The sequence below is a fragment of the Mycolicibacterium sp. Y3 genome, from assembly GCF_051188035.1.
Taxonomy (GTDB): Bacteria; Actinomycetota; Actinomycetes; order Mycobacteriales; family Mycobacteriaceae; genus Mycobacterium; species Mycobacterium fluoranthenivorans.
The window spans coordinates 1-56938 of sequence record NZ_JAVQLT010000003.1 but is presented as its reverse complement, the minus strand read 5'-3'; the positions used below and the strand labels follow the sequence as shown (position 1 = coordinate 56938).

General features: G+C 65.3%; 59 protein-coding genes and 1 pseudogene (1 of these 60 cut by a window edge). 30 read left to right on the top strand and 30 right to left on the bottom strand.

All coding sequences use genetic code 11. The features are described from left to right. From QN239_RS32645 to QN239_RS32610, 8 genes are all read left to right on the top strand, one after another. On the top strand, positions 1 to 522 hold the 3' portion of the coding sequence (locus tag QN239_RS32645) for a DUF6927 domain-containing protein (protein ID WP_499017406.1). It extends 21 nt beyond the left edge of the window; only the last 522 of its 543 coding nucleotides appear in the window; the start codon falls outside the window, past its left edge; the stop codon is at positions 520 to 522. A gap of 41 nt (positions 523 to 563) precedes the next feature. After that, positions 564 to 863 carry a hypothetical protein gene (locus QN239_RS32640; RefSeq protein WP_499017404.1) on the top strand — a complete coding sequence of 100 codons (300 nt, stop codon included), beginning with the start codon at positions 564 to 566 and terminating at the stop codon, positions 861 to 863. Next, positions 856 to 1287 carry a hypothetical protein gene (locus QN239_RS32635; protein WP_499017402.1) on the top strand — a complete coding sequence of 144 codons (432 nt, stop codon included), beginning with the start codon at positions 856 to 858 and terminating at the stop codon, positions 1285 to 1287. Before QN239_RS32640 ends, QN239_RS32635 begins: the two co-directional genes overlap by 8 nt. A 101-nt stretch (positions 1288 to 1388) precedes the next feature. Further along, a complete protein-coding gene (locus tag QN239_RS32630; RefSeq protein ID WP_499017400.1) occupies positions 1389 to 1943 on the top strand; it encodes a hypothetical protein in 555 nt (184 codons plus the stop codon). A 144-nt stretch (positions 1944 to 2087) separates the two neighbouring features. Beyond that, on the top strand, positions 2088 to 2483 hold the full coding sequence (locus QN239_RS32625) for a hypothetical protein (RefSeq protein WP_499017399.1): 396 nt from the start codon (positions 2088 to 2090) through the stop codon (positions 2481 to 2483). Beyond that, positions 2480 to 2971 (top strand): hypothetical protein, encoded by a 492-nt coding sequence (locus QN239_RS32620; protein WP_499017397.1) that lies wholly within the window; start codon positions 2480 to 2482, stop codon positions 2969 to 2971. Before QN239_RS32625 ends, QN239_RS32620 begins: the two co-directional genes overlap by 4 nt. A gap of 215 nt (positions 2972 to 3186) precedes the next feature. Continuing rightward, positions 3187 to 3663 carry a hypothetical protein gene (locus tag QN239_RS32615; RefSeq protein WP_499017394.1) on the top strand — a complete coding sequence of 159 codons (477 nt, stop codon included), beginning with the start codon at positions 3187 to 3189 and terminating at the stop codon, positions 3661 to 3663. 72 nt (positions 3664 to 3735) lie between these two features. Further along, entirely contained in the window at positions 3736 to 4242 is a 507-nt protein-coding gene (locus tag QN239_RS32610) for a hypothetical protein (RefSeq protein WP_499017391.1), read from the top strand. A 60-nt stretch (positions 4243 to 4302) separates the two neighbouring features. On the opposite strand, the gene QN239_RS32605 is transcribed toward QN239_RS32610, so the two are convergent. From QN239_RS32605 to QN239_RS32585, 5 genes are all read right to left on the bottom strand, one after another. Then, entirely contained in the window at positions 4303 to 5079 is a 777-nt protein-coding gene (locus QN239_RS32605) for a hypothetical protein (RefSeq protein WP_499017388.1), read from the bottom strand. Positions 5080 to 5302: 223 nt separating this feature from the next. Continuing rightward, complete coding sequence (locus tag QN239_RS32600) at positions 5303 to 6217, bottom strand: Imm63 family immunity protein (RefSeq protein ID WP_499017386.1); 915 nt, start codon at positions 6215 to 6217, stop codon at positions 5303 to 5305. A 366-nt stretch (positions 6218 to 6583) separates the two neighbouring features. Continuing rightward, positions 6584 to 7117 carry an Imm61 family immunity protein gene (locus tag QN239_RS32595; RefSeq protein ID WP_499017384.1) on the bottom strand — a complete coding sequence of 178 codons (534 nt, stop codon included), beginning with the start codon at positions 7115 to 7117 and terminating at the stop codon, positions 6584 to 6586. Between the two features lie 25 nt (positions 7118 to 7142). Beyond that, positions 7143 to 7685 (bottom strand): metallophosphoesterase family protein, encoded by a 543-nt coding sequence (locus QN239_RS32590; protein ID WP_499017382.1) that lies wholly within the window; start codon positions 7683 to 7685, stop codon positions 7143 to 7145. A gap of 28 nt (positions 7686 to 7713) precedes the next feature. Continuing rightward, positions 7714 to 8808: a C40 family peptidase gene (locus QN239_RS32585; RefSeq protein ID WP_499017379.1), complete on the bottom strand. Its 1095-nt coding sequence runs from the start codon at positions 8806 to 8808 to the stop codon at positions 7714 to 7716. A 395-nt stretch (positions 8809 to 9203) separates the two neighbouring features. On the opposite strand from QN239_RS32585, the gene whiA reads away from it, so the two are divergent. Continuing rightward, on the top strand, positions 9204 to 10187 hold the full coding sequence (gene whiA / locus QN239_RS32580) for a DNA-binding protein WhiA (RefSeq protein ID WP_499017377.1): 984 nt from the start codon (positions 9204 to 9206) through the stop codon (positions 10185 to 10187). Positions 10188 to 10250: 63 nt separating this feature from the next. On the opposite strand, the gene QN239_RS32575 is transcribed toward whiA, so the two are convergent. From QN239_RS32575 to QN239_RS32555, 5 genes are all read right to left on the bottom strand, one after another. Further along, entirely contained in the window at positions 10251 to 11726 is a 1476-nt protein-coding gene (locus QN239_RS32575; protein ID WP_499017374.1) for a neutral zinc metallopeptidase, read from the bottom strand. Between the two features lie 83 nt (positions 11727 to 11809). Next, positions 11810 to 12184 (bottom strand): DUF4189 domain-containing protein, encoded by a 375-nt coding sequence (locus QN239_RS32570; RefSeq protein ID WP_499017371.1) that lies wholly within the window; start codon positions 12182 to 12184, stop codon positions 11810 to 11812. A 37-nt stretch (positions 12185 to 12221) separates the two neighbouring features. After that, a complete protein-coding gene (locus QN239_RS32565; protein WP_499017369.1) occupies positions 12222 to 12935 on the bottom strand; it encodes an LppX_LprAFG lipoprotein in 714 nt (237 codons plus the stop codon). 113 nt (positions 12936 to 13048) lie between these two features. Beyond that, positions 13049 to 13174, bottom strand: a complete 126-nt coding sequence (locus QN239_RS32560) for a hypothetical protein (protein WP_499017366.1) — start codon at positions 13172 to 13174, stop codon at positions 13049 to 13051. A 188-nt stretch (positions 13175 to 13362) separates the two neighbouring features. Beyond that, entirely contained in the window at positions 13363 to 16656 is a 3294-nt protein-coding gene (locus QN239_RS32555) for an ATP-binding cassette domain-containing protein (protein WP_499017364.1), read from the bottom strand. 176 nt (positions 16657 to 16832) lie between these two features. Here QN239_RS32555 and QN239_RS32550 point away from each other — a divergent pair, with 176 nt between their 5' ends. From QN239_RS32550 to QN239_RS32535, 4 genes are all read left to right on the top strand, one after another. Next, positions 16833 to 18002: an FHA domain-containing protein gene (locus QN239_RS32550; protein ID WP_499017362.1), complete on the top strand. Its 1170-nt coding sequence runs from the start codon at positions 16833 to 16835 to the stop codon at positions 18000 to 18002. A gap of 221 nt (positions 18003 to 18223) precedes the next feature. Next, a complete protein-coding gene (locus tag QN239_RS32545) occupies positions 18224 to 18790 on the top strand; it encodes a sensor domain-containing protein (RefSeq protein WP_499017669.1) in 567 nt (188 codons plus the stop codon). Between the two features lie 841 nt (positions 18791 to 19631). After that, the gene (locus tag QN239_RS32540) at positions 19632 to 20162 is read left to right on the top strand and encodes a hypothetical protein (protein ID WP_499017360.1); all 531 of its coding nucleotides are present in this window, start codon (positions 19632 to 19634) and stop codon (positions 20160 to 20162) included. Between the two features lie 109 nt (positions 20163 to 20271). Next, a complete protein-coding gene (locus QN239_RS32535) occupies positions 20272 to 21537 on the top strand; it encodes a hypothetical protein (RefSeq protein ID WP_499017358.1) in 1266 nt (421 codons plus the stop codon). Positions 21538 to 21604: 67 nt separating this feature from the next. Here QN239_RS32535 and QN239_RS32530 read toward each other — a convergent pair whose 3' ends face one another. From QN239_RS32530 to QN239_RS32520, 3 genes are read right to left on the bottom strand one after another with little or no spacing between them, the layout of a single operon-like run. Continuing rightward, positions 21605 to 23413, bottom strand: coding sequence for a hypothetical protein (locus tag QN239_RS32530; RefSeq protein ID WP_499017356.1), 1809 nt, complete (start codon positions 23411 to 23413; stop codon positions 21605 to 21607). 43 nt (positions 23414 to 23456) lie between these two features. Beyond that, positions 23457 to 23828 (bottom strand): hypothetical protein, encoded by a 372-nt coding sequence (locus QN239_RS32525; RefSeq protein ID WP_499017354.1) that lies wholly within the window; start codon positions 23826 to 23828, stop codon positions 23457 to 23459. Between the two features lie 15 nt (positions 23829 to 23843). Then, positions 23844 to 24545 (bottom strand): type IV toxin-antitoxin system AbiEi family antitoxin domain-containing protein, encoded by a 702-nt coding sequence (locus QN239_RS32520; RefSeq protein ID WP_499017352.1) that lies wholly within the window; start codon positions 24543 to 24545, stop codon positions 23844 to 23846. A 64-nt stretch (positions 24546 to 24609) separates the two neighbouring features. On the opposite strand from QN239_RS32520, the gene QN239_RS32515 reads away from it, so the two are divergent. Together QN239_RS32515 and QN239_RS32510 are read left to right on the top strand one after the other, a co-directional pair. Next, positions 24610 to 25830 carry a DUF7373 family lipoprotein gene (locus QN239_RS32515; protein ID WP_499017350.1) on the top strand — a complete coding sequence of 407 codons (1221 nt, stop codon included), beginning with the start codon at positions 24610 to 24612 and terminating at the stop codon, positions 25828 to 25830. A gap of 40 nt (positions 25831 to 25870) precedes the next feature. After that, entirely contained in the window at positions 25871 to 27877 is a 2007-nt protein-coding gene (locus QN239_RS32510; protein WP_499017348.1) for a serine/threonine-protein kinase, read from the top strand. Positions 27878 to 27922: 45 nt separating this feature from the next. Here the strand turns inward: QN239_RS32510 and QN239_RS32505 are convergent, their stop codons facing one another. Beyond that, positions 27923 to 28864 (bottom strand): hypothetical protein, encoded by a 942-nt coding sequence (locus QN239_RS32505; protein WP_499017346.1) that lies wholly within the window; start codon positions 28862 to 28864, stop codon positions 27923 to 27925. 134 nt (positions 28865 to 28998) lie between these two features. Then, positions 28999 to 29748 (bottom strand): sensor domain-containing protein, encoded by a 750-nt coding sequence (locus QN239_RS32500; RefSeq protein ID WP_499017344.1) that lies wholly within the window; start codon positions 29746 to 29748, stop codon positions 28999 to 29001. A gap of 587 nt (positions 29749 to 30335) precedes the next feature. Here QN239_RS32500 and QN239_RS32495 point away from each other — a divergent pair. From QN239_RS32495 to QN239_RS32450, 10 genes are all read left to right on the top strand, one after another. Next, the gene (locus QN239_RS32495) at positions 30336 to 30623 is read left to right on the top strand and encodes a YiaA/YiaB family inner membrane protein (protein ID WP_499017342.1); all 288 of its coding nucleotides are present in this window, start codon (positions 30336 to 30338) and stop codon (positions 30621 to 30623) included. A gap of 99 nt (positions 30624 to 30722) precedes the next feature. Next, the gene (locus QN239_RS32490; RefSeq protein WP_499017341.1) at positions 30723 to 31328 is read left to right on the top strand and encodes a hypothetical protein; all 606 of its coding nucleotides are present in this window, start codon (positions 30723 to 30725) and stop codon (positions 31326 to 31328) included. A gap of 25 nt (positions 31329 to 31353) precedes the next feature. Beyond that, the gene (locus tag QN239_RS32485; protein WP_499017339.1) at positions 31354 to 31704 is read left to right on the top strand and encodes a hypothetical protein; all 351 of its coding nucleotides are present in this window, start codon (positions 31354 to 31356) and stop codon (positions 31702 to 31704) included. Between the two features lie 124 nt (positions 31705 to 31828). Beyond that, positions 31829 to 32566 (top strand): hypothetical protein, encoded by a 738-nt coding sequence (locus QN239_RS32480; RefSeq protein WP_499017337.1) that lies wholly within the window; start codon positions 31829 to 31831, stop codon positions 32564 to 32566. Positions 32567 to 32719: 153 nt separating this feature from the next. Continuing rightward, entirely contained in the window at positions 32720 to 32983 is a 264-nt protein-coding gene (locus QN239_RS32475) for a hypothetical protein (protein WP_499017336.1), read from the top strand. A 382-nt stretch (positions 32984 to 33365) separates the two neighbouring features. Then, positions 33366 to 33749, top strand: a complete 384-nt coding sequence (locus QN239_RS32470; protein WP_499017335.1) for a hypothetical protein — start codon at positions 33366 to 33368, stop codon at positions 33747 to 33749. After that, positions 33746 to 34018, top strand: coding sequence for a hypothetical protein (locus QN239_RS32465; protein ID WP_499017333.1), 273 nt, complete (start codon positions 33746 to 33748; stop codon positions 34016 to 34018). Before QN239_RS32470 ends, QN239_RS32465 begins: the two co-directional genes overlap by 4 nt. 126 nt (positions 34019 to 34144) lie before the next feature. Further along, positions 34145 to 35215, top strand: a complete 1071-nt coding sequence (locus tag QN239_RS32460) for a WGR domain-containing protein (RefSeq protein WP_499017332.1) — start codon at positions 34145 to 34147, stop codon at positions 35213 to 35215. A gap of 155 nt (positions 35216 to 35370) precedes the next feature. Continuing rightward, positions 35371 to 35664 carry a hypothetical protein gene (locus QN239_RS32455; RefSeq protein WP_499017331.1) on the top strand — a complete coding sequence of 98 codons (294 nt, stop codon included), beginning with the start codon at positions 35371 to 35373 and terminating at the stop codon, positions 35662 to 35664. A gap of 261 nt (positions 35665 to 35925) precedes the next feature. Further along, positions 35926 to 36909, top strand: coding sequence for a hypothetical protein (locus QN239_RS32450; RefSeq protein WP_499017330.1), 984 nt, complete (start codon positions 35926 to 35928; stop codon positions 36907 to 36909). 225 nt (positions 36910 to 37134) lie between these two features. On the opposite strand, the gene QN239_RS32445 is transcribed toward QN239_RS32450, so the two are convergent. Then, complete coding sequence (locus tag QN239_RS32445; RefSeq protein ID WP_499017329.1) at positions 37135 to 37734, bottom strand: type IV toxin-antitoxin system AbiEi family antitoxin domain-containing protein; 600 nt, start codon at positions 37732 to 37734, stop codon at positions 37135 to 37137. Positions 37735 to 37993: 259 nt separating this feature from the next. Between QN239_RS32445 and QN239_RS32440 the strand changes: the two genes are divergently transcribed. The 3 genes from QN239_RS32440 (at position 37994) to QN239_RS32430 (ending at position 40519) form a co-directional block, all read left to right on the top strand. Next, positions 37994 to 38140: a hypothetical protein gene (locus QN239_RS32440; protein WP_499017328.1), complete on the top strand. Its 147-nt coding sequence runs from the start codon at positions 37994 to 37996 to the stop codon at positions 38138 to 38140. A gap of 5 nt (positions 38141 to 38145) precedes the next feature. Next, on the top strand, positions 38146 to 39078 hold the full coding sequence (locus tag QN239_RS32435; RefSeq protein ID WP_499017327.1) for a hypothetical protein: 933 nt from the start codon (positions 38146 to 38148) through the stop codon (positions 39076 to 39078). Between the two features lie 313 nt (positions 39079 to 39391). Continuing rightward, complete coding sequence (locus QN239_RS32430) at positions 39392 to 40519, top strand: IS110 family RNA-guided transposase (protein WP_499017326.1); 1128 nt, start codon at positions 39392 to 39394, stop codon at positions 40517 to 40519. Between the two features lie 327 nt (positions 40520 to 40846). On the opposite strand, the gene QN239_RS32425 is transcribed toward QN239_RS32430, so the two are convergent. From QN239_RS32425 to QN239_RS32395, 7 genes are all read right to left on the bottom strand, one after another. Further along, complete coding sequence (locus tag QN239_RS32425; RefSeq protein WP_499017325.1) at positions 40847 to 41491, bottom strand: RES family NAD+ phosphorylase; 645 nt, start codon at positions 41489 to 41491, stop codon at positions 40847 to 40849. Further along, positions 41488 to 42072 (bottom strand): helix-turn-helix domain-containing protein, encoded by a 585-nt coding sequence (locus QN239_RS32420; RefSeq protein ID WP_499017323.1) that lies wholly within the window; start codon positions 42070 to 42072, stop codon positions 41488 to 41490. The genes QN239_RS32425 and QN239_RS32420 overlap by 4 nt, the downstream gene beginning before the upstream one ends. Before the next feature lie 179 nt (positions 42073 to 42251). Then, positions 42252 to 42461, bottom strand: coding sequence for a hypothetical protein (locus QN239_RS32415; protein WP_499017322.1), 210 nt, complete (start codon positions 42459 to 42461; stop codon positions 42252 to 42254). A gap of 103 nt (positions 42462 to 42564) precedes the next feature. After that, a complete protein-coding gene (locus QN239_RS32410) occupies positions 42565 to 44094 on the bottom strand; it encodes a hypothetical protein (protein ID WP_499017321.1) in 1530 nt (509 codons plus the stop codon). A gap of 340 nt (positions 44095 to 44434) precedes the next feature. Beyond that, on the bottom strand, positions 44435 to 44896 hold the full coding sequence (locus QN239_RS32405) for a hypothetical protein (protein ID WP_499017319.1): 462 nt from the start codon (positions 44894 to 44896) through the stop codon (positions 44435 to 44437). A 149-nt stretch (positions 44897 to 45045) separates the two neighbouring features. Beyond that, positions 45046 to 45516 carry a hypothetical protein gene (locus tag QN239_RS32400; protein ID WP_499017318.1) on the bottom strand — a complete coding sequence of 157 codons (471 nt, stop codon included), beginning with the start codon at positions 45514 to 45516 and terminating at the stop codon, positions 45046 to 45048. Next, positions 45503 to 47419: a hypothetical protein gene (locus QN239_RS32395; protein WP_499017317.1), complete on the bottom strand. Its 1917-nt coding sequence runs from the start codon at positions 47417 to 47419 to the stop codon at positions 45503 to 45505. The genes QN239_RS32400 and QN239_RS32395 overlap by 14 nt, the downstream gene beginning before the upstream one ends. A 427-nt stretch (positions 47420 to 47846) precedes the next feature. On the opposite strand from QN239_RS32395, the gene QN239_RS32390 reads away from it, so the two are divergent. Continuing rightward, on the top strand, positions 47847 to 48113 hold the full coding sequence (locus tag QN239_RS32390; RefSeq protein ID WP_499017316.1) for a hypothetical protein: 267 nt from the start codon (positions 47847 to 47849) through the stop codon (positions 48111 to 48113). Between the two features lie 13 nt (positions 48114 to 48126). On the opposite strand, the gene istB is transcribed toward QN239_RS32390, so the two are convergent. From istB to QN239_RS32360, 6 genes and pseudogenes are all read right to left on the bottom strand, one after another. Further along, a complete protein-coding gene (gene istB, locus QN239_RS32385; RefSeq protein ID WP_499017315.1) occupies positions 48127 to 48942 on the bottom strand; it encodes an IS21-like element helper ATPase IstB in 816 nt (271 codons plus the stop codon). Continuing rightward, the gene (istA, locus tag QN239_RS32380) at positions 48939 to 50651 is read right to left on the bottom strand and encodes an IS21 family transposase (protein ID WP_499017668.1); all 1713 of its coding nucleotides are present in this window, start codon (positions 50649 to 50651) and stop codon (positions 48939 to 48941) included. Before istA ends, istB begins: the two co-directional genes overlap by 4 nt. 145 nt (positions 50652 to 50796) lie before the next feature. Beyond that, complete coding sequence (locus QN239_RS32375) at positions 50797 to 51498, bottom strand: AcrVA2 family anti-CRISPR protein (protein WP_499017314.1); 702 nt, start codon at positions 51496 to 51498, stop codon at positions 50797 to 50799. A gap of 235 nt (positions 51499 to 51733) precedes the next feature. Then, entirely contained in the window at positions 51734 to 52546 is an 813-nt protein-coding gene (locus QN239_RS32370) for a hypothetical protein (protein WP_499017313.1), read from the bottom strand. Between the two features lie 116 nt (positions 52547 to 52662). After that, positions 52663 to 52840, bottom strand: a pseudogene (locus QN239_RS32365) (RES domain-containing protein); the annotation flags it as partial. Positions 52841 to 53024: 184 nt separating this feature from the next. After that, positions 53025 to 53588, bottom strand: coding sequence for a hypothetical protein (locus QN239_RS32360; RefSeq protein WP_499017312.1), 564 nt, complete (start codon positions 53586 to 53588; stop codon positions 53025 to 53027). A gap of 276 nt (positions 53589 to 53864) precedes the next feature. Between QN239_RS32360 and QN239_RS32355 the strand changes: the two genes are divergently transcribed. Beyond that, complete coding sequence (locus tag QN239_RS32355; protein ID WP_499017311.1) at positions 53865 to 54170, top strand: hypothetical protein; 306 nt, start codon at positions 53865 to 53867, stop codon at positions 54168 to 54170. A 67-nt stretch (positions 54171 to 54237) separates the two neighbouring features. Here QN239_RS32355 and QN239_RS32350 read toward each other — a convergent pair whose 3' ends face one another. Then, on the bottom strand, positions 54238 to 55653 hold the full coding sequence (locus QN239_RS32350; RefSeq protein ID WP_499017310.1) for a hypothetical protein: 1416 nt from the start codon (positions 55651 to 55653) through the stop codon (positions 54238 to 54240). Positions 55654 to 56938: the final 1285 nt, after the last annotated feature.

Below are 56938 nucleotides of genomic sequence, written 5' to 3'. Positions count from 1 at the left end.
ATTCCCTATGGCAGCTCAGCCCGCGCTGAAGTTGCCAAACACGTGCGCGGAACCCGCGCTGACGTCATCGCCTCCAACAGCGCGCCGGGCGACGGATGCGAGTGGGGGGGAACGTACTTCGCCGCGCACCGAGAGGCCACCGGTCAGGTCTGGGCATCCATCACCCTGTTCGCCCAATGCCGCGGCGACGTCGTGATCAAGATGATGGACGAGACCATGGGGCCCACCGCGGTCGGTGTCGGCGCCAGCGTTCTGGCCGCACTCACCGACCCGCCCGAAGGTGAATACGCCCGTCAGTGGCGCTGCGAAGCGGCCCGCTACCAACAGCAACGCCGCGCCGCGCTCGCCGCGCGAGGACAGTGGATCACTCTGGGCCGCCCAGTCGAGCTACGCAGCGGTGCCCGCGTCGACACCGTGCGCGTGGAGACCCTGCGCCTGTGGAAGGCGCAGTCCGGTATGCGGATTCGCCCGCACTGGGACTGGTTCATGGCCGAGTGGACGAACGCGCCGCTCGACCGATGACCCCGAAGTCCATTCGCCTCAAAGCACGAAGGGAATGCCGCATGCCACCCCATCCGTCTACCCTGGCCGCCCCCGGTGAGTCCGTTGACGACCACCGCCGGCGGGTCCTGTCACTGCGTTACCGCATCGCGCACACTCGCGGCGCCTACCGGGTGCGGTGGGATGCCTACGACCTGGCGATGCTCTACCTGAGCACCGACCGGCCGCACCTGGTCACGCCCAAACGCATCCACGCGCAGATCAACGGTGGACGGTGCGCACCGGCGCCTGTGCGTGCGGCGATCGCCGACGCGCGCCGTGACTGGACCGCAGCGCAGCCCACGCAGGGTTCTAATGGCTGACCCGCGAGACATCACCACGTGCACCGTGTGCGGCGCCACGCTCATCCGGCACTGGACGCCCGACGGCATGGACTACGCCTGGCTCGACGAGACCGGCAGCTATCGGGCCGGATGCGGCGGGCCCGAGGGGGTAGACAGCATCGAGGGCTACCTGGATTGGTTGCGCGTCAAAGACATCGGGCGGTACTCCTCGTTTCTCGCCCAAGTTACGCTCGGTGCCGGGCTTCTGCCCTGGCAGCACTGGCACCGCCCGGCGCCGGTCACCAAAGCCAGCGACCCACGCCAGGCGATCCCGTGGTGTTGCGGCGAGCCCGCCCGGCGCATCCGCGACGTCTGGGTCTGCCGAGAAGACCATCATCACCGTCTGCACACTTCTGCTGGGGACGCACCAATCCAGAGCGAGAATGTGACTCTAGCAACGTAATTCGTGTGTCGGAGTGCTGCAATACAATAAGCGACAGCAGCAGATCGCTGTACACCCATCCGGCGGGGCCTGCGGGCCCAGTCAACCACCAGGAGAACCCGATGAGCACACCTGACAACGACCCGACGCGCTACACCCACATCCCGGTCGTGTTCTGCGACGAATACTGCGACAAGACCTACGGCACCATCGTCCTCGTCGGCGAGATGACCGACGAGCAGCGCACCGAACTCGCCGGATATCTCCTGCGGGGCAACGAGTACCGCCCGGCCATCCTGGAGTTGGTCGGTCTGGAGATGAACCGCCTCGACGACGCATGGTTCGACATGAACCTCAGCGAGATGACCATCGAGGCGACCGACCGGCTTCGGCTGGGCTGGGACGGTGAACTCGACGAGCATCCGGGCGTGTCGATCGAGGAGTTCATCGCGGCGTTCAAGGCCGCTGCTCAACGGCAGTGGCGACTGCACGGAACCCTGCACGTCGAGATCGACGCCACCGCCGACCACGGCTGGCGAGGAACCGCCTCCGCCCTGAAATCCGTGATCGCCCGCGTGGAGGAGCAGCTGGCCCGCGGCGAGCTACGTGAACTTCCCTTCACCGCGGTAACCAACCAGGACGGCCACGCCATTGGGCGGGTCTGGGTGACCGACTAAATGCGCAGCAGCGCCGCACGGAGCGACCTCTGTGCGGCGCTGCGTCGTCGTACCCGGCAGCTATCATAAAGGCAGCCGCACAACAGAAGTCGGCAGACCGAACGGCCAGGCGCGCGAGCCTGGTCCACGACCGAGGAGAACCCCGTGAGTGTTTCAGATCCCCAGCTTTCGGCGCTGGTGTACCACCGCGAGCACCTCGACCGCGCCATCGGGTTGCGCGCCGTCGAGATCGTCCGGGCCTGGCTGATCAAGACCAGCCGATCGCATGTGTGCATCGACGAGGAGAACCGCAGCCTGGCCGTCGCCGACGACCGCTGCGAGCTGCTCGACGAACGCGCCGAAGCGCAAAACCACGGCTTCGCGTTCGACGGACTCAACGACGCGATCGGCAACCTCCCACGCGAGGTGATCCGCTGGGAGCAGACTGCCCCCCGCGGCTACACCGTCGTCCTGGCTGACCTCAATGCCCACCTCGGCCGGGCCCTCAGCGATCGCAACCCCAGCCCGATCGCTTCGCTCGACTCCTGGGAGGCACAGTGAACACCGCCGCAGATCGGCGAACACCGACCGCAGACCTGGTGACGCTGGCCTACCGGGGCGCCAAAGCCGTACAGACCGGCTTTCATTCCCCGACCGATGACTGGGAGCCCATGCTGCTCTTCACGACCGTTGAGGGGCAGCTGCGCATCGTCGGCACGCCGCACACCCCCCAACGGAAAGAAGAGACCGCACAGGCCGTCACCGCGCTACTGCAGCGCGCCCACGCCGTAGAAGCCCTGTGGCTGTCCTCGGCATGGCAAGTCATCCCGGATGCCACTGACACTGATCTCTCGGCCATCACGCCGTCCCAAGATCCGCGACGGCGCGAGATCCTGATCCTGGTCCACGTCGGAGCCGACTTCGTGGCGGTGCACCGGGCGCCCATCCGGCGACACGATGACAAGACACCCACGCTCGGTGCACTCGCCGAATCCGATTGTTACATCGACGGATTGATGAGTGACGCGCTGCGTCGCGGCATCGGGTGAGACAGCTGGCGCGGGCATGCCCGGACGGCACAGCCCGCACCAGGTGTCACACCCTCCTGTATCTCGCGCCCGAAGTTCGCGACAGACAGCAGCCCTGGTCGCCGAATCGGGCCGCGTGGTGTGTCACAGCTGTGCAATACAATCGCGTTGTCGTCCAACTGGACTGACGGACACGGCCGTGTGTGAGCACCCGGTCACCGAACTGGGAGAAACTCATGGCGGACTACTACGGCAAAGGCCGCACCAACATCTTCAAAGTCAAGGACATCGAGGCGCTCAAAGCTGCTCTCGCAGGGGCGGAGTTCACCGTGGAAGCCCGGCCGGACCGAGGAGCCGATGCCGTGCTCATTCAGGTCTCCGACAACGACGTCACCGGCTGCTGGGGCCAGCTTGTCTACAGCGACGACGACGACGATGTCGAGCCGACCGAGCTGTTCGTCCCCGACATGATCGCTGAACACCTGCAAGACGGTCAGGTCGCCGTGTTCGTGCACGCCGGATCAGAGAAGTTGCGCTATCTCAGCGCCTACAGCATCGCCGTGCACGCCAACGGTAACCACGGGCGTCGACCTCGACGACATCTACCAGCGTGCGGCCGAGGCATTCGACGTCGATGTCAACGAGATCGATTGGGCCGCATACTGACCAGCGACTGCCGCCGAGCGTCGAGGTTTGTCGGTGGGTTCCGATAGAGTCGTAGACGTACCACCCACCGGCCGAGGCGTGAGCGCCCGGTCCACACCGGCCAAGGAGGCCCAACGATGATGACCAATACACCCCCCGCAGCGGTCCTGCGTTCTGATGACATCAACGCCGACCATGGGCCAGGCGTCGCCGTCGGCGTTGGCCAGGCGCTGCGCATCGGCGTCGATGCCAGCATCGACACCATCGACCTGACCCCCTCTGATACCGGCACTTTCGGGGTCACCATCCGCGAAGCAATCGGATGCCGGCTCTACGCCGTCACGGACGCCACGACGTACATCGATATGTGGACCGACGACGAGGGCTTCCCCGACCCGAGCGACGTCGAGCTGGTCGCCGAGACGCTCAACCCGCTGGCGACGCTGCTGCTGGCCGAGTACCGGACGATCTATCAGCCCTACTTCGGGGTGGCCCTGTTCACCGGGCGTCGTGGTGAGCACACCGCTGGCCTCGATGCCGTCCAGCTTGCGGACCTTCGCGCCCGAGCAGAGGCGCTCGCCGGCCGTCCGGAGTGGCTCGAAGCCTTCCGGGGACGCGTCATCGCCGCCGCGGCCCGCCAGCGATGACCAGGGGCCGGGGAGAGCCGCTGTGGCAGCTTCTCCCCGGGCCCGCCGGTCAGCGCTGGCTCACTCCCATGGGACAGGCCCCGACAAACGCCGTTGCAGGATGGTCTGGGCCGACGGCGGATACGGATCCACCAGGGGAACGATCTCGATCGGACCGTCGACCTTGCCGCGGCGCCGACGCGGTGGCTTGAGGGCATACAGCGCCGTCACGTCAGGCCGCTCACTGGTGTGCACGCTGCCGTCGCGCATCGGGAGAACCTCCACCTCGACGACAGCGCACGCGGGGTTGCTGCAGCGCAGGCGGATGCGGTTGGTATCGCCAGCGACGTCGCCGGGGGCCACCATGCAGCAGACGTCACCGCAGAACAGGCACGGCATCCGCTGACCGGAGGAGCGCACATGCGGGGGTGTACCCGCCGCCCACGTGCGGTGCGGGTCGGGCTCCCACCACTGCGGCCGATCGGTGACCGGCGGGAAGTGAGCCAGGATGCGCACATCGGAGCGCTGCACGGTCGCCGGCGAACCGTCGTCGACGACGATGACCTCGGTTTCGCGCGCGTCGCACTGATGGTGCTCGCAGTACATCTGCACCCGGCCGTGATCAACCGGCAGATCCCCGAAGGAGACGATGCTGCTGGTTCTGCCGCACAGATAGCAGCGGGTGGGAGCGCCCCCGGGGGCGGTGCGGACCCATGGCTGTTGCCCGTGGGTCCACGCCCGTGTGGGCATGGGGGAGAGCTTGTTGTCGCACGCCGCCATGGCGGCGTGGAAATTGATGCCCGGAGTGGTGCGCTGCAGCGCGCGGGCGGCCTTCTTCTGGGCGGAGTTCTTCGTCATCGCGATCTTCCGTTCACTGACGTCATCGGCGAAGCCCCGCATCCAACGCCTACCAACAGTGATCGGTGTATCGCAGATCCAGGGGACCTAGCCCTTACTGCCGTCGGTGACGCGGGCACCTGAACGACGCGGGGTCAGCCATGCGATGCGGCTCTAACATCGACTATAACCGCAGCGAACCCCTCAGGCATAGCGGTCGGCTGATGAGCTGTGTTCGGGGTGTTCAGGCGTGTCCAGGGCGGCGATATTTGCCCTCGGCGTTCGTGCGGGTGCGCCGACCCCAGTCGTAGCGCAAGGCGTGCATCAGGGTGTGCCACATCGGAACCGCGACGACGCGCCGCACCTCGTTGCGGTCGACGGTGTCGAACGTCGGCGTACGGGTCGTCCACTCCCAGGCTGCGCTGCGGGTGACGTCGTCGGCGATCCAATAGAGCAGCTCGTCGACGTCGGTGGTCTGCCGCAGGACCAGGCCGTCCCAGACGTCATTGGTGAAATAGCGCATCGTGCCGCGGCTGACGCTGTATGCGGGGCCGCCCTGCTTCTTCTCCTGTCCGGCCTTCACGCACTTGGGCTCGTGGATTTCGGTGAGCGACCAGCCGAGCAGGGCGGCGATCTGCCCACGCACCTGGATCAGACCGCGTTGCACGTCAACCTCGGTGGCTGGGGCACCTGCGGTCGAAGGTGTCGGGGCGGGCTGTGCGGGCGGGGCGCCGGTGACCTCGCACGGTGTGACATCGGGTGCTTCGGGCGCATCATCGACGGTGACGAGTCCCATTGGTGTGGTCACGATTTCGGCGATATCGGGTTCAGGGCCAACGGGTGCGAGTACGGCGTGCACGTCCATGGCGAAGTTCGCCATGCCGGGGTAGGGCTGTTCGTCGGTGCGGTGAGCAGACATGACGATCTCGCTGACCCACAGGAACGGTCCCCGCTCATCACGCCCGAATCGCTCAGCCGCAATGCCGCGGCCGTCGAACGCCGGGTCGACGTAGAGGCGCAGCGGAGCATCCAGGTGTGCATGGAAGGCCGGTGCGCCGCGGCGGCCGGTCAGTACGTTCGCCGTCCGGCCGGCGATCGGCAACTGGCTCGGTAGCCCGGGCGGCCCTGACTGCGCGGACTGTATGACGAAACGGGACACGACAGTGAACCTACCGGCGGATATGGGGCAAAATGGCTGCCGCCGCTGGGGCTGTTTGTCCTGCAGCCCTCGGGTTGGTCAGCGCCAAACTGGTGCGGTAGACCTACTGGCGGGCCGCGGTGACGTTCGAACGGCATGGGAGAGGTCCTGAGGTTCCCCGAACGCGGCGGCGACGGCGCCGCGACGCTCACCGTCAAGGAGATCGCCGAAGCCAGTGGGCTCCCGTAGCCGGTGATCGCCCAACTGGTCCACCGTACGTGGACGAGCTTCGGATGGATGTACACCGCAGGAGGCGGTGGCGCTCGCGGAGCGCCGCGCCGAGCCACGTCGAGCCGCAGCCGGCGGAACGGTCGCGTCGGAGTGCGGTCAGCGCGACGCGTAATACCCGGCGGCCATCAGCGGGGCCCCGTCCTCGGCCATGAATGCGCGGCGCAGGTCGGACGCGCTGAAACCCAGCAGGCGCGACAGCGGTACCAGCGTCAGCAATCCGAGTGTGGCGTCGGGTGCGGCGGCCACCGGGCCGCGGCTGTGATGGACGAGGACACGGAATCCGGCCGCGTCGGTGGTTAGGGTGTAGCCGCGCGCGAGGTCGCTGGGCTGCCAGGGAAGGGGAAGGTCGGGCAGTGCGAGATCATCGCGGATGTCGTCACCAAAGAGGCTATACAGATGGTGCTCAACGACTTTGGGCGGGGCGATGAGCAGAACCGTGTCAGCGTCGGTTTCCTCGGGATCGTTGCGCGACAGCCGTAGGCGCCCTGTACGGTCGAGGTCGAGGGTGTAGCGCGTGTTGGCGCCGGTGACCGGGTGCAGCTCGAGCGTGCGGTCATCGTGGCGGGTGTGGTTGTAGCCGGCGACTTGGGCCCAGGCAAGAAGTTCGGGGCTCAACATCGCAGCATCCATGCAGCGCACGGTAGTCGGCGTCGGTTCAGATCGTCACAATGCGGCCGCCGTGAACGTACTCCACTCTGGTTGAGCCCGCCTGCCTCACCGGCCGCGCGGGGTAGGTGTGCCCATGGACCATCACTGCGGGGCGAACGCGGTGAAGCCAGTCGTTGAGTGCGTCGATACCGACGTGAGCGGGGTCGTCGTGATCATTGATGCCTCGCGACGGGCAGTGAGTCACCAGAACATCAGCCGGCGGCAGGGCGTCCACCAGTTGGTGGTACTCCTCCTGGGTGTACAGGGCGGCGTCCGGATCACGCTTGTAGCGGACGCATCCCTCAATGCCGGTGAAAGTGATCGGCCCGACAGTCACTGTGGACAAATGCAGGTCGTACATGCCGAGTCTGCGCAAATAGCCGCGCCTGCAATGGTTTCCGTAGACGCCCATTGTTGGTACGTCAACATGGTTGATTCCGGTGAGTTTGTACGGGCTCAGGTCGCCGGCGGTGATAACGGCATCGAGGCGCTGGTTGCGGACGAACTCGGGTAATGGCATACCCAGTTGTGCTGTGGCATCGGCGATCACAAGGGCTCGCATCGGTGTAGTCGCCGGATCAGCTGTCGAAGATGCGTTTGACGATGACATTGCGAGGCATAGCGGCGACACGGACGACGTCTCCTGATTGAGGAGCGTGGACGACCTGACCGCCACCGAGCGCGATCTGGACGTGTTCTGGCCCGCGGCCGCTGAATTCGGAAAAGACGAGATCACCGGGCTGCGCGTCCGCAGGGTTGATTCTGGTCCCGACGTTGATGAGGTCATAGGTGACGCGGGGGAGCACATGGCCGGAGGTTTGCGCCGCGGACCACTGGACGAGACCGGAACAGTCGAAGCCGCCCTTGGTTGGACCGTTGGCGTCACCGCCACCCCACACATAGGGAGTTCCCTTCGCGGATAACGCTTTCTCGGCCATCCGACGTCCGGCCTCGGTCCCCCCACGTCCAGCGGGCAGTCCTGCGGCCTCTTGCTGATCGCCGCTCGACCCCTCCCGTGCTGAGGATGGGGAGACAGCCGATGCGAGGCTGGCCGCCGGGGCGGACAGAGCGCTCAGTGGCGATCCACCACCGCCGCCGCCCCCCGCCGGTCCGCCGCCCATACCGCCGCCAGGCGTGCCTCCGCCCATGCCAGCGCCCGGCATCCCACCGCCGGCGCCCTGCATGGCCGCTTTCGCTTGTTCGTAGTAGCGCTGGGCGAGTCGGTCGACCAGCACCCGGCGCAGGTCGGCCGGTGGAAGTTGCCCACGGACGGTGTCGGCTCCGTTGCCCACGGCATCGGCCTTGGCTTGCAGGACGCCCAGCTGTCCCATGGGGGTGCCTTCCACGGGCGCCAGCTGGTTACGGCGGTCGGAGTAGGTGTTCTGGGTGTCATTGAGCTGGTCACGGGCGGCGGTAACGTTCGCCGCGGATTCGTCGACCACGGGAACCAAGGAGGGGTCGACCTGAGCCAAAGCTGCGCTGATCTCAGCCTGGCTCTTGCGGTCGGCGATTAGTTTGTCGATGAAGGCACCCAGCCCGCCGGGCAGAGCGTCGAGACGCTGCTGAATTTGGGCCGGCACCTGCGACGGCAAGGGCGCAGTGACGGGAGTGCCCTCGCCCAGCAGCCCACGCATCTGATCGAGGATCTGGGTGACATCGTCGCCGGTGCTCATCAGACCGCTGCTTCCAAGCGATCGGCGTGAGGCCGTGCTGGCGGCCGCTCGGCGGATCGGGTAAGTCGCGGCTGCAGGCCAGCGTGATGGACGTAACCCACCGTCACAGCCACCTCATGCTCCCTTCCGCCGGTTCCTCCAATATTCCCACGACTGGGGACTCGCCTGCGCTCTCCCACGTCAAACTCTCAGCCCGAGTGGTTGGATTCGCGCAACCTGGAAAGGGGTCGGCTATCGACCCGGGAAATTTTTGGTCGGCCGCGAGAGCCGCTTCGGGCCCCGAAGTTGATGCATCATGGGCGGACGCGCCAACGCCCTGGCCGAGGGCCAACAGAGGTGGGGGCGCGCCACCCATTCAGGACGCTGTCGAAGAGGAGGTCCGCGTGACGGCGACCATGGACGCGAAGTCCGAATTGAGCCAGGTAGTCGTGAACTCACCGTCCGCGCGCAAAGCGGAGGTGTCGGCACTGCTCCGGTTCGGCGGTGGGCTGCACATCGCCAACGGTCAGCTGGTCGTCGACGCCGAGCTTGATCACTTGCCCGCAGCGCGCCGACTGTGCCGGGACATCCATGGCCTTTTCGGCCATGCCCCCGCCATCCGGGGGTTGCCTCCAGGTGTCGGCCGTGGGGAGAAGTTCCGGGTGCAGGTCGTTGCTAACGCAGAAACGCTCGCCCGGCAGACCGGTCTACTCAACGAGCGCGGCCAGCCGGTTCGTGGACTGCCGGCGCACATCGTCGCCGGTGACGATCGGGTGCTTGAAGCAGTTTGGCGGGGAGCGTTTCTCGCGCAGGGTGTACTCGTCGAGAACGGGCGGACACGGGGAATCGAAGTGACCTGCCCGGGTCCCGAGGCTGCGCTGGCACTTGCTGGCTTCGCTCGTCGCCTCGGAGTGTCGGCCAAGGCGCGAGAGGTTGTCCGCTGTGATCGCGTAGTGGTGCGAGATCTCGACGGTGTGAGCGAGCTGTTGCGACGGATGGGAGCCGTGGAGGCTGCCCAGGCTTGGACACGGCGGCGCCAGCAGTCTGTCGATCGTCTCGGGGCAGGCCTACCGTCGAGCTTCGATGACGCTAATCGGCGACGTTCGCTTACCGCCGGAGCGGCTACTGCGGCGAGGGTGTCTAGGGCGCTGGAGATCCTTGGCGCCTGCGCGCCCGAGCACCTCGCTCACGCGGGCAGGTTGCGGATCGACAACCCGAGTGCCTCACTGGAAGAGCTGGGTCGAATCGCTGTGCCACCCATGAGCAAGGATGCGCTCGCCGGCCGTTTGCGACGGCTGATCTCCAGTGCCGATCGTGCAGCGTGCAAGGCCGGGGTTCCGGATACCACGGCTGACTCGTCGGACGCTTTGGCTGACTACCTCATACGACGGTTGGGCTGAATCGCCGCCGAATCGAACCCATGACCGGGGCGGCCGTTCGCGGCCACGTGCACCTCAGGGTGTTTACGGGAATCGGCGGTCGCAGAGGTTGGTGTTGGCGTCGGCGATGCCTGAGCGGAAGGCCAGGATTCGGGTGAAGCCGGCGGGCACGGTGGCGTTGGTGACGTCGGCGGCGGCGAGTCCGTTGGTGAGCAGCCCGGAGACGGCTTCGTCGAGATCGCCTGCGGTGAGCCGGAATGCGGTGTTGGTGGCGCCCGGGGCGGGTTCGGCGAGAGCTCTTTCGGCTACGCCGGTGTAGCAGGCGGTGCGCAGTCCGGCTGTCGCTGAGGTGAGAGTGAGGCCGCGCTGGTGCTGTAGAGCTTGGGTGTAGCGGGCTACCACGATCGACAGGGCGGTGTTGTCCCCTTGCAGGAGTTGCTTTTCGGACTCGTCCATGGGACGGCCGAGTGCTGCCAGGGCGGGTAGGTCGATGCTGATGGTGTTGGTAGTGGGGCAGTAGTTGGCGGGGCCCGTGTTGGATTCGATGCCGGGGCAAGGCGTTGGGGTGTAGGCCAGTGTGGGCGCAGTGTCGGGTTTGAAGATGGTGTTGAGCTGTTCGATGACGGCGTCGGTGATTTCGCGGGTGATGGGCACGTCGCCGCTTCCGATCTCGCCGTCGGTGTCGGTGTGAAGAATCAGGGGTAGTTCGCCGCGGCGGGACTGGATCTCGCTCATGGTGATCTTGGCGCAGGCGCTGGCGCCGTCGACAAAGCCGATCTGGACGGCCGAGACCCGGTCGAGGGCGGTGCCGTGGCCGTTGTCGACGAGGTCCGCGCGATCAGGAGTCAGGACGGGGTCTCGGGAGACGATGACGGCGGCGAGGATGTGGTTGAGTCCATCGCCGGTGCTCATGGTGAAGCGTGGTGACTTGCCTTCGGCGAGCCAGCGTAGGTAGGAGCCGCCGAAGCAGTCTGCCTGCTGTTCTCGTACCAGGGTGGGTGTGGTCTTGTCGACGAGGCCGGCCATCTGCTGGATGGCGTGGCCGTACTCGTGGGAGATCAGTCCGGCGATTGCGGTATCACCGAAGTATTTCTGCCCGGTGGGCACCAGGGCGCCGCGGTCCCAGGCCATCAGCCAGTGCGGTGGGCAGAAGAAGGCGTTGGGTTCTTTGAAGGTCTCCGAGCCGCAGATTCGCGGGCTGGCAGGGTCTTTGGAGTTATAGGAGACCGTCCTGGTCACGGGCTTGAGCGTTCCGGGCAGCTCGGTGGCGTAGGTCTGCTTCCAGTAGTCCTCGACGTCGTTGACGCCGAGGAGCGCGACGTGATCGGCGTCGCTGCCGTCGCCGTTGATCACCTTGCCTGTGGGTTCGGGTGCGTCGGCGCGTACCCCGCTGGGTCCGTCTGTGGCAGGCAGGCCGGCGACGGTGAACGGATCGTAGAGGGGGGAGGCGGGGGTGCCGGTGATCGTGTTCGTGCAGCCGGTCGCGATGGTGATGACGGCGCCCAGGGCGCCTGCGAGGGCGAGGCAGCGGGTGGCGAGTGTGGTGGCGTAGCGGGCCATGAGGCACCTCCTTGAATGCGTGACCGGGGATCACCCGGTGGGCCCGCCCGCACGTGAGAGGGCAGACCCACCGGGGAGGGGGGTTAGTTGCAGGCCCAGTACTCGATGTAGCCGGGTTCGCCTTTGAGCTTGGTGAGGGCGTCGAGCTGGGCGAGGGCCAGGGTGGGGCCGGTGCCGCCCTGGTAGCGGGTGGAGTTGGCGGCGATCGCGCCGCATCCGGTGAAGCTGGTCAGCACCTTGCAGCTGGTGTAGCCGCAGGTGGCCAGCGCGTCGCCTTCGGCTTCGGAGCGGCTCGGGTACCCCCAGGTGGATCCGCCGGCACCGTTGGGGGCCATGGCGATGGCGCCGTAGGAGAGGGCGGCGTTGGCGCCGGGTGCGGTCAGCGTGCTCATCGAGGCGCCGGCAGCGATGGCGAAGACGGCGGCAGTGGCGCGTCGACGAAATGTGTTGCGAGACATCGATAGTGCCTTTCGGGTGAGTGTGGGCGGCTGCGGATCAGGGATTGGTGACGGCGGGCTTGGTGGCGCTGACCTGCTTGCCGAAGTCCGACAGGGTCACGGTCACGTTGGTGCCGGGCTTGGGCTCGATCTCGGCTTTGAGCAGGTGGTGTGGGTCGTCCTGGGCGATCCAGACGGTGACCGGGACGGTCTGCTCTTTCTCGGGTGCGAGTTTGGAGCCGGCGAGCTGGGCGACGTCGTTGGTCGAGGAGGTCCCTGTGATCTTGGTGGCCTTGGTGCCGTCGATGTCCTCGCTGCCCTGGGCCTTGGGGTCCTTGAGCTTGGCCAGCGCGTTGGCCAGACCCTTCTGGGTGTCGAGGATGACCGACACGTCGTAGATGGAGTTGCCCTGGCCGTAGTCGGTGAATTTGCCGGGGTCGGCGATATCGGAGTACAGGTGGCCGTCGACGAAGATGATCTTGGCCGACTGGGTCTTGTCGGCGCCCATTTGCAGGGTGGCCTCACCGGTGCCGACTGCGGTCGGCTTGCTGGCCACATCGGCTTCGAGCTTGGTGACCTTGAGGTTGGGCACGCGGCCTTCGGCGGTGAGTACGACGTGGGCGCTGTTGACGTCGCGCATTGTGTTGGCGGAATCCTGGACCAGGGTGGCGGCGTCGGGGCCGGTCGTCTGGCCGCTGCTGCTGCAGCCGACCAGGGTGGCTGCAGCTGCGGCCGCTGCGGTGGTGGCGACGATGCCGAGACGGAATTTCATGGGTTCTCCTTCGGTGGTGGATTTTGTGATCTGCTGCGTTCGGTGCGGCGCTTCGGTTCGCGGGGAGTGTGGAGGTCCCCTGTCCGGTCCGGCCGATCGGTCTGTCGCGGCGTTCAGGAGGTGAGACGTGAACCTGTGAACCGGTAGAGGCCGTGCCTGGTCAGGGCCACCGCGATCAACAGCCGGTCCGCGGTCTGCCCGCATGCGCTGAGCAGGTCCAGGGCCAGGGTGGTCGTCATGGTGGTCCTTTTCGGTGGTCATCGTCAGTACCACTGAACTGTAGCACAAAACCGTAGCACCGCAACAGTTACGCTATGGCTGGCACGCTCTAGGTGAAGCGGTTGTAGCGGAATCGCGGTATCGCTCATGTCCCCCTGCCCTGCAATGTGCAGCTGAGCTGCGCCTATGCCCCCCGGCCTGGCCTGACCTAGGAGATCTTGTCCTCGATCTGCGAAGCCACGTCCTCGGCTTGCTGTCCACGCATGGCCGCACAGGTGCGGACGTCGATCACGACGTTGGAGTCGGTGCTGAGCACCCGTTGGCACGCGCGCTCGGCAGTGGTGACGACCACGCTCAATCGACCTCGGGCCGAATCGACGGCGTCGACCGCAATCGACTGTGGTGGCGCACCGGGCGCTGCGGGCACGGTGACAGTTGTGGAGGTGCAGTCCCGCCAGGCCGACATCTGGCTGTCCTGATATCGGGCGGCATCCTCGGCAGTGGGGAAACCAACGACGAACTGCACGACGGTGTTTCGTGGATCGGCAGGATCGGCCAACGATTGCCCTGCGACACCGGTGACCGGTTGACCGCGGTAGCCCTCTGCTGTGCCGGGCTCAACGGTCGAGGTGCACTGCGGTGGGTTGGCGACGGTGGCGCTGAGCTGGGTCACCGTTGCCGGGGTCACCGATGCGAGTTGGGGGGCGTTGATCGCTGAGCCAAGGGCCGCAGCGTCAATGAGCAAGCCGGCCAGTTTCTCCGCAGCGACGGGGTCTTGGGATGGCGTCGGGCCCTGGGTTGGGCCTTGCGCGGCGCCGGGCAGCGACGGTGTGCGCGAACCTCCCTCGCGGGTCAGGACGGTCAAGCCGGCGATCGCGGCGGCGATCAGGATGACCGCGGTGACCGGGACGGCGATGCGCATCGGTCGCCGCGGCGCGTGGGCGCCGCGGGCGGTGACGGTGGTGCGGGGCAGGCGCAAGCGGGTAGCGACGACGGCGAGGGCGACGACACCCAAGGTGGCCAGCGCGGCAATGTCGAGGGCCCACCAGTTTCTATCGTGGCGCCATAGCGGATCGTCGACCGACAGCATGGGCGCTGCGCTCATCAAATCGACGGTCGAGGCCGAGGCTGCAAAACCCCACCGGGCTGGCAGGAACCATGACAACTGTTCGAGCACGATGCGACCCGTGATGGGAATCATCCCGCCGGAGAACACGATCGACAGAAAGACGGTGGCTACCAACATCGGCAGGATCTGTTCGCCAGTGCGCGCCAGCGCCGAGAGCATCAGCCCGACGACGGCCGAGACGATCGCGGTGGCGGCCAGGGTGAGGTACAACTCGATATCGGCGTTGCCGATGAGCACCCCGGTGGTGGCGGGACCGCCCTTGCCGGAAACCACGATCGCGGTCAGGACGGCCGCCTGGAGCGCGGCGATCACGCTGTAGACGCTCACTTTTGCCGTCAGGTACGCCCCGGCTGACAGGCCCACCGATTGCTCTCGTCGGAAGATGGTGCGTTCGCCGACCAGATCGCGGATGGTCAGCGCGGTGCCCATGAAGACGGCCGCGATGTTGAGCAAAATCAGCAGCTGGTTGGGTTCGTTCGGAGAGCCGCCAGCGGCGGTGGCTTTGCCCAGCCCGACGTCGCCGGGCACCACCAGCGCCAGCCCGCCCAGCAGGAATGGCAGCAGCATCAAGAAAGCGAAGTAGCCGCGGTCGGCGACCAGTAGGCGTATCTGGCGACGGGCGACGGTGAGGATCTGGCGCAGCGGGCTGCTGCGCGCGGGTTGTCGTGTGGACGCTTCCGATGCGGGGGCGGTGGTGGCGGCGACGCGCGGCGGGGGAGCGGTGCGGGCTCGGAAGGCGCGGTGCGCGCCGTCGGGGTCGCTGGAGACCCAGGCGAAGATGTCGGCCCAGTCGTCGGTGCCCAGGGTGGGGGCTACCTGACGCGGCGGACCGGCATAGGCCGTCTTGCCGCCGGGGGCCAACAGCAGCACCTGGTCGCAGAGGTTGAGGTAGGTCAGTGAGTGGGTGACCACGACGACGACGCGGCCGGCGTCGGCGAGCTTGCGCAACATCGTCATCACCTGGCGATCCAGCGCCGGGTCCAGACCCGAGGTGGGTTCGTCGAGGATGAGCAACGAGGGTCCGGTGAGAAGCTCCATGGCCACCGACGCGCGTTTACGCTGACCGCCCGAAAGGGTGTCGACACGCTTGTTGCGGTGTTCGGTCAGTTCGAGTTCGGCCAGGACGCGATCGACGAGTGCGCGACGGTCAGCGCGGCTGGTGTCGGGGGGCAGACGCAACTCGGCGGCGTAGCGCAGCGCCTGAGTGACGGTCAGTGAGCGGTGCACGACGTCGTCTTGGGGGACCAGGCCGATACGCGAGCGCAGCGAGGCGTAGTCGGCGTGCAGATCGTGACCGTCGAACACCACGACGCCCTCGGTCGGACTGGACTGGCCGCCGAGCAGCTTGATCAGCGTGGATTTTCCGGCGCCAGAGGGACCGATGACCGCGGTCAGCGAGCCCGGGCGGGCGGTGAAGCTGACGTCGGTGAGCAACTGATGGCCGTCGATGCTCAGAGCCAGAGCCTGGGCGTTGATGCCGCGGTCGGTGGTGGGGGTGGCGCGTGGGCGGATGGCTGTGCCGTCGAAGACCAGATCGGCATTGCCGACGGTGATGATGTCGCCGGGCCGCAGCAGTGTCGGTGCGCCGACCGGCATGCCGTTGAGGAAGGTGCCGTTGCTGCTGGCGTTGTCCCGGATGGTCAGACCCCCCGGGCCGCGGTCGGCGATCGCGTGCACCCGCGAGACCACCGGGTCGTCAATGACGACCGTCGCTGCAGAGGACCGCCCGATACTGATCGCGCCAGGTGCCGGTGCGGCGGGGCGCGCCGTCATGCGCTTGACCGCACCGGTCAGCCCGGTGGGCTCCGGCGGCACCGGCCGGGCAAGGGGCGGCAGCGGCGGCGATGGCGGTCCGAGAGGCTGACGCGGTGGGGCCGGCGGTCGGGCAACATGCGGCGTCGGCGGCGGTGGCTGACGCCGGTCAACCGGTGGTGCCGGGTGCGGCGGGTGTGGTGGGGCGCTCAGCGGGCGCCCCGGTCGCGGCGTGGTTGTGGGCCGTGATGCCGGTGGTGCGGGCGGCCCGAACTGGCGGGCTGCCGGAACGGCCTGGGTGGTAACCCGGAACGTCAGTACCGGGCCCTCGGCGCCGCCGAGGGTGATCGTGGTGTCGTCGTCGATCGCCACGGCGGCCATGCGGCGCCCGTCGACGAAGATGCCGTTGCGGCTCTTGTCGGTGGCCCACCACTGGGTGCCGTCGTGGCGAAGCACCAGGTGGTGGCGCGAGAGAGCTTGCCTATGGGCGGCGCTGACACGAACGTCGACGTCGTCGCCACGGCCGACGGTAATGATGCGTCCGGCGGGGAAGGTGTACATCTGTGAACCCGCCCATACCGTGAGCGGCGTCGGATGATTGAGGTTGCCGGCCATCGTCATCGAAATCCTCACCTATAGACGTATTCAGCTGGTTCTCGACGCAGCCAGTCGCGGCGACGGATAGCTGCGTTTGTGAACCTACCGGATGTGCAACGGTTGCAATGACACTATTGCACCGGATGGTGCTACGGTAATAGATATAGCGCTACGGTTAAACCGGGGGGAGAGGAGAGGTAATGGTCCAGCCTGAACATCAACCCCTGCCGGTGCCGGCGTTGCGAATCAGTTGTGCTGGTCGCGACTACACCGTGACCGCCGAGGACGGCCCGATCACGGTCGGGAGGCAGTTTCCGGCTCAGGTCATCGTCGATGATCCACGGATTTCCCGTAACCACCTACGCCTGGAGGTCGACTCGACCGGATGGGTGGGGCGTGACCACAGCACCAATGGCGTCTATAGCAGCGGGCAGCGCCTGCAGGAGTTCACCGTGACCGACTCGTTGACCCTCAACCTCGGACACCCGGACGGGATCCCCGTCCACCTCAGTCTGATTGCGTTCGACGGGGATGTCAGCAGCGGCGAGTCCGATTCCGCGTCCACCGGCGCAGCCACCGCGGAATACGAGGAGGACGATCACTCTGACATCACGATGGCGGTGGGCAACAACGATCTTGACGTGGTTCGTGCCGGCGCAGCGGTCAGTGCACGACGTCGTCAGCTCAACATCTCCCAACGCAGCTTGGCCGCGGACGGAATCCTCAATGCCGGCGCGCTGATCGCATTCGAGAAGGGTCGTAGCTGGCCTCGGCGGTCGACCCGCGCCAAGCTCGAAAAGGTCCTGAAATGGCCCGAGGGGACCATCGACCGCATTCGGCGCGGGGAAGCCGTTGATGTTCCCGGCGTCAACGAGCCTGGCGATGGATACCTGGCCGGCGAAGATGCCACCGAAGCGGTCACGACGAACATCGTGGGCGCTCCACTTATGGCCCAAGCGGTGCAGGTGGCGCTGTCGAGCATCGGCGCTCGCGCGGAGCAGCTTGACGCGAAATCCGCCGACGAGCAGCACGCCGCGATCGTCGAACTGCTCGCCGAACTGCGCAACCTCGAACATATCGCCGCTGAGGCTGCCTCCAAGGCGACCCGGGCGCCCTCGGTGGTCATGGCGCTCAGCGAGGTTCGGCGTAACTACCGGACCTTGATGCTGCGCGCTGCCCGTAGCCGGCAAGCCACCCCCGGCCAGAAGCTATTCGCGGCCCGAGACCAGGCTCAACTCAGCGTGGCCGAGGCGGCCAACGCCGCCGGAGTGATGCCTGCGGATATCGCAGCCGCCGAGGCTGATCAACAGTTGGTCCCTTCAGTCGAGTCGGCGATCGACGGTCTGCGGCGATGGCTGAGCGGCAAATGATGCCTGGTACACGCGGCCGGGCCGTCGCCCATATGGCGGTGCTGGCGGCCGCGCTGGCGATCGCGGTCGCGGTCGCGGGGTGCACGACGACCCAGACGGGCACCCCGCGCGCCGCCGATGACCCCGGCACCTCTCGTCCTGCGGTGCGTTCCTCAGCGCAACCGTCCCCAACGTCACCTTCGAGCGCGCCGCCCACCTCGACCCAGGCTCCACCGTTGACCGTGCCCGAGCTCAAGCCGTTGTTGCTCAAGCGTTCTGAGTTGGCCGACATCATGGCCGACACCGACATGCAACAGTTGCAGGCCTTCGAGCAACCCACTCGCAGCAACGACATCAAGATCACGCCGCCCGGTTGCCGAAATCTGGCGTTGCCGGCTGAGACTGCGGTCTGGTCGCCTTCCACCAAGGCGCTCGTCGGCGACGCCAACCGCGGCGCTGGTGGACAAGCTGTCACCCAAGTGGTGGCCTTGATGACCTCTTCGGCCGTGGCCGCCGACACTGTCAACTCCATTTTGACCGCGTTTTGGGGGGCGCAGTGTCCGCCGGGGCAGCCCTTCACTATGGAACTGGATACCGGTCAGCAGCAATGGAATCCAGCTGCTCCGCAGAGTTCAGGACAACCGCAGCGCATCAGCGTCACCTACACCCGGGCTGACCCACCGCGATCCTGCACCCACGCCTACACCTCGGCCAATAACGTCCTCATCGAGACGCTCGCATGCGGGAAGGTCGACACGGCGGCACAGGCCGGAATCGTCCTCGACCGAATCGCCGCCAAGATCAGCTGACCTGGTATCGGTCGCGGCATCGACTGCAGGTAGCTGAAGTTCGGCGTCTCCTCTGCTGTGCGTGGCCAGACCCGCGAGCGCAGCGTGTTCTCTGAGCGCGGGTGCGTGGCGCGCGGTAGGGAGGAGCCGTTCGGCGAAGAAGGTCAGTGCCCATGACCAGTGTCGTCAAGCGCCTCAGTGGTATATGCTAACCATAGCGCTGCTACGATTGCAGCAGTTGCGGCCGCTACGGAACCGCAGCGCTACATTGGTTTGATCGAGGGAGGGAATTTCAATGCCGGACCCCAATGACGGTGTGCGCGAACGCAAGCCGGTTGCCAATACGGACGACCCGGAGAGCACCGTGGTGGTGCCCCACACCCCGCGTCCACCCGTCGGTGACGCTACGGTTGGGTCGGATCAGGGGCGTGCACAGCAGGTGCCTCCCTCTGCGTTTGCTTCGCATGGAGACCCCGACGAGACCGAGGTGGTCTCCCGTGATCGATTGGGATTTCCGGGCAATGCGAGCGCCGGCGCGCCGTCGAACACTCCGCCACAGCCATCCTCTCGGGCAACGCCCCCGCCGACATGGCAAGCTCCGCCAGCACCGCCGCAGAGCCCGCCGTCGTATCCCGGGGCCACGCCTTTCCCTCCTGCCGCTGCACCCACTCAGAATCCGCCGGGGGGCGGCGGGGTGTATCCGTCACCGCCCGCGGGGCCCTACGGTCCGCCGGCGCCGGGATACGGCCCCACCCCCACCGCACCTGAACCCCCGCGTTACGGCCCGCCATCGGCGCCTTACGGACCGCCCACCGGTCACGGCGACCCATCCGGTCCCGCCGGCCACACGGGGCAGCCGAACATGCCGCCACCGCCACGCGACTACGCCGCCGATGCGAGGGCGGCTCTGAACAAGGGCAACTCGTTTCTGGGGCGGCTGCTTCGCCGGGGCGTCAACGGCGAACTGATACCGGTGACGGCGTTTCAGAGCTACCGCATGCACAAGCCCGTACCGCTGACCGTGGCGGTGTTCATCATCGGGCTGATCCTGGCCGGAGTGTTCAGCCAGTCCGGCGGCCTGATCGGCCTGATCCTCAGCGAAGCCGTCTGGGCGCTCACCGCCTTTGTGCTCATCGCCATCGGCACCAAAGGCTCGCTGCAGACCATCGTGTACGGGATATGCCTGGTCGGCGCGCTCGGCTTCGCGTCGGCCGCCTACATCGCGTTTACGAGCTACGCGACGTTTTCGAGCCTGCCCTACTCCGGGGCGGCCTCGGGCTTATCCATCGGCTTGCTGATCATCGGAGTCATCGCCACGGTGCTGGCCGTCGTGCATGGCTACGTCGGCATCCAGGTGCACCGGGAGATCAAGAAGATCGCCTCCGGCCAGTAGTTTTCCTCGGCTGCCGCCAACGAACCCGACTCGTTGCGCGTCAGTTAAGCGATCACCAGCTGTGCCCAATGGATGTCCATATCGCCCTGCGACCCCGAGGAGTTTCCGCATGACCAATTGGCCAGGCCATCCCGGCCCCGACGATCAGTCCGGCGCGCCACCACCGCAGCAGCAGTGGCCGTCCGTGCCGCAGCCAAGCACCTATCGGCAGCCTTGGGCGAACCCGCCCTCGGCTCCACCGCAGGCCAGCGGCGCTTCTGAGGCCTACCCGCAGGCGTGGAATCAGCCTCAGCCGCAGGGGCCTTCAGCGCAACCTTGGAATCAACCGGGTCCGGGCGGCCCGCCGCAAGGCTGGCAGCCCCCACAGCCCGGCTTCGGCGGGCCGACGCCGCCGAAGTCGCGCAAGCGTCTGTTGATCGCCGCCGCTGCCGTGATCGTCGTCGCCGCAGTCGCTTTCGTCGGGTATCGAGTGAGCACCGGGGCGGGAATCGCAGGTATCGGTGCGACGAAGGCGTTGTCGCCCAAGGAGACTGTCCAGCACTACCTCGATGCTCTGGCCGCCGGTGATGCGGAAAAGGCGCTGTCCTTCGGCGCTTCCCAACCGGCTAGCAAGGACCTTCTGACCAACGAGATCCTGGCTAAGCAGAACGCCAAGATGCCCCTGAGTAACATCCGCGTCCTCGACGCGGACGCCAGCGGGGAGGCGATCGGAATGTCGAGAGTCCACGTCGCGGTGAACTTCGGTACCGTCGTCGACGACGTCGAGTTGCCGTTGAAGAAGGACGGTGACGGTGTCTGGAAACTTGAGAACGCCGCTATCAAGCTCGACCCGCCGCCGGGTGCAGACTCCATCAAGGCCCTCGAATCGGTCACGGTGTTCGGCAAGGGTTTCGACTCGGGCTCGCTGTATCTGTTCCCCGGCTACATGGATGTCGGCAGCACCAACAAGTACCTCGATGTCACCGCCGATCCCGTTCTCCTCAAGGGCTTGGCTGCCTACAGCTCGTCCTACCTCAACGCCAAGGTCAAGCTCAGCGACGCCGGCCACGATGCAATCGAGGCACAGCTATCCGACGCCTTCGACAACTGCACGCGCAGCAGACAACTCAATCCCACGGGATGCCCCACCAAGGTGGCCTCCTATGACGCCGTGGATGCCATCGACGGCACCGTCAGCTGGGGCAAGGCGGATCTGTCGGGTGTCACCATCGGTGAGCTGAGTCAGTACGACATGACGGTGTCGCTCAGCGGCAAGGCCACAATGACGCTGAGCTACCAAACCACCGACGGCGGGACCAAGCGAGGAATCGTGACCTCCTATGTCAGTGCAGAGGCCGATATGGCGACCACGCCACTCACTGTGAAATGGCGCTGATCGGTGCCAACGGGCGGCGCGGGCTGTCTTCGCCGGACGCGCCTGCCCGGGCCACGGAAATCGTGGCTCACTCAATGATGTTGGCCCAGTAGAGATCACCGCGGCGACGCAGCATTGTGACAGCGTCGCCGCGGGGACAGTCGAGCGCCTGAGCGACCGCGGCGGCGGGATCCTCAATCCGGTGCCCGAGTAGGGATTCCAGTTGCGTTCGGAGATCGTCAGCTGCACTTACGCGCTGCGCAGCCGCCAGTGTGCGGCCCCGCGGTCGAAGTGCCAACACCAGGTGGTCGCCGATGGTGGCACCAACTGCCGAGGCGAGCGCGCGCAGCGAACCGAATTCTGGACCCCGGGTAGAGGCGAGTTCCCAGCGTAGCGTCACCGAGCCATCCGGCCCGGTGAAGGTGCGGTGCTTGGCCGGCCGCACACCCGCCGCTGCAGCGACGGCGCGGTGCACGTACTGACCAGAGCCGCGCAGCAGTTCGCGACCGACCGGGAACGCGAGTCGCAACTCGTTGTCTCCGTGGAGGAAGACGCCCCGCGCCTGGTTCAGTGGAGGAACGCTAGGCCACCGATCGCCGCGTCGGCGCCGCCGCGCTACACCTCTCGCGACGACGAACGCCGGTGTTGACAGATTGGTGGCGATCGATTCGGTGGAGATGTCGGGGTACATCGCTACGAGTTCTGCGGTGAGGGCGTCGATGGTGATCGTCCCAGCGTGGGCGTCGATGCGTTCACCGATCGCGTGGGCGATGCCGCGGTAGTGCAGCCCGCCCCAGATGCGCAGGCCCCAGGTAGTCCGCGAGGCACGGATGAAGCGGTCCTCATTGATGAGGGCGTGTTTGACGGTGCTCAGCTTCACCGTGCTGGAATCGACCAGAGTGTGAATGTCCTCCGCGGTGGCCGGGGCGCCCAGGGCAGACAGGATGTCTTCGGTGATGTTGGCCGCGTTGTCCCCGCGCCAGCGCACGCAGACCTCACCAATGCTGCGTAGCCGTTCGTGGGTCTGCAGGTACTCTTCGGCAATCGCATCGGTCATCCCCACGGTGGTTAACGCCTCAACAAGCAGGTGTGGTTGAGCGGCGGGGTGATAGGCGAACAGGGCGTCGACTGCGGCCGCGACGCGCGCCTTGCCGTCGATGGCGAGGTTCTGAATCCATCCTTGGTGCAGGGTGTACGGCCCAGCGATATCGAGCAGGACGTGGGCGGCCACCGTGTCTGGGGTTAGGCCGAGCTGAGTGATCTCGACTTCAGCTGCGGCAAGGCGCGTGTAGGGCCCGAGATGCTCTCGTAGGCGGCCTGCGTATTGGGTCACTGCGTGATGGGCGGGGTCGCTGAGCAGTTCACGGAATCTTCGGTGAGCGCGGGGCGTGTTGCGGGAAATGCTTGCCTGGGAGCGGTGCAGTTGGTCGGCGAGCGTAGGTAAAGGGGTGGGGCTCCAGGTCCAGTGGCGTCCCACCAGCAGGGCGCGATCGGATTCATCGAGCCGTGCCAAGAGAGTGGCGATTGCTTGGGCAGCGCACGTCTGGTCGGAAGCGGGGTTGTCGAGGTGGGCGCGTACGGACTCGCGGGCGATGTCGATGAGTGCCCCGATGGCAGTCTCGCCGAGTTTTGGTCGGCCTAACAGTGATTCGATGGTTTGATCGGCGATATCGGACCATCGCGGGAATTCCTCGGCGTAGGGACTCCAACGGCGAGGCAGTCGGGCGTAGGGGATCTGCAGTGCGGCAACGCTATTGAATTCCGCGACGAAGTCCGACACGCTGGCGGCGATCAGCTGTTCGTCTCGTTGCCACCTTCCCTTCATCGCCGGCTCTGCCCACGGTGCGGCCGCGGCGAGGCGGGCGCGCGGGGTTGTCAGGGTGTGCGCGCCTGTCACGGGTTGCTGCTGTCGGGGTTGCGGTAGAGGTGGCGGCGCTGGTTCATCCGCCAAGTTCGTTGACCCAGACGAAGTACTTGTTGTTCAGTAGGCTGGCGTCGATGGGATCGGCGACGCGGGTGCGGCCCGGTCCGAAGGAGTCATACACCTCGATCGCCAGACGCATCCCGGCGAGGATGTGGGGCAGGGATTCGGTGGTCCAGGTGTGCTCGTAGCGTTGTGCTGTTTCCAGGAGTGCTTCGCGTTGAGCGTCGGAGGTCAGTCGTGTGGCTTCGGCGCTGGCACGTTGCGCGGCGATCAGGCATTTGTGGCCGGTGATGAGGGTTCGAGTCATCTCGATGAGGGCGGCCTGGGGATCCATTTCGAAGACGCCATCGTCACTGACGGGGAACGATGTGGGCTGGTCGCTGGTCATGGTTCACCTGTTGGTCTAACCGCGGGCGGCGGCGAGTTGTTCGCTGGCAGTGGCGAGATGCTCAGATGCTCCCGCGGCGGTGAGGAGATGTTCGAGTGTGTCGCGGCCGGTGTCGGTGGTGACCAGATCCAGGGCCTCAGTCAACGCGGGGGCGTCGGTGCGTGCGGTGAGCAGAGCGGTGCGCAGTACGGCACCAAGCGAGGCTGCGGGGGAACCGACGGTGAACAGGTCGACCACGGTCTGCAGAATCGGAGTCACCGGCAGGCCGTCGACGACTTCGACGCAGGTAGCGGGGTTGAGGTGAAATCGGACGTGCGGTGAGGTCGTGCGGCGTCCACGGACAACGGTGAAGTGGCGCACTGTTGGCACTGTGGCGTCGGTTCCGAGATCGTAGACGTCCAGGGCCGCTGACCAGTGTGAGGCGATGGCCTCGTTGTCGAGTTGACCGGACATCAGCGCGGTGCGGCGTTCGACTGCGAAGTGCTCGGCACGAAGCGCCAGCCAGGTGGCTCGCAGATCATTGCGGCGGGTATCGGTGGGGGCGCCGGCGAAGCGGTAGACACCCCGGACGCGCGTGTGAGCGACACGGTGTGCTTGCGTTAGCCACGCGAGCCGTTTGCGACTTAGCCCGAGACGGGTGGCTTGCGCCGCGGTGAACATTCCCCACTGGGTTTGTGCGTGCTCGGCGAGCGCAGCTTCCACCTCACGGCTGCCCATAAAGTCGTATCGTACCCCTATATGGGACTATTGCTGCAGTCGCGGCAAAGACAGGGGGGCGGTAGTGATCGCCAAGGCAGCGCGTTGCCTGACCGTGGGCGCGGTCGCGCTGGTCGTAGTGACCGGCTGCACCCGTGTCGTCGATGGCATAGCCGCTCGGGCACCTGGCGGACCGGCGCCGGGCGCCGTTGATCCGGCTTTGCTCGTGCCGGGCAACTACCCCACCAAGCCGCAGAACGCGCTGGGCACCGCCGGTTCACCCGAACGCGGCGCCCGGGTCGAGGGCGCGCGGATGGCCGGCGCTGTCGTCGGGCCATGGGAGGTGGACCCGAAGCTGTCCGTGGGTGTGCTGCCCACGGGCATCCTCACTTCGGCGCGGCAGCTGAAAGCCCTCACGACGAGCGCCGACGCAGCCGGGCGCCACCAGTTCATCACCGCGTTCGTGTCGACCCGCCGCAACAACGACAACACGCTGTCCATGGTCACCGGGCTGCTGCGTTTCGCCGATCCGGCGTCGGCGGCCCAAGCGGTCACCGACATGCACGACACCTCACTTGTGCCGCCAGCTCCGGACAGTTTCGGTGTCCAGCGCACTGCGGCCCCGGTGCCGGCGCACCCGGAGTCACTGGCCACTGCGGCGACAGGTCCCAGCGCGGCGGGTGACCCAAGGCTAGCGGGCGATGTAGAGGTGCTGACGGCGCGCGGTCCCTTTGTGCTCTACGTATGGGCCAAGTCGCTCGACGGTATCGATGCGGCGATGGCGCTGGCCACAGATGGCTTAGAGAAGCAGATTCCGCGCGCCGATTCATTCGTCCCGACCGATGTGGCTGGGCTATCGGAGCTGGCGGTCGACCCCACGGGCCTACTGGCTCGCACACTTCCGGCACCACCAGATGACACTCCAGGCCTGCCGAGCAACCTCACTTTTGACGAAGCGGGATCCTTGCACTTTCAGACGGATCCCGCCGCGACGTCTGCGCTGTTCGATAAGGCCGGTATGCAGGTGTGGGCGTCGGGCAAGACCGGCGTCTATCAAACGCGTGATGCAGCCGCAGCTGTGGAGGTGGCCAACGCCTTCGCCGCCGAAATGCGCGATGGAGGCTCCGTCGAGGCGGGGGTGCCCAACCTGAAGGGCAGCCAGTGTTCGAAGAAGCAACAGCTGACGGTGGTCCTCTATAACTGCTACAGCACCGCTGACAAGTATGTGATCGAAGCCAGCTCACCACAATTGGCTGACGCGCAGCAACAATCTGCTGCGCAGTACCTCATGCTCACCGCGCAGTAAGCACCCAATGTTTCGGCCCCGGTAGGAGACAGAGACCCCCATGACCTTCAGCGTCGGATCGGTCGTTGCGGGCTACACCATCGAAGGAATCCTCGGCTCGGGCGGAATGGGCACCGTGTACAAAGCCCGCCACCCCAGGCTGCCGCGAAGCGACGCGCTGAAAGTTCTTTCGGCAGAACTGAGTCGCGATGAGATGTTCCGCGTGCGGTTTCAGCGAGAAGCTGACCTTGCGGCTAGCTTGGATCACCCGAACATCGTCACCATCTACAACCGCGGCGAGACCGAGGACGGTCAGCTGTGGATCGCGATGCAGTACGTTGCCGGCAGCGACGCCGACCAAGAAGTCCGCGCTGGCAACATGACCGCGCGGCGCGCGGTCAGAATCGTCACCGCGGTCGCTGACGCCCTGGACTATGCCCACAGTCGCGACATCCTGCATCGCGACATCAAGCCGGCGAACTTCCTCCTCGCCGAGGATGATCACCGTATTTTTCTCGCCGACTTCGGAATTGCACGAGCGATCGATGAGGCCGTGGGACTAACCCAGACCGGTCAGGTGATGACCAGCGTCGCCTACGCGGCCCCAGAGGCGCTGGCAGGAAACGGAGTTGATCACCGGGCCGATATCTACGCCCTAGGGTGTTCACTATTTCGGATGGTGGTGGGCAAGACCCCGTTCGCCAAGCCCGAAGGTGGGATAGCGGCCACTGCCGCCGCCCATCTGACCGAAGCGCCACCGCGCGCAACCACGTTCATCCCCAACCTACCGCCGGCTATCGACGCGGTATTTAGCAAGGCCCTGGCCAAAGACCCCAATCAGCGCTACCAGAGCGCGCGCGCTCTGGCCGATGCCGCGTCGGCGGCATTGAGCGGCAACACCACCCAACAATGGACGACGCACCCGCCAGCCCCTCAACTGTCAGTGCCCCACCACAGCGGTCCGCCTCGTGTGGACACCCAGTGGGCGGCGCCCACCGCCGCGCACTACTCGGATGCGACCACCCAGGCGCGCACCTGGCACGATCGGCCCGGGAGTGGCGGTGATCCTGCGGTAGCAGCACGCTTCTCCGCAGTGCCCCCCGCTAAGGGCCGGCGGCGCCTCGTCGTTGGCGGTGCGATCGCTGCCGTTGTCGTTGTTGTTGCACTCGTCGCTGGATTTCTCCTATTCAGAGGTGGCGACGACCAATCTGTCTACGCCAAGCAGACCTTCACCCACGCACACGGCAGTACCGACCTCACCGCGCGGCCCAACGCGGTGGCTGCGCTGGGACCGGGCGACGCCGCAGCGGTACTTGCACTCGGGGTCCAACCAGTCGCGATCGGCTCACTCGACCCGAAACTGCCGAGCTGGGAACAGTCGGCGGTCACCGGCCAACCCGCGGTACTCAGCGGCTTCACCGACACCGCGGCGGTCGCGGCGGTCAAGCCTGACGTCATCATCGCCACCGGTGATCTCGATGACGCGACCTACCAGAAGCTCGCCGCCATCGCTCCCACTATCACCCGCCCCACAGACACAGAAGGTGCGAATTGGAACTGGCAAGCGCAGCAGAAGTGGGTCGGGCGCATCCTCGGTGAGCAGAACAAGGCTGAGACGTTGGTCAAGGAGATCACCTCCCAGCAGGAGGACCTGCGCAATCAGAACGCCGCATTCACCGGGAAGACAGTCGAGGCGATCGCCGTCTCAGATGAAGGTGTCGGGGCGGTGCTGACGCCTACCTTTGCATCGAATTACCTTGACTCGCTTGGGTTCAAATACAACTCCGAGCTCAGTCGTGGCGGCACTGATGCCGGAGGTACGCGGCCTTTGACCGATCTGCAGCTCCGCACTATCGAAACAGACGTCCTGGTGATCATCCGTACTGACAGCAAGGCCGGTCAGGGCGGGTACGGCGGGTTGCCGTCGCAACTGAGGACCTACCAGGGGATCTCGGTCATCGTGGATGATCCCAATTCGATTGCTGCGCTCCAGGATCCTGGTGGCTACCTTGCGAGCCGCTACCTGAGCAGCACTCTGGTGCCTCAGTTGGGACAGCTCATCAAATAGTTGGCCGGACCGGCGCAAAGGCGCTGGTCGGCCGTGCAGCCGGGGTCAGTACTGCGCCGTGACCGCTGCGATGAGGATCGCCATGCGGCTGGTGGAGGGCGGTTGGCCGGTGATGGTCACCGTCGGGACGAATTGATAGGTTCCGACGGTGGTTTGCTCTCCCACGACGACATGCACGATGCCATCATCACCGAAGACGCGATGTCCATTCACATCGCGCTGTTCGGTGGAGTAGGCCGCCGTTGTGGCGTCGAGGTAGTCGAAGGACACCACGATGGGTGGGCTGCCATCAAGGGTGAAAAAGCAGCTCGACGGCGTGGAGTTGTCGAGGTCGAAGCGGACCGTGTGTGTCGTCGCGATTGGCTGGACTGCCGCGCAGGGATCGGCCCCGAGCAGCACCGTACGCCCAGGTGTGCCCGGATTCGGGGCTGGCCGACTGCGGTAGGCGGCGATCGCCTGACGGATAACGGCCTCAGCGATGGCGCAGGTGTCGACTTCGGGTGCCGCCGACACGTAGGCGCCGATGAGGACTCGGTCAGGGTAGCGGGCAGTGAAGTCACAGCTGGCGGTGACCAGATGCGCATCCTGTGGTCCGAGCAGAGGCGGCTCCTCGGCAGCGACAACCGTCACGTCGACGCCGTCGATCGTCTGATGTCGGCCGTCCTCGGTGTCGGCGGGTCGCGGTGACGTGATGTTGACACCAAGAGAGACATCGGCGGGCCCGGTGGAGGTCTGGACTCGCGCAGCGCAGCTCAGCGTCGAGGTCATCCCGACAACGCTGATCGGGTCCGTGTCGACGCGGGGCTTGTCTCCGTAGAGGGTGCAGGGGTCGATGGCCCTCAGCGAGGTCAGCACCGACGATAGGTCCTGTGCTGCGGGTGAGTTATCAGCTGTGCTCGCCTGCCGCTGCGGCATCGATGAGCAGGCTGCGACAGTCAACAAAATGGATGCGATAAGGGTATTGCGGGCCCACCCGGTCAGCTCCACAAGTGTGTGTTCCTTCCATCCCGTCCCAGGCCACGCGGCGTCGTAATTGCTTGGTGCGCAACCATGATCCGGTGCCGGAGTCGGGCCGCAAACATGGACCAGGGGTCGCCGGCGGCAGGGGTCGTGAGGCGGTGCTATCCGGTGATCTTGCTGGCGATCGACTGGGCGATGATCTTGGACGCGAGCGACGCTCCGGTGTCGGTGATGCAGGACCGCACGTCGATAATGACGTTGTTGGCGGCTGTCATTGAGCGGCTGCAGAAGCGGAACGGTTGGCCCACCTTGAACTCCGGGATGATGCTCAGGAACAGCGCGCCGGAGATGTCGGTGGGCTTGGTGTCGACCTGGATTCGCGACGGTGGCAGGTCAAGGATGTTGGCGGTGACGAACTGTCCCGCGCACTTCTGCCACTGGGCGAAGGTCTGCTCGTAGTACGCGTGAGCATCCTGGGCACTCGGGAAGCTGATCGCCGCCTGGATGACCCGGTTCTTGCCGTCGGCGCCTTGATTGACGGCCTGGGCTGCAACGCCGGTGTAGTCACTCTTGGCGTACGCGGATTGAATGGCGGGGCCGTAGGTGCTTGCGCACTCGGCGGGCGTGTACTGCCCGTCTGAGATCAGGGCGGTCTCGGTCTTGCCGGCCCGCATCGGCGGGGTGGGGTTACCCACGGCGACCGAGACGTCATCGACCGGCAGCAGGAAGTCCTGTAGCTGGTCTGGCTGTACCAGCGGTGCTGCGGCACTGGTTGCTGTGGTCGAGGAGGGTGAAGGAGACGTCGACGACGAGGTCGTGGTGCTCGACGCGGGTGCAGCTGATGGCGGCGTCGAACCGGTGTTGGTGCGAGTGAACGCCAGGACGCCGACAGCGACGAGGGCGGCAGCCACAACCGTGGAGATGCCTACGATCCACCACTTCTTATGCGAGGCGGCTCTTGGCTCAGGGCCGCTACTCGGCCAGGGTGCGAGATGTTGATGGGGGTAGTGCACAGGTGATCCGAGCACGCCGGGGTAGTGGGGGCCTACCGGAGGCGTAGGTGCGCCGGGAAAGCCGTGTGGAGTTTGTGGGCTCCAGCCAACCCCGGGGTGACCAACGGGGGGCGTCGGAGGAACGGGAGTCCGCGGGCGCACGTGGGTGATGTCGGTGGCATCCGGGGCGGATCCGCTTGATGCCGTGCCGACGGTTCCGCGTGTCGGAGCGACCACGGTCGGCTGCGCATCGACATCGCCGGTTAGGCCGGGAGGGTCGCCCGGTGTTGGCCAGTCGATGGTGCCGTCGTCATCGCCCACTCTGCGGTCACGGTCACTCACTGAATTCACCTCTCGTCCTGCCGGGCGGGGGCCCGTCCCTTGTGGTGGCGCAATCGTGCACGCCGGCACCGCCAAACTATAGCATCGCGTCGGTATTGCGTAGCGCTGCGGTTAGCGCTACGGTTAGCGAAGTTGACGCACTCCTATGAAAGGCAGTAACCCCCGTGAGCGTTCCCCCCATCTCGACCAAGACCACGGCCGCGTTCCTCGTCCAGTGCATCGTGGCCTTCGGTATCAGCTTCGTCGCCACCGTCGTCGGCATCCTGTTCCTCCCGCTCGACCCGTGGCAACGTCTCTTCCTCGGAATCAGTGTGTTATTCCTGGTGTCGAGCACTTTCGGTCTCGCCAAGGTGGTCCGCGACCAGCAGGAAGCCTCAACGGTGCGGGTGCGCATCGACGAGGCCCGTGTCGAGCAACTCCTCGCCGAACACAATCCACTGGCCACATGCTGACCGGGCCTGATCCCGCGCACGCGACGCTGCGACGCTACAGAAAAACTCTACGGTTACTGCTACAGATCGGTCGCTTCAAGCGCAGCGGAAGGGGTATCAATGTCTGACTCTCCATGGTCACCAGCGGGCGCTGACACCCCCGGGGAAGCCCCGCACCACCCTTACGAGTACCCGGTGTCACCCCCGTGGCCGGCGACACCCGCGCCGTGGCCGCCGCCGACGAGTTGGCACCCGTCAGCGGCACCCGCCCCGCGGCAACGCAACGGCTGGCTCATCGCGTGCATGGTCACCATTGCGGTGGTCATCTCCCTGGGCTTCATTGCGCCGTTCGCGTTCGCGGCATTCCTGACCGCCCACGTCGAAGACAGCGTCGAGAACGTGACCGGCGCAAAGACCAGTGACATCCTCGCCAACAACCTCGATGTCACCTTCGGTGGCTACACGCCCCGCCGCGACAGCTACACCGAGAGCGGAAAACTGAACGTCACCTTCAAGAACAAGGGTGCCGAGCGGGCCTCGTTCGACGTGACGATCGAAGCCGTCGACGATCAGGGTCGTCGGATCGAGGAGATCACCGCGTACGCCGATGATCTAGCCCCCGGGCAGTCCTTCACCAAGAGCGTCCTGGTGCTGCCCGACGACGCTCAAAGCGCGGCGCAACTGCCGCACGCGACCTTCCAACTTCTCTCCGTCTCAATGCGATAGACGCCAAGGCCAAGGACTGCACAACATGTCTCATCAGCGTTCACAATCTGCTCCCCGCGCCCTCGCCGCCGCCGTGTGCAGGCACGACCGGCAGTGGACTCTCACACTCCAAGAAGCGTGTGACGACGTCTACTGCTCGCCATTGGACCTGACCGCACGAAAGCGCCTGCGCGAGCTGCTCCAGCGGGAACGCGGGATGACCCTCCTCCGCGCCGGCAACGTCGACGCCCTCGCGAACACCCATGAGACCGTCGACACCCGCGAGTGGGTTCGCACGCTGCGCATCGCCTGCGACGAGTTGCACGATGGCCCAGAAGACACCGACGCACAGGACAGGCTGCTCCTGTTGCTCACAGAGCCCGCTCATCAGCGATGACGCCAGACAGCCACTTACTCTGACCAACTGAAGGACGTTTCCCATGCGAGATGCAATGCAGATGCCATCCCACTGGAGCCACACGCCAGTTCGGCTTCTCGCCGCAGGAGCCTTCGCCGCCCTCATGGCCATCGCAGCGGCAGCCTGGGCATTCAATCTGGCGGTCAACAAGCACCACGTCCTCGCGGCGGTAACCGTCGGCGCCTGGGCGACAGTCATGGCTTGCGGCATAGCGGCGATAGCGCTGCGGACGGTGTGGCCAAGTCCCAACTCCGTCCGAGTAGCACCGAGCTCCCTGTCGATACACCCCCCACGCTCAGCGGAAGTAATCATTCGACTGATACTCGCCGCCCTACTCATTGCCGGAATCACAGGAGTCGCGACCTGGCTGCAGCACGGCGCCGATCTCGCCGACATCATCGGGCCTGACACGACGATCACCCACTCGGCGAGCCGTCAGCAGACACGGCTGATCACCGCGTCCGTGCTTGCCCTACTGGTTGGCGCCATCACCGCGCCCCGATGGCTTGGTCCAGGCAGCATGACCGGATCCCTGACGCTGACCCCAGACGGCGTGTATTGCCGCCGAGCTTTCTCCGGCTTCACCATCAACTGGGACGACATCGAAGAGATCGACGATCAGTATCGGGGCCGACAAAAGCACCTGAAACCCATCGTGTTTCGGCTCGTTGGCGGCAAGCAGAAGGCGTGCTTCATGTCGCAGTTCGGCGCGGACGCCGCCGAACTGTACTGGATGATCAACGAATACCACCGCCACCCCGAACGCCGCATCGAACTGGAAGGCAGCCGAGCCGCCGAGAGGCTCCGGGCGCAAGCTTTTAACCATATGAGCGACAGCTGATCCCACAACCTACGACATTCACCGAATTCGACTAACTAGGAAGGCAAAGGCGTGTACGGACAGTACCAACACCCAGACCGATGGGTGCAACCGTCAAGGCCGCAACCGGTCTATCCGCCTCCACCTCGCGAGCCGATCTTCGAGATCACCACCATGACCCACGTAGGTGCGCTGATCATGTGGTTCAACCAACGCCGAGTGGTCCGAGGAACCTACGAACAGTGCGACGCTGCGCTGCGCAGTGCCCAACTCCAGAACATGACGTTCGGCTGGTGGAGTTTCCTCTCGATCCTCGCCCTGAACTGGATCGCCCTTGTGTACAACGCCCAATCGCGCAGGAAACTCAATCATGATGCACAGCAGGCGAATATCTACGCCGAGTGGTGGAACCACTATATCGGTGAGCAAGCGCGGTGAGATAGGCTCCCGGCGCGTCACCAACTGGTGGACCACTACAGTTTATTGGTGTTGCGGGTGATCGTGGCGCGCATGTCGACTCCCACTGCCCAACTGCGTTGTTCGTCGCCGCGGGGTGGCGGAAGGCTCTGAAGGCTGGCGCCGAACTTCCGAGTAATGCTGTTGGGGGTGCCGTCAACTTGATGGCGGTGCTTGAGCTGCGGCAGCGCGAGAGTTCGCGCGTAACACCTGGTCCCGTCGGGTAGCTCGCCCAGTGGCCCGTGGACGACGTCGGGATCAGCACGGTTTGTCAGTGGGTGGAAGTAGAATTAGACCTGTCGGACAACGACATACAACCGGCCAGATGTGCGCACTTGGTCACTGAACCCTCGAAGGGGAGCAGATGCTGGATTCAACGAAAAAGAGTGAGAACGAACACGCGTCGGGCGGCGAGTCTGAGCAGGCGTCGATGGGCGAGGGCGGCGGGGCGTCCGGTCGCGTGACTGGTCAGGAACGCGAGGCGATCGCCAACGCTATCGAACGCATGGTGGCTCTCGAAATCGATCCAATCGCACGTGTTTACGTTGACGATGAGAACCGGCTTCCCTCCTATGCAAGGCATCTCGGTACGGTGTGGGGTGGCGAGGTGCTTGACGACCCGGAACTGGATTACGCCATCGGGTGGTTACCGTCGGAGGCCTTCCTCAACGATGACTCGCCCTGGCCTGGTTCCTACAACCCGTATCTGACCCTCAACCACCTCCGCGCGCTGGAGGGCGCGAAGTGAGCAACGGGGTGCTCACGGTCAACGGCGTGGTGGTCGAGGCCACCGAGTTCGCCTACGACGGCTGCCACAAGATCTACCTGATCGTCTGGGGTGGCGATCGGGACATCGTGCTCGAACGCGGCTACACCGAGGCGGATATCCATCCGATCGAGACGCTGCCGGACGTGTGGGCTGACACCTGCCCGCTGCGGTTCATCAGCAGTGCCGACCTCAGTAGGCACTACGTCGAACAGTGCACGCCCGCGCAGGTGGTGTGGCAGGCAGGGTGACGCCCGGTCCGCGCAGCCGCGGGTAAGGCTGCGCGGGCCTGAATGTCAGTGCCGCACTATAGGATTAAGAACGTCAGGTTATCCGGGCAGGCGTGCGCGTCTGCTCACCAACAAAGGAATTGCGATATGGATGATTGTGCCCAAGCTGTGAGCCTCTACTTCAAGTCAGGCTCCAGCGACAAGGTCTATCACGCACGAATCGAAGCAGCAGACGGCGGCGGGTTCATGGTGAACATCGCCTACGGCCGCCGCCTGGGAACGCTGTCCACCGGCACCAAGACCAAGGCCCCGGTCGACCATGCCACTGCCGTCCGAATCTTCGACAAGCTGGTGTCCGAGAAGCGATCCAAGGGCTACACGGAGGGCGCTAGCGGCACGCCCTACCTCCACAGCGACCAGGCGGGCCGCGTCAGTGGGGTGCTGCCTCAGCTGCTCAACGTCCTCAGCGATACCGAGGTCGATCGCATCGTGGCCGACCCCCAATGGGTGATGCAAGAGAAGTTCGATGGCCGGCGCCTGATGTTGCGCAAGGTCGGCGCCTCCGTCGAGGGGATCAACAAGCTGGGTCTGATCGTCGGTGTCGCTGCGCCCATCGCCGCGGCTGCCCTCGCCCTCCCTGGCGATTTCGTCCTGGACGGCGAAGTCATCGACGACACACTTCACGTGTTCGATCTGCTCTCCTATGATGGCTGCGACCGACGCGAGCAGGCCTACGGCGACCGCTACCGGGCGTTGACCCACCTGATCGATGGGGCCGGACCCGCAGTGCGCATCCGCTACGTGGACTGCTGGAACGACGGACGTGACAAGGCGGAGCAGCTGAAGCAGCTGCGCGAGCGGAACGCCGAAGGCGCCGTATTCAAACGCTGGGATGCTCCCTACCGACAGGGCCGCCCCAACAGCGGCGGCACCCAGCTCAAGCTCAAGTTCGTGGCCACCATCTCGGCGATGGTCACCACGGTCAACCAGCAGCGCAGCGTAGGCGTGAGCCTGCTCGACGGCGACGGTTGGAGGGCAGTCGGGAACGTGACCGTCCCCGCCAACCAGGGCCGCCCGCAGATCGGCGACGTCGTCGAGATCCGCTACCTTTATGCCGCGGATGGCGGAGCGCTGTATCAGCCAGTCCTCCTGGGCGTCCGCGACGACGTAGAGCCCGCTGAGTGCGTCGTGGCGCAGCTCAAACTCAAGGCCAGCTGAAACGCAGCCTGCGGCCCCGGGGCGCTGCTATCGAGCGCGCTCCGGGTTAGAGGCGGGGCGAACGTAGCTCCACGATTGGTATACCGACGCCGGCGCTTTGCGGCCGCTCGACACATACCATCAGTCCAAGTAAAGGGATGGAAAGGATGCGGGGGATGGGTTTTCTGGACACTGCGGCGGCGGAGACGTTGACCACCGGGACAGTAGTGGAGCTGGCCAGCGGGCACAGCTTCACCATCGATCCTGATGCCGGTGAGTCCTACGTCATCGGGTCTGGTGGAATTCTCACGGCGGTGACAGTGGCAGATGATCGACTGGGCGAACGTCGGTGCATGCGGCGTTATAGCCCAGCCGCGTGGATCAGCGTCACTGAGATCTCCGAGCCGATGCCGCCGGGCTCTGTGCGTAAGCGCTCCGGCGTCGAGGGCATCGACCGCCTCACCGTCTGACTGAAAGGGGACCTCAGCCCGCCGCCGCAACCTCGGCTGCATTCCTCGACCCTGATGTGCCGCTCACTGCGGAGATTCAACCGAGTGAGTTTTCCCGCAGTGACTATCCGGCAGCCTTGCAACGACGACACCGGCCGGCCAGCGGCAGGGGGAAGATGCTGCAACCTGGTGGCGAACGGGCACGATGACAGGTGCCTAGGCTGTGCGGCCAGCGCCGGCACGCAGGGTATGCCGGGACGAGAACCGGGGGAGGGAGACGGCGTGGCTTCTCTGACGCGGTACGGAACTGAGGTGGGATCTGCTTTCAGCCTGCTCGGACAGAACGAGAACGACCTGACTGCAGCGCTCGGTTTCGTCATGGCGCGATGCCAGGCACTCGCCGATATCGTTCTCAATCGCGTCTGGCCATCCCACCGCGCCAACGATATTGCAGACTTCGCACTCGAAGTGCGGGCAGAGGTCGGTCGCACCGATCTAGAAGCTCGGCTGCTTGGTGGCTCCGCGCTCGTTATCTTCGAGGCCAAGCGCGACTGGCTGCTGCCTACGACAGCGCAACTGGCGCAGTACGTCTCGCGCGTCCATGCAATTGGCTCCGGGGCGCTGGTCTCACTATCGCAGGCTTCCGTTGCGCTCGCGTCAACACAGCTGCCCGCAGAAATCGAAGGTGTCCCAGTCGTCCATCTACCATGGCGAGAAGTGCTGTCCCACATTGCGATCGCGCGCACGAATAGCGCAGGGCAAGATCGTCTTTGGCTCGATGAGTTACATACCTACCTCGCGGAAGTGATACGCATGCGGACAGTGGCCGATAGCATGGTCTACAGTGTCGTGCTCAATGAGGACCGCCCCGGAGGCGACGGTACCCCGACATTCCGCGAGTTCGTCACCGAACAACATTGCTACTTCCATCCCTACGGCATGCGGGGGTGGCCTACGGAGCCGCCCAACTTCATGGCATTCCGTTGGGGAGCGGCCGTGCAACGCATCCACCGGATCATGCAGGCCGATGTCGTGCCGACGATCCGCGATCGGTTCCCCTACCTTCCTGAGGGCGACGCCAGCGATCGACCGCATGCCGTGTACGACCTCGGGCCCAGGATCCCGCCGTTCGACCCCATCCCCAACGGCGTCGGCATCTACCCTTCATCACGCCTGTGGGTCCTTCTTGACCAACTCCAAACCGCACCCACCCTCAAGGACGCTTACGTCAGTACCCGCGCCCTGCAGGGCAAGATCAGTACCTGAGCGATCGAGAGCCGGCGAAAGCCGAAGATCGTCCTGGCAGATAGGTTCGCTCGCGTGCCCGTCCACTCTGCATCGCTGCCGGCGACGGAGTCAGAAGATCGTGTCGACACCCATCTCCAATGAGCTGCTGGGAGGATAACGACGACCCTGAGTAGTGCGCGAAAATGGCCTCACGGCGGCGTAACGGCGCCGAGCATCGCACCTGCTTTCTATGCCCGGTGCTCGCTACCAATGGCATTGCACCGCCGACCTAAAAGGGCCAAGCTGCGCGGTCACCTCATCACGACTTACCAAACCTGAACTCAACGCGCCCTCAATCACTGCGAGTTGTTCGGCCTGGTGGATTCCTTTGCGGGCGAGGTCGGCGATGATCCGGGCCGGAGACGCTACTGGCAGGCCATCAACGAGGTCCCAGTCAGCGCCGCGAGGACCGATCTCGCGCCTGTAGGTCCGGACGGTGTTCGACTTGACTCTGATCGCACGTGGCCCTGTTAGGCATAGCGGCACGGACTGAAAATCGCCCAATTCTCTTATCACAGCCGCGCTTTCATGACTCACGATGCAGTCTGGATATGCGCGACGGACCTCGATATCAGCGTCGGGGAGTAACGCCAACCACTGCGCAGCCCAAGCTTGGAGATGGTCGCTGTCGTTGCCGGCAAACGCGTACACCCCGTGACGAACCCGCACGATCCGGCCGGTTCGGGCATAGCGGGCGAGTTGATAACCAGGAATATCCCGGCGCCGCGCTTGCGCGGCCGTGAACAAGCCGAACTGCGATGACGACAAGTCACTCATGCTGGACCACAGGTCTACCGGACCCACGTGATTATCGTAGTCGCTGGTGCGGCACGCAGGCTGGGGACGTTCGGCGGCATGTGGCTGCTGTTCCACCGTGGCAACACCGCTTGAACACCGCGCCTCCGGTTGGGTCCTGACAGGTGATGGCGGGTGGGACTGGACTGGCGAGCTGGTATAACCGGCACGCATTGAGGCCGGGCACACGTGCCGGTCGCGCTAGTCTGAGGAAGAGGTTTGCTGCGCTTGGGACACAGTTAACGGGGACCGGGAGGGGATACCTGTAATGATGCTGGCTTGGGAGCGTACCGACGTGTTCGAAGCGCTGGTGAAGTCTGAGACCGCCGATCAGTCCGCCCTGGTCGCGTCGGCGGCGCCAGAGATCACAGCAGTCGATTTGGTCGATCTCGGCGTGCTGATCTTAAAAGCGTAGGCGCCGTGAAGCGTTTTGCACCGTGGACTGCACCGGCGGTGCCCGACCTGCGCAACGCGCTGCGGGGTGCGCTGGCCGGGGTGATTGAACACCACTCGAGCGCCCTGCTCGGTGCCGGCGATCCGGGCGCAGGCGTGGCGCAGCGTCGGCGCCACGACAAGCTGGCCAAGGACCTCGCCGAGACGCTGGACGAGATGCGCCGCGAGGTGCAAGCCGTCGACCGGGCCGACCTGTACTGGGTGGCCCGCGACATGGTGCCCGTCGCAATCCAGGCGGCCCAGACGCTGCCGGAATGGACCCCCGAGCTGGCGCTGCCGTCGGAGGCTGGTCTGCTGTGCTGGGCCAAGCCCGCAGGAGTGATTCCGTTCCCCGGATTCGACGACGCTCCGTGGGATGCGGCGTGGTGGTGGCGTCGCGAGGATGGCGTGTTGCAGATTCAGGTGGCGTCGAGGTTGGTCAACCGCCAAGAGATTCTGGCGCCGTTCGGGGTGTCGTCGCCGCTGTGGTCAGGCACCACGTTGCTGGTCAATCCGGCCGTGCCGCGCACCGCGGAGGTGGAAGGTAATCCCGATGCCTCCGAGTTCGTCAAGATCCTGGGCGCGACATGGCTGTTGATGAGTCAACGCACGGTGGCTGAAACGCGGCAGCTGGATGCGCGCCCCGCCGATGCGGACAAGGCCCCTGGCAGGCCATCGGTGCCGACGGCGGTGTCGATGGTGGAGCTGCGCCGCCGGGTCCATCAATCCGGCGAACGGTCAGCCGGCAAGGGCGGCCGCACGTACAAGTCCCGCTGGACCGTGGAGGGGCATTGGCGCCAGCAGGCCGTAGGGCCGGGCTGGTCGCAGCGCGAACCGCGCTACATCACCGAGTATGAGAAGGGTGCCACAGGAGACGACGTCATGGTCAAGACCGCGAAGGTGCACTCGCTGCGACGCTGACACTGCCTGCCTGTCGTCCTGCACGGACACCGGCCGGTTGGTTAGGGTGATGGCGCTCCTCAACACGGCTGCTCGTGGCTTCATCCGTTTGCGCCTCCCTCGTGGATGGCTGTGTGTCGCAATGCCCGGCGGCCGTGGGCGGGGGCTGCCCCCCTTGGCTTCGGCCGCTGTGGGCACCGGTGGGGGATCTGGGACCTGGCTTTTCCCCTTGATGCCGCCCTCGGGTTGGCTGGTGCGTCAGATGCCGGCCCGGAATACCCCCACCGGATCCGAACCTAGGTGATGCGCCGACCTAACCGACAGGAACACCGTGGTGACCATTCTCGGGATTGACTCCCACAAGCGCACCCACACCATCGTCGCCGTGGACCCCGGTGGCGCCAAACTGGCAGAAAAGACTGTGGACACCACCAGCGCCGGCCACGCCGCGGCGCTGGATTGGGCCCAGCAGCAATTCGGTGCCGACATCACCTGGGGTGTCGAGGATCAACGTGCCGTGACCCACTTGCTGGAGCGTGAACTACTGGCAGCCCACCAAACCGTCAAACGCGTCCCACCACACCTGATGGCACGCCACCGCGGATCCGCGCGCACCTGGGGAAAGTCAGATCCAATCGACGCCCTGGCGGTCGCGCGCGCGGTATTGCGTGAACCGAATCTGCCTGCCGCCGTCCATGATTACCTCGCTTGGGAGCTCAAGCTGATGATCGACCGCAGAGAAGACCTCGTCGGTCAACGCGTCAACACGACCAATCGGCTGCACGGACGCCTGCACCTGCTCGCACCTGAACAGGCCAAGATCGCGCATCTGGAACGGGAGAACCCGCAGCAGGCTCTGGCTGAATACCTCAAGCACCAACCGGGTCTAGTCGCCGAGATGGCACGCGAAGAACTCGCCGATCTCCAGCACTTCACCCGCCAGATCACGGCGGTCACCAAGCAACTTCGCGCCCGTGTCCAAGAACTGGAGTCCTCGCTATTGTCGATCCCCGGGTGCGCCGAACTCACCGCGGCGAAATTGATCGCCGAAGCCGCGAACATGGACCGGTTCCGCAGCGAAGCGGCCTTCGCCCGGTACACCGGCGTCGCGCCGCTACCTCTGTCGTCCGGATCCACGACCGGGCGGGTGCGCTTATCACGCTCGGGTAACCGCGCATGCAATGCCGCCATCCACCGCATCGCGATTGTGCAAATCCGCCTCAACGGACCAGGGCGTGCCTACTACGAGCGGCGGCGCAGCCAAGGTGACACGTACGGCATGGCGATGCGGACCCTCAAACGCCGCCTGTGCCGCATCATCTACAACCGGCTGTGCGCCGACTACGCAGCCCGCCCGCATCAGGCACCGAAAGCACTGACGTCTGCGGTGAACTCAGGACTTCCAGCCTGGATGCTGCTAACGCAACTCAGCCAGTTTGACGACGGTTACGAGGACGAATAGGTGCCCTGAGTTTCTTGGGGTTCGGCTAATGGTCTCGAATTGCCCCCCGAGATCGAACATCTGAATCTCTGGACACGGTAAGTCGGGCCAACCTGGCGTGGTCTCACCCAAGCACTGGACTACACGCCAATTGAGGACCTCGCGACCCCGGGAGGCGCGCTACGTTCGGCGGCGGCCGGTATGGCGAAATGGGTATCGCATTCATTGCAGCACATAGGATTCCGTTACGTTAAGAGTGGAGCTGGTGAGGCCTTCTATATCGACCGCTTCGATTTCCTCGTCGAACGGAGCTGAGCCTTTCGGCAATCTCGTTGGTGAGGCCGACGGTTAGATCGTGAGGTAGCCGAGTCGCTGAGCGGCGGCGGCGATGCGGGTCGTCAACCCGGGGTGGGTCAAAGGGAGCGACAGTGTTGGGCGGGCTGGCATCGCGGTGGCCGCGGGGGTGAACAGGACGATGCAGGGTTGGCCGGCGAACCGACTGTTGTAGTGCAGGCCGTCGAGGTCGGGGAAGGCCTCAGTGATGCGTCGGGCCCAGCGTTGGGTGATGGAGTGCGGTCCGGTGGACAGCGCGAAGGTGCCGCCGGCGCGGGTGGGCCAGGAGCCGGCGCTGTCGGCGGCGAGATCGAGCAGGGCCAGGTCGCGGTTGAATCGCACCGCGGTGAGGTAGGGCTCACCGCGGAACCGGTCGATGGTGCGGTCGGCTTGGAAGGCTTCGGCCAGCGCGGGCAGTGGCTCGGAAGCGGCGTACCAGACGCCGATCCCGTCATGGTGGCGAGCCGGTGGTGGGTGGGGGTCGAACCGCAGGTGCGGTCCGTGCTCGCGGAAGGCGTTCCAGCCCAGCACGTGAGTGCCAGTGGTGCGGTGGACTCGCCACCAAGTCTCGCCGGTCGAGACGGTGCGGCATTCCTCGTCGCGGATGCCGATAGCGCGCAACTCGGCGGTTGGAGGCGGATCGGGCAGACGCGCGGTCACGTTGCGTACCAGTCGACGGCGCCGGCCGCGGCGACAGCCTGGTCGACATCTCCGCCGGCACGCAGCCACTCGATCGGGGTCATGGGGCGGTCATGAAACAGGTTCGACTGCGGCGTGCGCAAGAAGCCGGCCACTGCCACGGGATGCAGGTCATCGGGGAGGGCTTTGAGGACCTGGTCGATACCCCGGACCTGGCGGGTGGGGCCGCCGTTGTCGCCGGTTTCGAACTGCAGAATGGGGAACAGCCAGGTCTGCCCGTCTGGAATGGCCCACAGCTCGCCGGCGAGGCGCTTCTGACGTACGCGGGAAGCGCTGATGCCCAGTCCGCTGGCGACCTCGTCGGCAGTGAACGCGGTGACCGCGAGATGGGCCGTGTGACCGGCGATCTCGGTGCCGGCGGCGATGAAGGCGTCACGGTCCTCGGGGAAGTTGGCATCGTCGAGCAGGCGGGCCTCGGCTTCGGTCAGCGATGCCGCCCAGGGGCGCGAAGCCGGCAGGTATTGCAGGGCGGCGACGAAGTCATCGGGACTGATGTCGAAGCGTTCACGCAGGAGTTGTTCAAGCTGGAGTGATACGGACATCAAACCTCCTCTAACGATGATTAACACCATGCTATACCCGTTAGGTTGATGTGTCGAGAACGTGTCGGCGCGCTCGCTGAACGCCAGGAGCCGCCGATCGGGATGACGTTGCGCAAGTTGCTGTATGGCCCGCGTGCCGACCCCTATGGGCCGGCACGCGAGACAAATCCCGGACCGCTTCAGGCCCTACCGCGTTCGGTGACGGTGGTGCGGCGATGGCGCGCGGCGGTGGCGGGTGTGACGTAGCGTCCGGTGACCGCGCTGCGGTGACGGGTGCCGGAACTGCCGTTGCGGCCGCTGCGGCGTTCGGTGACCGTGGTTCGCGGGTTGCGCACTGCGGTGGAGCGACGGACGTACCGGCCGGTGACGGCGCTTCGACTTCTGGCCATGATGGTGATCTCCTTCTTTGTTGAGGGTTACTTCATCGGCCCGGTGGGCCCGCGCCATTGGGGGCGGGACCGGACATCTGTGGTGGTGGAGCTGAAGAGGTGGCTATGCCGAACGGCGTTGCTGCTCAGCCTTTTTGAGTTTGAGGAACTTGCGGCGTACGGTTTCGCCTTCTCGGGCGTCGCGGCCGGACGTGATGGCGGCGTCAGCCCAGGTGCGGGCACCGTCGCAGAATCTGGCCATCACGATCTCCTGCTCGATGGGAGACAGGGGTTCCAGGACGCGTTTGAGGATGGGGTGTGTGATGGGCTGGCGTTTGGGGGTGAACTCCGATGCCTGTAAGCGGTCCATCGGTGTGGTGGGGGTGTCGCCGTCGCCGTCGTGGGCGGCACGATCGGGCTCGTCCAGCGAGGCGATCGTGCGGCCGCGCCTTCTGGTCTCGGTGAGCGGCACCCACAGGCCGTGCTGGTAAGTGACGATCTTGCGGAGGGGATCGACGGGGTTGTAGTCCGCGTCGAATGCGGTGCCAACAGGGGGAAGCCAGGCGTCGTCGAGGAGTGCCGAGGAGACGGCCTCGATGCGGGCGTCGGTTGGGGGCCACTTGTAGCCTAAGACGCGGCGCATGAAGGCGATGACCGCCCGGCGTACCGCGTCGCGGTCGGTGTCATTGATCAGGGCGTCGCGGGTCATGAGGGCTAGGTGCAGGGCCTTGCCTGCGAGTCGGTGGCCGAAGTCCGACAGCACGGTCCAGCCGTGCATCAAGTCGGTGATCTGCGTCGACCATATCCCGGCGGCCGACTGCACGACCGGTGTTAGGCGGGTTAACTCGTCGATCCTGGTCTGCAGGTTGCGTAGTGCGGGGGAGATCACGTCGTCGAGCGCGCGGTAGGACCTGTTGAGGTCGAGCATCGTGCGGGCCGCGGCGCTGATGGCGTTGTGCATGCCGGTGTTGACCGCCGAGGCGGTGCCCACGACGTTGGACCAGGCTGTCATGTCGATGCGGGGGACTGCGGAGTGCAGCCAGCCGGTGAGGCTGCCGGGGCCGGTGGCGATGGCGTCGGAATAACGGCTATAGCCGCGGGCGAGGGGTCCCGTGCGATCCAGCTGGGCGATGCTCTCAAGGGCGCGGGTGAACGCTTCCCCGGCGCCGTTGATGCCGCGCAGGTAGTTCTCTGCGACGCCGCGGCCGGCCATGAGGGCGTCGATGCCCACCACGTCACGGGTATGGCCGAGGAGGTGGTAGCGGCTGGCGTCGAACTGTCGGCCGATGGCGGGCAGCTTCGGCATGGGGAAGTCGATGGCGGGAAGCTTCGGCATGGGGAAGTCGATGGCGGGCAGCTTCGGCATGGGGAAGTCGATGGCGGGCAGCTTCGGCATCGGGAAGTCGATGGCCGGCATCTCGAACTTGGGCGTGAACTGGTGCCAGTTCGGTGATCCGACCGAGCCGTTCAGTGCGGTGACGGTCTTGGCGAGCCCGTCGATGGCCGAGGGGTTGCCTGCCTCGATCGCCGCCGCCGCGAGGTCCGCGAGTCGATCGGTCGGTGAGCCTTCGGTGCCGTGAACAGGCTGGTCGCTGTTGATCTCGTCGTCGGCCGCCGGGCTGGCGGGAACGTCGTCTTCGTCGCGTTCTGACATTGGATGGAACCTCCTGCTGGATGTAGGCGAGGCCGAGATTTCTCGGCCCTCTACTGTTCAGGCGGCTCGTTGGGACGAATCGACACTGGTGTGATGGACATCACATCACCGTCTGTCGTTGTGGAGTTGGCGTGCGCGTCGACCCGGTTCTGATTCTAACTTGCAACCCTGACGAACAGCGGTTTCACGGCTAGGGGTCTCGGACGGTGGGGTTGTGTCCGTGGTCGGCGTTGACGGATGTGGGTGGGTACCAGCGCAGTTCGTAGTGTGGCTATGTCAACTTGAACTGGCCCCGGGAGGGCGGGCTGCGCTGGCCCCGGGGTTGGGCGGTGTTATCGGATCAGTTGCCCGCCGAGTAGACGAACAGGCGGGCTTGGCCCGTGGGGAGGGTGCCGGCAACGACCGAGATGCCGAATGTCAAACGATCGGTCGGGGTGAAGGACAGGTACTTCATGTTCGCCATGTCGCAGTCGAAACCGTATTTCTTCCATACCTGTTGAAGGTCTCCGGGGATGGTTTTGCAGGAGGTGACCGACATGGTTGTGGGTGCTCCGTCAACGTGGGGGAAATCTAGGGAGGTGTCGGCTGTCTCGGATCCAAAGGCGCCCGAATAAGAGGCGTCCCCGGTTACTGGGGGTTTCACCTCGGTCATTCCAATGAGGCGGTAGCTGTCAGGAATGCTGATCCGCAGATCGCGCATCACGTCGCGCGCTTGGCTGTCGGTGAGTGTGGACACCCAGGGCGGCGGCGGATCGTCGTCACAGCCGGCCGCCGCCATCACCACCACGACAACCGCGGTCATCCACCGCGCTCGGCGCATGCCGGTGCTACCCGTCACTGTCCGGGAACTGCAGTGCCTGCACGCTTTCCATGGATGGGCGGGCCTGATTCGTCGGGGTGCAGACGTGGGGCTCACGGTGGCAGTTCGCCATGGGATACGTGGTCGTGCATTCAGTGACCGCGTTTGGCCACGAAGACCATCAGGCGATCGCCCAGCGGCTTCAGTGATATCTCGATGTTCTTCGGTGAGCAATATGCTTTGGCTCCAAGGATGTTGAAGCCAATTTGGGCGAACTCGTTGAGGTCTTGCTCGGCCGTGCGCTGGCACGCCGAGATGTTCGCAGCGTCAAATTGTTCCGGCCCGTATTTCTGGCGTAGCTCTGTCAGGTACTTCTCGTCGGTGAAGTCCTTGACAGTGAAAACCGCGCGTATGTCGGGTGAACCGACTACGTAGTCAGCCTGTCTGAAGTAGATGATATCGGTGTCAGCTGGGATGAGCGCGAGATCACTGTCAATGAGTATCTTCTTGCCTTCATCCGGGTCGCGAACCACGGTGCCGTGTGGATCGGCGCACCCCGCAGCGAGAAGCACGCACGCCGAGCCCGCCAGCGCGGCGAGTCGCTGAAACTTATGAGATCGCACTAGTGATCGTCTCTTCGAAAACGGAGGTTACCCCGTGGGTGTTGAATGATCTCGCCCAGCCGATTTCGCGCAAGTGTGCCAGCGAATCAATAGCGACTTGTTGCGGACTCCAGCCGGCCCCGACGCTGTAGTCGGTGAGGTCGTAGAGAAACACGCGCTGCTGCACATTGATGATGGCGTTCCCGTTGGCGCTTTGGCCCACAGTCTGCGCGAGTGTGACGACCTGTGCCTGATAGCGACCAAGCGAGAGGACCGCGTCGGAAGAGCCGCCAGCCACTGTTGTCCACAGCGGACCGTGGCTCACGACGTTCCCCGCTGAGTCCCTCGCAACGGGTGCAGCCGTTGGATTTTCGTAGGCTTGCAGGACCCAGCTTTTTCCGCTGGACAATAGCTCAGTGACCGCAGCGTTTTTTGCCAACTCGCGCACGTCAAACACATTGGATACACCATAGGCATTGGTTATGGGATCTGTTGCGATCGAGTCCGCATCATTTCCCCACAAGTCGTATGTGTCACCAAGCGACCCTGCACCGCCAGGATTGTTGACATACCTGTTGATGAGTCTCTCGGATGCGTGCCACCCACGCGCATTGAGATATGCGACGGTCGTCTTGCCTTCGCCACGGGAGATGTTACCCACGACCGTTCGCTCAGGACCCTCAAGCGGTCCCTGTAGCCGGGTCGCGAAGTTCGGGTCAGAAACGTTGTCCAGCCATCCTCCAATGGGGGTTTCGGGGAGCGGCGGCGGCGGTGTGTCGCCGGCAGTATCAGGCCCTACGGCGACTGGAGAGAGTGCCGGTCCCGCTCCTCCCTCAACGCCGTCAGGATCTGCGGTGATCGGGTACACCGCATCCGGTCGTGGAGTGATGGTTTGGGTGAGGGTGCTGCCTTGGGCGGTGAACTGGGTGGGTTGGGCCGCGCCGGTGGCATCGCGCGCCCACGGGGCCGAGAAGCCGTCGCCAGTAGCGGTACCCGACGCGTCGAGGATGGAGACGGTTTGGTCGGGGTTGACCTGCAGGCTGCCACCGTGAGGGACGACCTGGGAGGCGTCGAAGTTGTACCGGGTGGGCGAGGACGGGTCGGTGAGGGTGACCAGGGTTTGGTCGCCGTCGGTTTGGCCGAAGTGGGTGACGCTGAACCCGCCCCGCACCCCTTGCGAAGGATCCGATGAGGTGGTGCGCGTGGCACTACCGTTGCGCCGTGACGCCGCGCCTGCTCCGGCGGCAGCCAATCCGACCACCAGTGCGGTGGCGGGCCCGGTCGGATCATTGGGTGCTGCCGGGGTGACCGTGGTGGTGGACTGCTCGCCGGGGGCGTATTCGCCCTGAGCGGGGATGACAATGGTTGGGGTCTGCTGCTGCGCCGCGGGCGGCGAGGTCTGTGCCGGTGTGGTGTCCTGCGGTGGTGTGGCCGGCTGGGCGGTGTTCTGCTGCCCGCGGGTCGGCGGCGCTTCCTGTACCTGGCTCGGTGCCTGCGCCGGTTGTGACGGTGCAGCTTGGCTGGAGATCCGGGTGTTCACACTGCGATCCGGGCCATCCGCGCTCCAGCGGTTGTTGGCGTTGGTCTGCTCAGAAAAACTCGACCCCGACCGCCGCGCGGCGGAATCAGCGCTCGATCCGCGGGCGGACGATCCTGCGCGGGTGGTGGTCGAGGTCTTCTTCGCGTCGCCTTTCTTGTCGCTTTTCTTGTTGTCGCCGGGCTTCTTTTTGTTCTTGTTGTCGCCGGGCTTGGAGTGATCGCCTCCCGGGGAGCCCGGTTTGGGGGTTGCCGCGGCGTGGGCGATGAGGGTGGGATCGCTGCTGATCATCGAAACGATCAGGCCCGCGACCGGTACCAGCAGGGCGGTCAGGCCCGCCGCCACCCCGAGGCGCAACCCGCGGCCGCGATCGCCGATCGAGCCCACCGGTACCGCACGGTGGCGCCCACCGGTGCTGGCACGCAGCAGTGTGGGTGGCGCATCTGGTGCGGGGACCACCTGCTGCGGTTCGACTCGCGCGCAGGGCGAGCAAAGACCCACTCGACGGTCGCGAGTCACCGCGTGGGCTCCTGAGCTACGCCGGCTGCCCGTCAACTCTCCCGCCATAGCGACCCCCAGGTGTTGTTCGACGTCCCGGTTCTGCCTGCGGTAGCAGTCGGGGTGTACAGGGGTTAGTCGGGAAACAGACATCAAACCGAACGCCTCTGCGCGGTGATCTAGCACACACGGTCATCGGCGGTCTGCGGGGCTAGTCTGCCTCTGCAGCAACACCACCCCACTTCCCGGGGTGCTCACGGGTGTGTGGTGCTCGACCTCAGCACATGCCACAACCAGCTTTCCTGAAGGGGAAATCATGCACACCGTCGGTGAACGCACACAGTTCGGATTCACCAACCTGGCCGCGCTACTGGCCGGCCTGGCGATGCTCGTCATCGGTTTCGCCGTGATCACCGCCCTGCCCGGCTGGGTCACCCGGTGGGGCACCGTGCCGGTATACCTGCCGTATTTCTTGTACATGTCCATCGCCGGACGGCTGTTCTGGACAGGCGCCGACACCGCCTGGGACGCCATCAAAGGCGCTGCAGCACAACGAGAGCCTGCGTCGATCTCGCGGATATGAGTGGCCTTCTCGTTCAGCTGTTGGCGGTGTTCTTGGTGCGGGCATGGGCGAGCCGATAAGAATCGGTGCCGGTTTCGATGATGGTGCCCCCGAAGGTGAGCCGGTCCACGATCGCCGCGCACAGCCGGGGATCGGTGAACGTCTTTGTCCACGAACTGAAGGCCTCGTTGCTGGCGATGGCTACCGAGTTCTTCTCCTCCCGCTCAGTCAAAACCTGAAACAGCAACTCAGCACCCCTTTTATCAAGCTCCATGTATCCGAGCTCGTCAAGTAAAAGAAGATCAACCCTCCCGTAACGGGCAATGGTTTTGGTGAGCTGCTTGTCGTCGGCGGCCTCGACGAGCTCGTTGACCAACCGGGTGGCCAGGGTGTAGCGCACCCGGTACCCGCGCTCGGCCGCGGCGGTCCCCAGGGCGATCAGCAGATGACTCTTGCCGGTGCCCGAATCCCCGATCAAACACAACGGTTGGCCCTTGGTCACCCAGTCCCCGGTGGCGAGCTGGTGGATGGTGGCCGGGTTGATGTTCGGGTTGGCCTCGAAATCGAAGTCGCCCAACCACTTCTGGCGGGGGAACCCGGCGGCTTTGACCCGGCGCACGGTGGAGCGGCGGTCGCGGTCATCGCATTCGGCCAGCAGCAGCTCGGCCAGAAACCCTTGATAGGACAGTTGTTCCCGGTTGGCCGCACCCAAGGCTTCCTCGAGCACGGCGCGGATGGTGGGTAAACGTAGCCGGCGGCAGGCTTGATCGATCGCCGCGAGGGCGGCGGGTTCGGTTAGGCCGCGTTGGCGGCGCAGTGTGGTGGTCACCGAAGTGACGGCTGGGCTCATGAGACGTGACTCTCTTCGGTCGTGGCCGATGTGGTGACCGCCCGGTTGGTGGTATCGGAGCCCGCATTGGTGCGGCGGCGGGCCAGCAGCTCGTCGTAGGCGGCGACGTTGGGCAGCGGCCGGGTATCGGCGGGCAGCCCGGCGATGATCGCTGCTGGATCGGTGAGCCGGCGTTGGGTCAGACTGACAACCCGCTGCTCAGCCTGTTGCGCAGGGGCAACGAGATGACGGTCCGAATCAGACCCACCCGTGACGATGTCGCCGGCGGCGTGCCGTCGGGCTTCGACCGCGACCACGTCCGCGTTGACCGCGCCGAGCGACACCGCGGCGGTGATCCCTGCGACGACGTCGCCGGCAGTCATGGTGCGGTGCAGCAGCAGCACGTCGATCAGTGCGCGGGTGCCCGCACCATCGCCGTTGACCCGCCGAGCGGCAGCCCAGAACGCCTCATGCGCCGCGGTGAACGTGCCCGTCGCCCGGGCCCGGGCCAGCGCGGTCGACCCGGGAAACGCGCCCGGTTTGATCTTGAGGACCTCCAGGTAGTGATCCAACAACACACTGGACCCACCCCTGGTCGCGATCCGGGGGTGAGACGCGATCACGGTGGCCCCGTCGAATACCACCACCTCGGTGGCCCGCAACGAGACCCGAACTTTACGGCCGATGAACCGCACCGGCACCGAATACTTCGCCATCCGCACCGTGATCAACGCCGACCGATCCACCCGCGGCGTGAGCACCAGGCCAGGATCAAACGGTTCGAACGGCACCGGCGCCAACAGGGGTTGCTCGGTGGCGAAATCCTCCCCGATGGTGCCGATCCGGTCACCGATACGCCGGTGGTCATCTTCGGCTTCCCAGCCGCGGATCCGATCATTGAGCTCGGCCAGGGAGTCGACCTCGGGCATCGGAGACAACCGGTTACGGCGGAAACGGCCGACTTCGCCTTCCACACCGCCCTTTTCATGCGCCCCAGCGATACCAGGCTGGCAGTAGAAGGCATCGAACCCGAAGTGTGACCGAAACAGGATCCAACGCTGGTTTTCGGTGCGACGCCGATCCGTGCCATGCAGCACCGTCGCCACCGCACACGTCAGATTGTCGTAGCGGATATGGCGGGTCGGGACACCCCCGATCGCCGCGAACGCCTCAATGTGGCCCTCCAGGAACGCTTCCTGCCCCTGGTTGGGATAGACCCGGTGAATCGCCTTACCCGAGTGGGCCAGCCAGAACACGAACATGTGGCACTTGGTTTTCACCCCGGCCAGCATCACCCACACCTCGCCGAAATCGACCTCGGCCTCCGCCCCGGGCGGGTGTTCCTGCGGGACGAACACCTCCACCCGGCGGCCCGCTTCGATATCGATCTGGGCACGACGCAGCCGGACGTAGTCCCGGACGGTTGAATACGACAGATCGACCGCGCCGTGTTCCTCAATCAGCCGGTGCGCAATCCGCCGCGCGGTATGGCGCTGCTTGCGCGGGGCTGTCGTATCAGCCCACAACATCGCATCAATCACCGATTTGAACGGGTCAAGTCTCGGCGACCGGCGCACCGGGGTCTTACGTGGTGGGGGCACCGCATCGGTCAGCGCTTGTCTCACCGTGCGCCGGTGCACCCGGTACTTCATCGACAATTCCCGGATCGACAACCCGTCCACCCGGGCGTCCCGGCGAATAGCGGCGAACTGTTCCACTCGTACCTCCAGCGCGACCACCGGCGGCCCCTTTCATCGCAACCCTGATCCGATGGATCAACACTGCGGTGGGGCCAACTCAAACCGTCACAACCACACCGGCGAGTCAAAAAAGAGGGGCCAAAACACGCCGCCCTACCGGAGCCACCTCAAACTGTCACAGACAGTAGTGCCAGTCGATTCCTTGGACGCCGTGCAGGGTGCCGATGACCTTGCCGTTGGTGTCGCGTTCGGCGATGCGGACGCGGTGCCAGTGGGCCTTGCGGATGTGTGCTGGTAGGCATCGACCGCTCGGAGAGGAGATGCCGCTGGTGCTGGCGGTGGAATCTGTCCCATTGGTATCGCCCGTGGGCGGGGGGACTCGGTGTTGGCGCAGGGCCGTTCCGGTGCGCCATCCGAGGTTGCAGATGTGGGTGGTCTTGATGTGATGGGGCCGGGCGATGTGTTCGGGCGGCGGCCAGTCGAGTTCGGGGTCGGTGGCGGCGGTGTAGAGCAGCAGCGACAAGGACAGGGTGATCAGCGTGGGGAGTTCTCGGCCTTGGGACTGTCCGAAGTCGGTGGCCATGGAAACCGAGCTGTCGATGAGCCCGGACAGGGTGGTCTCCTGGTCGGCCAGGTCGCCGCGCAGCTGGAAGGACACACTCTGCAACCGAGGCCGGGGGTCCCCGTCCTCTTTGAACACCCAAACACAGCGCACGCCGTCCGATCCGGGGATCTCGACGTAGTGGGTGATCTGGGCGCCGTCGAGCTGCCAGCGGTCCTCGCTGGGTTGGGTCGGGGTGGGGACAGGTCTAGTCCGGGTGTTCCGGCGGCGTCGACGGCCCGGATGCCGGTGGCGAGCATGCCGGTGTAGTGACACATGCGGGTGCCGTCGTGCAGGGAGAGAGGCTCGGCGAGGCTGTAGGCGATGGCGTTGAACGGGAATCGGTCGATCCAGTCGGGGACCAGCTCGACGTCGGTGTGGGAGTCGATCAGGGCAGCGGCGAAGTCACCGTCGACCCGCAGGACCACCGGGCGAGTCGTTGCTGCCGCCCCCGATAAGACAAGGCCGTCCAGTGAAGCCGGACGCAAAGAGGTAGGGCAGGCAGCCGAGGTCAGCCGTTGCGCGCGTTGTCGGCGACGGCTACTGCGAGAGCGTTCTCGAAGTGCCGCGCCCTGACGCCGTCGTCAAGCAGCGTCACCTTGATCGTGCCGCCTGGTTCCCAATGGTGATCGGGCGGTAGTTCCGGCAGGCCGCTGCCTTTTGTGTGAAGCATTGCGGTGAGGACTTCGGCCATCACGGGTGGCCGGATGCGGGTTGATTCGCCGGGATGGGTTTTGAAGTACTCACGGTCCTCGTCGACGATGCGTTGCTGGGCCACCGCAAGTGGGCAGGTCGGCTCGTGAATCCATTCATTGCGTTCAGGGTCGACTACGGCGGCGCAATCGGGGCAGGCGAGACCGGTCGGCGGTGCCAGCGGCTGGAGGTCACGTAGTCGATTCGGGAGGGTGATCGCCGCGAGATCGATGGTCTCGAATCGGCCGCCGGCGAGGCGTCGGTTGCAGAACTCGAAGGGCGAATGCACCTTGGCCCGGAGATCCTCGTCAACCCGTCGCACCATGTTGCAGTCGGAACCGTGCAGAAATGCCAGTGGTGTGTCGCCGCTGACGACGAGACGGCAGCCGTTCGTGGTGCTGGGGAACTGGTGTGCGGCAAAGTAGCGGGACTGGTCCCCGGAGACGGGTACCTCCATCATGGGGGCTTCGAGCAAGCCCAGGGATTGCAGATGCCGGGAAACTGCGGCGCTCTCGCCTGAGCGTTGGTACTCGGGCAGGGCCTCGATGAGTACGAGGCTTGTGTGTGTGCGCGGCGAGCGTTTTGCTCGCAGCTGCTTGTTCGGACGCTTCTTGTTCGCGCGTTTGGACACGATGTCTGACTCCTTCTGGGCCTCTAGGTTCGCACACCCAGAGCGACCCGAGGCAGGGGTTTCGGTGCATACCGAGAAGCCGATCCCGCTGCTAGGTCGACAGAGGGGTGGGACGGTTAGACCGTGAGGTAGCCGAGTCGTTGTGCTGCGGCGGCGATGCGGGTCGTCAACCCTGGGTGAGTCAGGGGGAGCGACAGTGTTGGGCGCGGTGGCATCGCGCTGGCCGCCGGGTGAACAGGCAATGCAGGGTTGGCCGGCGAAACGGCTGTTGTAGCGCAGGCCCGTCGTCGACGGCACCAGTTGGATTTCCTTTGATGGGGCCGCCGCGGGCGTGCTGACGGTCTCGCGGCGCGCCACCGCCAGGGCGGGACGTCGATCCGGTAACGACGAACGGCGGCGGCGGACTTTCACTGGGAGCCTTGCGCAGAAACAAAAGGGCGCCCCCTGCTTGAGGGGGCGCCCTTGAGGGGTGGAGCAACTAGCCGGCGAGGACCATGATCCGCTTGGTGATCGCCGCGTTGGAGATGGTGAGCACCGGCGGTTGCGACTTGGTGCCCTTCGACAGAGTGACCGTGTACACGCCGTTGCGCAGGGAATTGTTCCCGGTGCGCTGGCCGGCCGCGGCCATGCTGTTGAACAGGTCGGTCGCGTTGCCGTAGATCACGCCGTTGGCGGGACCCGCGATCGGAGCCGCCTGCCAGACGATCTGTTGTGGATCGCTGACCGATGTGAAGTGCGGCGCCGAGGCGAGGATCTGGTTGAGCACATCCTCCGGGCTGTATGGGCTCTTGGAGTTGATCACGAACTCGATCACCCGCGACGCGACGTCCTGAACAACGAACCACACCACACTCTTGCCGACCCGCATGGGCTTGCCCTCGTCAGCCGAGGCAACGGCCAGCTGACTGCTGCCGAGCACGGTCGGGACCACGCTGCTGACAACGTTCGGGACCGCGCTCCCGAACACCATCCCCACCGCGAGGAGCCCCGACGCCGCAACAACCCCGAGCCTCTGTCGTACTGCGCTACTCGAAATTTTCACCTGCTACTCCTAACCTGAACTATCTGACAGATACCAGTATCTACATAATCTCGAGATTATGCCAAGCCCCAGATCCTTCTGGATCAATACAGAAGTGAACAGCAGATAGTGCGATTAGAATCGCGAAATCCGGGGATTCAGGTGCTACCTTGACGCGGTGGTTCGATGCATAGCCAGGCGAGAACATGCGGGCCGCACCTCAGAACGCACCTGATACGCCGCTTCCCAAGGCGCGCCCAGCAGCGCGCTCGGAGTCGCAAGAGGAGAACGAAATCAATGGCAAACGACGACGAAGCCTCATCGTCCACCGGCGCCGCACCCACCCACGAGCCGCGGGACAAGAATCTGCAGGTGAAGGTGACAGCGACGTATCAGGCTGCTGTCCAGGTATTGGCCACGGCGAAGGGTCACAAGACCATCTCTGACTACATCGGTTCGCTGCTGGATGCCGAGATCGCTGCTGCCCAGCTCGACGAGCTGGACAACGCTATCGATGAGCGCAAAGCGCGGGAAGCGAACGATGAGAAGGCCTCACTTCGCGAGGTTTTCTCCAAGGCCGGGCCGCTTAAGGCGGTCGGGTAGCTACGCCCTAGAGCGTCAGCAGTCGACTTTCGGTCAGCGGAAACTCATGATGAAGTCCACCAGTCGATCAGCAGCCTTCCCCTCGTGGGACATACAACGGGTACGGCGTGACGACCCCGTCTTGGCTGGTTGCGGTCTTGTCTTCGGAGCGCACCATGACCTGCACGAACTTGGCGTTGTAGCCGCAGAAGTAGCCGTTGTTGGTCCTGTCTGGGCGCGCCACGACCTGGAACTGGTAGAGCACGTCGCCGTCGTCCAGGGACGGCACGTCCACCGCGGTTCCGCCGTTTCCGTTGACGGTGTTCAGTTCCGGCTGCGGGATGCTCTCCTTGACCGGGGTCTTCATCAACGTCGCCCCGGTGATATCCATCGGCAGAGGCGCCTGGATCCAGAGTTTGAGGTTGGTGTCGGCGGCACTGGCGTCGTCCTTATGGGCCTTCGACAGCAGTACCTGGAATGTCGCGATCTGGTATTCAAGTGGCATTACGGCGGCAGCCGCCACGGGCAACCGGCCGTTGACGGTTTGATCGGCGGCCGTCTGTTCGGAGCCCTGGTCCATGAAGAACAGCCGGACGCTCGTGTTGGGCAGAGTCAGCGCCGAGTCCACGCCTTCGACAGGGGGCGGCAACGACGGGATCGGGTACGAGTCCACGTAGGTGTCTTGCCAGCCGAACAGCGATCGCGGGATCGACGCAACGGCTTCCCCCAGCCCGATGCACGCCCCAACGGTCACCACCGCAACCAGGGCGGCAAGTCGGGGGCGCGTACCGGCCAGGAATGCCCAACCTTTCGACCAGCCCGACGGCTCCGGTGGCGGAGGATGGTCCGAAGTGTTGGTTGCGCCGGGACCGTCGCCGGGGGTTTTTGTGGGACCGACCGCGGCAGTGCCCGTCGTCTCGCGCCCAGGCTCGGTGTACGCGTTCAGTGTGGGGTAGGCGCTGGCGGGCTTCGCGTAGCGTTCGAGCATCTGGGTGATGGCAGTCGACGACCTGTCCCACCACTGGTCGGCCGGCTGCCCGGCCTCAAGATTGTCGACGGTGATCTGCAAGAGCTTTCGCAGGTTGTTGGCGGCCGCGAGATCATGAACTTTGCTCTGGCGGGGAGTCGACGACGGGCTCAGTCCAATCTCTTCGGCGAGCTTGCCGGCGGCCTGAACCAACAGCCCGTATTGACTGAAGACCCCGCCTTTTACAGCGGTGGAATCGGGTGGCTGTTTGAAGATGCGTCCGGTGTCCTCGTCGGTGCCAGTGATGCCGGCATTCTCGATCAACGCGAGCGCGGCAGCGGCGGCCAGTGCTGTGTCCGATCCGTTGGGCGCGATCTGCTGGGCCTTTACGGTGGCGGACCTCATGGCCCATTGAAGTCGACCCCGCCGCACACTGCTCCCCTGCAAACCATCCGCAGCGAACGATTCGATGCACGACAGAGCCAGTTCCGTCAGCTTGTCAACTTGGCCTTGGTCTGCATCGGCTACGCCCCCCACCTGCGACATCGTAGAGGTACGAAGGCACGCCAGTCCTGCTTAGGCCCTTTGTTTGCCGTAACGGGCGTCCGGAACGGACCGATCAACACCACGACCGATAACCACCACCACCATGAGACGGCGAGTACAACCGTGACTGCGACAAGCAACGGCCGGAAGTTTGCCTGGCTACATACCCTGGCGTTGACCGCCGCCGGACTTGCCGTCGCTATCGCACCCCCCGCCGCCGCTACGCCCAACGGCGTCGACTTCAACATCGCATGCAGGGACCAGTACCCGGCTGCCGATGGCTTCTCCAACGGGCAGGCCTACCTGGTGTCTCCTCGCGACGCCTATTCTTGGCGCTGCAAGCAAGTCTCAACATCTGGCGGGGTTATCGCTGATCTACCCGTCAATCCCAATGCGTTCTGCTCCCCCCTCAGTGCCAAGCCGGCCCTCGACGGATCCGAGAACTGGATTTGTTCGGGGTGAAGAACCCGCCCGGCTTAGCCGTGCCGACCAAGGTCGTGCAGTCGACCAAGCCCGGAACACTCCCGATCGCCGCGCTTCCGCGCCCGACTGCTCGCTGAGTCAAGCGGCGGTGATGGTGATGCGAAGGCGTTTGCCGCCCAGGGGGCCGAGACGCGGCGCCGTGCTGAGGGTGCCGGCGGTTGTCTGGGCCGGGGTTGGCCGGCGGAGCTGGGCTTGTTGGGGGTGACGTCACTGGTCGGCGGGTGACCGCGCTGGGGTTGATCGAAGCACCGGGGTTCATGGGGAACACTGACCCTCAGGTATTACGGTCGGTAGGCCGATGGGTACCGGATGGGCGGGGAGAGTGCCCGGGTGTGAGTCGGGGCGGTTCTGGTACGGTCCGGGCGGGGGTGTAGCGCCGCAGGCGCGATTGATCGAATATCGAATCATGTTGGTGCACAACGAGTATGGTAAAGTAGGGCGTAGCCCGGACGGGAGTCGAGATGCCAAGTCGGGCAACAACCCTCGAGTCGGATCCGCCGGCCGGCATTCGCGACGAACCCATCGCAGTCGAGGCGAAGCCGAGACATGGTAGCCGAAAACCACTGGTATACAGTAAGATTGAAATCATGAACAATGGCGAAGCCATCACCACCAACGAATACCAAAACTGTTGCAGCACAACAATAAGCGAGTGCGAGTGATGGCCGCAGGCCATCCAACCCAACTCCACAACACGAAAACCGTTGCCTAACAACAATACTCAACCAGGCACATAAGCGCCGCAGGCGCCGGCCTTCGACGCCCGCCGCAGGCGGGCTCCTTCCACCGCGGC

What these genes read in the sequence shown, in the direction of transcription:
- QN239_RS32640 (WP_499017404.1), top strand. Translation starts at nt 564, where the DNA reads ATGCCACCCCATCCGTCTACCCTGGCCGCCCCCGGTGAGTCCGTTGAC.
- QN239_RS32635 (WP_499017402.1), top strand. Translation starts at nt 856, where the DNA reads ATGGCTGACCCGCGAGACATCACCACGTGCACCGTGTGCGGCGCCACG.
- QN239_RS32630 (WP_499017400.1), top strand. Translation starts at nt 1,389, where the DNA reads ATGAGCACACCTGACAACGACCCGACGCGCTACACCCACATCCCGGTC.
- QN239_RS32615 (WP_499017394.1), top strand. Translation starts at nt 3,187, where the DNA reads ATGGCGGACTACTACGGCAAAGGCCGCACCAACATCTTCAAAGTCAAG.
- QN239_RS32610 (WP_499017391.1), top strand. Translation starts at nt 3,736, where the DNA reads ATGACCAATACACCCCCCGCAGCGGTCCTGCGTTCTGATGACATCAAC.
- QN239_RS32605 (WP_499017388.1), bottom strand. Translation starts at nt 5,079, where the DNA reads ATGACGAAGAACTCCGCCCAGAAGAAGGCCGCCCGCGCGCTGCAGCGC.
- QN239_RS32595 (WP_499017384.1), bottom strand. Translation starts at nt 7,117, where the DNA reads ATGGATGCTGCGATGTTGAGCCCCGAACTTCTTGCCTGGGCCCAAGTC.
- QN239_RS32585 (WP_499017379.1), bottom strand. Translation starts at nt 8,808, where the DNA reads ATGAGCACCGGCGACGATGTCACCCAGATCCTCGATCAGATGCGTGGG.
- whiA (WP_499017377.1), top strand. Translation starts at nt 9,204, where the DNA reads ATGGACGCGAAGTCCGAATTGAGCCAGGTAGTCGTGAACTCACCGTCC.
- QN239_RS32575 (WP_499017374.1), bottom strand. Translation starts at nt 11,726, where the DNA reads ATGGCCCGCTACGCCACCACACTCGCCACCCGCTGCCTCGCCCTCGCA.
- QN239_RS32570 (WP_499017371.1), bottom strand. Translation starts at nt 12,184, where the DNA reads ATGTCTCGCAACACATTTCGTCGACGCGCCACTGCCGCCGTCTTCGCC.
- QN239_RS32565 (WP_499017369.1), bottom strand. Translation starts at nt 12,935, where the DNA reads ATGAAATTCCGTCTCGGCATCGTCGCCACCACCGCAGCGGCCGCAGCT.
- QN239_RS32560 (WP_499017366.1), bottom strand. Translation starts at nt 13,174, where the DNA reads ATGACGACCACCCTGGCCCTGGACCTGCTCAGCGCATGCGGGCAGACC.
- QN239_RS32555 (WP_499017364.1), bottom strand. Translation starts at nt 16,656, where the DNA reads ATGACGATGGCCGGCAACCTCAATCATCCGACGCCGCTCACGGTATGG.
- QN239_RS32550 (WP_499017362.1), top strand. Translation starts at nt 16,833, where the DNA reads ATGGTCCAGCCTGAACATCAACCCCTGCCGGTGCCGGCGTTGCGAATC.
- QN239_RS32540 (WP_499017360.1), top strand. Translation starts at nt 19,632, where the DNA reads ATGCCGCCACCGCCACGCGACTACGCCGCCGATGCGAGGGCGGCTCTG.
- QN239_RS32535 (WP_499017358.1), top strand. Translation starts at nt 20,272, where the DNA reads ATGACCAATTGGCCAGGCCATCCCGGCCCCGACGATCAGTCCGGCGCG.
- QN239_RS32525 (WP_499017354.1), bottom strand. Translation starts at nt 23,828, where the DNA reads ATGACCAGCGACCAGCCCACATCGTTCCCCGTCAGTGACGATGGCGTC.
- QN239_RS32520 (WP_499017352.1), bottom strand. Translation starts at nt 24,545, where the DNA reads ATGGGCAGCCGTGAGGTGGAAGCTGCGCTCGCCGAGCACGCACAAACC.
- QN239_RS32510 (WP_499017348.1), top strand. Translation starts at nt 25,871, where the DNA reads ATGACCTTCAGCGTCGGATCGGTCGTTGCGGGCTACACCATCGAAGGA.
- QN239_RS32490 (WP_499017341.1), top strand. Translation starts at nt 30,723, where the DNA reads ATGTCTGACTCTCCATGGTCACCAGCGGGCGCTGACACCCCCGGGGAA.
- QN239_RS32485 (WP_499017339.1), top strand. Translation starts at nt 31,354, where the DNA reads ATGTCTCATCAGCGTTCACAATCTGCTCCCCGCGCCCTCGCCGCCGCC.
- QN239_RS32480 (WP_499017337.1), top strand. Translation starts at nt 31,829, where the DNA reads ATGGCCATCGCAGCGGCAGCCTGGGCATTCAATCTGGCGGTCAACAAG.
- QN239_RS32475 (WP_499017336.1), top strand. Translation starts at nt 32,720, where the DNA reads ATGACCCACGTAGGTGCGCTGATCATGTGGTTCAACCAACGCCGAGTG.
- QN239_RS32470 (WP_499017335.1), top strand. Translation starts at nt 33,366, where the DNA reads ATGCTGGATTCAACGAAAAAGAGTGAGAACGAACACGCGTCGGGCGGC.
- QN239_RS32460 (WP_499017332.1), top strand. Translation starts at nt 34,145, where the DNA reads ATGGATGATTGTGCCCAAGCTGTGAGCCTCTACTTCAAGTCAGGCTCC.
- QN239_RS32455 (WP_499017331.1), top strand. Translation starts at nt 35,371, where the DNA reads ATGGGTTTTCTGGACACTGCGGCGGCGGAGACGTTGACCACCGGGACA.
- QN239_RS32440 (WP_499017328.1), top strand. Translation starts at nt 37,994, where the DNA reads ATGATGCTGGCTTGGGAGCGTACCGACGTGTTCGAAGCGCTGGTGAAG.
- QN239_RS32420 (WP_499017323.1), bottom strand. Translation starts at nt 42,072, where the DNA reads ATGTCCGTATCACTCCAGCTTGAACAACTCCTGCGTGAACGCTTCGAC.
- QN239_RS32415 (WP_499017322.1), bottom strand. Translation starts at nt 42,461, where the DNA reads ATGGCCAGAAGTCGAAGCGCCGTCACCGGCCGGTACGTCCGTCGCTCC.
- QN239_RS32410 (WP_499017321.1), bottom strand. Translation starts at nt 44,094, where the DNA reads ATGTCAGAACGCGACGAAGACGACGTTCCCGCCAGCCCGGCGGCCGAC.
- QN239_RS32405 (WP_499017319.1), bottom strand. Translation starts at nt 44,896, where the DNA reads ATGACCGCGGTTGTCGTGGTGGTGATGGCGGCGGCCGGCTGTGACGAC.
- QN239_RS32390 (WP_499017316.1), top strand. Translation starts at nt 47,847, where the DNA reads ATGCACACCGTCGGTGAACGCACACAGTTCGGATTCACCAACCTGGCC.
- istB (WP_499017315.1), bottom strand. Translation starts at nt 48,942, where the DNA reads ATGAGCCCAGCCGTCACTTCGGTGACCACCACACTGCGCCGCCAACGC.
- QN239_RS32355 (WP_499017311.1), top strand. Translation starts at nt 53,865, where the DNA reads ATGGCAAACGACGACGAAGCCTCATCGTCCACCGGCGCCGCACCCACC.